This is a genomic window from Niallia sp. Marseille-Q9988 (assembly GCF_976954375.1).
In genome coordinates, this window is the sequence record NZ_CDRJSZ010000007.1 from 1 (window position 1) to 57,671 (window position 57,671).

Below are 57,671 nucleotides of genomic sequence, written 5' to 3' on the forward strand. Positions count from 1 at the left end.
TTTTATTTATTTGAAAGCGAATAATAAGTTGGTTTGGAGAGGCGTCCGCTCGACTCCTACGGGAGATGCGAGAAAGTCCGAGACCCTGCAGGAGCGTGAGCTGTGAAGCGGCTCGGCGCTCGCCCCGGTGAGTCGTGCGGTAAGCCTCGGAAAACAAAAACCTACACTAAGTTAGAAAGGTTTGGTAACTACCGATTCACCAGGTAATTCACTTTTTCAGTGGCCTCAAATTGTATGAGGCTATTTTATGTTTCATAGCTAATACTTTGTGAGTCTTTTCGTTTATTCTAAGGGAATATCTATTTTTTTATTATACTCTTTCATATAATGCAATCCACCAATATGAAGTTCCAAAGGTTTAGCGTTTGTTTCAAATAGTAATGTTCGCTCATTAATAATTGTTCCATCTTTGTTTTTGGCTAATTGTTGATTCGTTGTCGTTTTTAAAGGGATGTTTTCTTGAGCCTCATTGATAATACTTACTTTATCTAATAGAATAGAATCACTCGTTGAAATACGTATCATTAACTCATCCTTTAATTGAATGTCATTTATCGTCAATTCCCCATTCTCTAATGGTATCACTTTCTTTTTTTCTTCCCCAATAAGAGAAATGGATTTATTTATTTCTTTATATCCAATAAAGTTTTTTAAATGGATTTCGAGTGAAGTCACATCTTCTGGTAAACCACCATATTCAATGGAAAATGTATTGTTTTTTCCAAAAGTTGAAGAACTACCATATCCTTCTAGTGGGAAAGGTTTGCCATTGGCAATTAGTTCTACTCCCTCAAAGCCATGACTAAGTCGGTCATAATTCTCGACATTAAATGTTCCTTCTATTACTGTTTGAGTGGGGGTAGCTGTAATGGTTTTAAAATTAACCGTTCCTTTATCGACTTTTAATTTTTTATTAATAGATTGCTTCATTTTTGTTTGCAATGCTTCTTTGTGATTATAGGGAAAAGTAACCGTCCCCTCGATTATTTCGGTATCATTTTTCCAGTAATAGTATTGTAGCTGAAGTTTTTTTGAAAAAGCATTAATAGAATCATATTGTAAAATTCCCGTCATTTTTGTTTTATCATCACTTATTTCATAGTAAGAGCTATTAATATTGGCGTTCGTAAAAAAGCCAGTAATGCTCTGAGGGGTAAAAATACGATCTAAATCATCTGGTAAACCGTCTTCATTTGCTAATGTAATATAGACAACCAATCTATTTTCATCAGACATAAGTCCATTGATCGTTAATGTAGTACCATTTTCTAATAAAAAAGATTGCTCTATATTTTGCCCAAATCCTTTTTCGTTTAAATTTTTTAATGATTGGGTCATAAGCGTATCAAACCCTAATAGCTTTTTACCGTAATAAGCAATCGCATTTGATTGGTAAGTAATAAAAATGACTAAGACAATAGCGGCTACTGATAATGGGACCCATCGCTTAAAAGGAAAAAATTTAACTTGCTTAGCATAAAGCGCTTGCGCTAGTCTTTGTTCTAATTCTGGAGGTGCAGTTATGTCTGTTAACTTCTTTTGTTCCTCTAATAATTTCTGTTCAATTGAGTTCATACATCATGCCTCCCATAGACCCTTTTTAATAGGTTTAATCCATTGTGAATTCTTGATTTTACCGTTCCAACAGAGACATTCGTGATTTTTGCAATGGTTGCATTATCTAAATCGTGTAGGTATTTTAATTTAATTGTTTCCGCCTGATATGGATTTAAGGATGATAGCAGTTGTTCTATATCCATCGTCTCTGCTTTATATTTATAGGGGTCTATTGTTTGAGTTGTACTAGAGTGGAGCTCAATATCATCGACAAGTAACTCTTTATGCTGTTTTTTTAATTTTGTTTTACAAAGGTTTACTAAAATGGTCTTGCTCCAGCTATAGAAGGATTCGATTTTTTCTAGTTGCCCAATTTTCTCATACAAGATGATAATCATTTCTTCCATTACATCCATTGCATCATGAGGATTCTTCATATATGAATAGGCTAAACGATAATAATCATCCTTTTGTTGCATTACTAACTGAAGTAAAGCTTTTTTATTTTGCTTTTTTGCCTTTTGTACGAGTTTTTTCTCATTCATGTGTTCACCTCTCATATATAGGAGTATTTTTCCGTATAAAAAGTTCATTTTTTTATAAAAAAATAAAAAAGAAACCCAATGGCGAAAAGGAAGCCATTGGGAGTATGTTTATTGTTTTGTTAAAATAACCGGTCCATTAGCTGTAATAGCTATAGTATGTTCATATTGTGCTGATAGACTTCCATCAACTGTTCGTGCTGTCCATCCGTCTAAATCAACCTTGGCATGATACATGCCGATATTTAACATTGGTTCAATTGTAATAACCATTCCCTCTTTAAGAGGTGTCCCTACTTTTGGAGGACCATAGTGGGGAATTTGAGGTAGTTCATGCATTTCTTTTCCAATTGCATGCCCGACAAAATCTCGAACTACGCCATACCCTTTAGCTTCTGCGAACGTTTGAATGGTATGAGAGATATCTCCCACTCGGTTTCCAATCACCGCTTGTTCTATTCCTATGTATAAGGCTTCTTCTGTTGTTTTTAATAAGTTTTTTGCATCTGCTGAGACATTTCCTACGGGATAAGACCAGGCAGAATCAGCAAGCCATCCATCTAAGTTTACTACCATATCTATCGTAACAATATCTCCGTCTTTTAAGATTGTTTTGGAAGGGAAACCGTGACAGATCACATCATTTATGGATGCACATGTTGCAAAAGGATAACCATGATACCCTTTTTGTTCAGGAGTGGCGCCTCTTTGTAAAATAAAGTTTTCGGCAAACACATCAATTTCTTCGGTAGTAATGCCTGGTTTGATTAATTTTTTTATTTCTTTATGACAATCTGCAAGAATTTCTCCTGCTCTTTTCATTTTTGCAATTTGCTCTGGTGTTTTTAAATGAATCAATTGTTTTCCTCCTTTAATCTCCATTAATTATAACCTAGATCAACAAACTAGCCTAACTTTTCCTATAATATGCACTACTCTTTCTATCTTCATTTAGGGCTATTCTAATTATTTTATGAATATTCCTGATTGGCTGTATAAACTTGTCTTTTTTGGAAAAAATGGAGGCTATATAGAATGGAGGGTCAATAGATGAAACGCATCATATCAATGTTAATCATTACCTGCTTTATGACATCAATTTTGGCACCAAGCACATTAGCAGCTGAGAAAAAGCAAGAGCTAGTTGATAATGTAAAATCAGCCATTTTAATTGATCGTGATACAGGAACAATCATGTATGAAAAAAACAGCGAGGAAAAGCTTCCCCCAGCAAGTATGACGAAAATAATGACAATGCTTCTTATTATGGAAGCGATTGATCAAGGTAAATTAAAGCTAGACGAGAAAATTCGTACAAGTGAGCATGCGGCATCTATGGGAGGCTCGCAAATTTTCTTAGAACCAGGAGAAGAAATGACAACAGAGGAAATGCTAAAAGGAATTGCTATTGGTTCAGGAAATGATGCAGCAGTAGCTGTTGCAGAAAGACTAGCAGGCTCTGAAGAGGAATTTGTTCATTTAATGAATAAAAAAGCAAAAGAATTAGGCTTAGAAAGTACTCAGTTTCAAAATGTGACAGGGTTGCCGGTAGCAGATCATTACAGTTCTGCAAAAGATATGGCGCTTATGGCTAAAGAGCTATTGAAATATGAAGATATTACAAAATTCACCGGTACCTATGAAGATTATTTAAGGGAAGATACAGATAAAAAGTTTTGGCTCGTTAATACGAATCGTCTTGTGAAGTTTTACCCAGGAGTAGACGGATTGAAAACTGGATTTACAGCTGAAGCTAAATACTGTTTAACAGCAACTGCTATGAAAAATGGAATGCGAGTAATTGCAGTTGTTTTCGGTGCGCCAACATCTAAAGAAAGAAATGCTCAAGTAACCAAAATGCTTGATTACGCATTTAGTCAATATGAAACACATCCATTGCATAAACGAGAAGAGGCAATTGGTAAAGTAAAGGTAAGCAAAGGTTCAGAAAAAGAAGTAACGGCGGTAACTAGTGAACCTATTTCCATCCTAACGAAAAAAGGGGAGCAAATAGATAAGTTAGAAAAAGTAATTACCATGAATAAAAACTTAAAAGCTCCCATTCAAAAAGGACAAGAAATTGGAGAAATTACGTATAAGCAAGATGGTAAAACATTAGTTACAAGTCCATTGGTTGCTCAAAAAGAAGTAAAACAAGCAAAATGGTGGACGTTATTTAAACGATCAGCAGGTATGTTTACAAAAACAGAATAATCTTTTTTCCATCTTGTCGAAATAATTTGTATTCCTTCTTTTTTTAGCGAATGAACACTAGTTTTGTCTGTGGAGAAGGAAAAGCTATATAAATCTAGAATAGTTTCTTTAAACCAAATAAGGAGGCTATTCTTGTGAGTCTTAATATTGAGTTGGAAGTAAAGAACAATGTACTTTGTATACGTCTATCTGGGGAATTGGATCATCACTATGCGGAAGAATTGCGTACAAAAGCAACTTCTGCCATAGAGAGCTATAATATTCGTCACATTGTGTTAAATCTTGAAAACTTAACATTCATGGACAGTTCTGGCTTAGGTGTTATCTTGGGCAGATACAAGCAAATAAAGCAGCTTGGAGGAGAAATGGTAATTTGTGCTATTTCCCCTAGTGTACAGCGCTTATTTGATATGTCAGGTATGTTTAAAATTATGAAGCTAGAAACAAATGAAGAATTTGCCCTACAACGATTGGGGGTAGCTTAAAATGAGAAATGAAATGCATATTCAATTTAGTGCTCTGAGCCAGAATGAATCGTTTGCACGTGTGACGGTAGCAGCTTTTATAGCCCAGCTTGATCCTACAATGGATGAATTAACAGAAATTAAAACAGTTGTATCAGAAGCAGTGACAAACTGCATTATTCACGGATATGAAAATGATCCAAGTGGAATTGTTTATATTTCGGTTATATTAGAAGATTCATACATTGATTTAACGATCAGGGATGAAGGGAAAGGAATTTTCGATGTAGAGGAAGCAAGACAGCCATTATTTACGACAAAGCCAGAGCTTGAACGATCTGGTATGGGATTCACCATCATGGAAAACTTTATGGATGATATCGAAATTCAATCAAGTCCAGATAGCGGAACAGAGATTCGTCTGCGTAAGCATTTAATGAATAGCAAAATGCTAAGCAATTAAGGAGAATCGTCTATGGATGTGGAGGTAAAGAAAGATAAGAAGGAAACGTATCTAAAAGACCATGAAGTCAAAGACTTAATAAAACGAAGCCAAGATGGAGATCAGTCAGCAAGAGATACAATCGTTCAGAAAAATATGCGTCTTGTTTGGTCAGTCGTGCAAAGGTTTTTAAATAGAGGCTATGATCCAGATGATTTATTTCAAATTGGATGTATCGGTCTATTAAAATCAGTGGATAAATTTGATTTAAGCTATGATGTTAAATTTTCAACCTATGCTGTTCCAATGATTATTGGAGAAATTCAACGATTTATCCGTGATGACGGAACAGTAAAGGTAAGCAGATCGTTAAAAGAATTAAGCAATAAAATTCGTAAGGCGAAGGACGAATTATCGAAGCAATACGGCAGAACACCAACAGTTGGGGAACTTTCTGAGTTTTTAGATATACCTCCAGAAGATATCGTTCTCGCGCAAGAAGCAGCAAGAACGCCATCCTCCATTCATGAAACAGTTTATGAAAATGATGGGGATCCTATTACTTTATTGGATCAAATCGATGATGGCAATGAAGGCAAATGGTTTGATAAGATTGCTTTGCAGGAAGCAATCCGTGAATTAGATGAAAGAGAACGTCTGATTGTTTATCTAAGATATTATAAAGATCAAACACAGTCAGAAGTAGCAACAAGGCTAGGTATTTCTCAAGTGCAGGTTTCTAGGCTAGAAAAAAAGATTTTACTGCAAATGAAAGATCAGATGGATTTATAAATGGGAAAGTCGGCAAATCTCCATATAGGAGGATTGTCGACTTTTTTATTTGGCTTTACGTAAGAAATGAACAGCAATATATTGAGAGGAATGGATCGAGAGTAGGAGTATTATATGGTTGAAGAAAAAATTACCACTTAGAAGTCCATCATATTTTATAAAAGATTATCGAATACTACATTTAATAGGAAAACAATGTGTGTTAGGACGTGGAACTTATGGCAGAGACGATATATATTCGGATGAGGCATCGTATTCAAAAAAAGTCAGATGAACGGATATTCCTACAGGATCTTGCGCAAATCATTGCCACAGATGAACTGCTGTCGTCACTAAAAAATGTATGTCTTTACCATATAACAGAACAGGATAAGAATATTATTATCATAGACAGTACACGACTTATCCGTGAGATAAAAAAGCGATATAAAGACCTGGAAATTCAATTGATTGGCCCTGCGCAAACAATTATAGAGGTAGTTTTTGAAAAGAAAAAAGTAGCCCTTCCGTTTTTTATACTAGTGTGGTTGTTGCTGTTTATTGGGTCTGGATTGACGATTATGAATTTCCATGAAGATGTAAGTATGCAGACGGTTCATCAGCGCATTTATATGATGATTACCGGTAAGGAAATAGAAAAACCATTAATTTTTCAAATACCTTATTCAATCGGATTAGGACTTGGAATGGTAATATTTTTTAATCATGTTTTTAAAAAGCGCCTAAATGAAGAGCCGAGCCCGTTAGAAGTAGAAGTGTTTAACTATCAGCAGTCCCTAGATCAATATATGATTATGCATGAAAATAAAGAAAGTATTAAAAAAGTAGATGATCATTAGTATTCTTTTTGTGATTTTTGTAGGGCTAGCCTGGGGAATTACGGTTGGTGCTGGATATGTTGCTTTTTTAACTGTATTTGGCATTATTCCTAGGCTGACACAATTGACTAAAACCTTCAGTAAAATCTATGCATATGAATGGGCTGCTGTTTTAGGAGCTGTTTTAGGTACAATCGCATTTTTACAAGAACCTACTTTTTCTTTACCGGCTTTTCTCCTTATTCTAATAGGATTGGCAGATGGAATATATGTGGGAATGATTGCGGCCGCATTAACAGAGGTTTTAGATGTTTTTCCCCTTTTAGCTAAAAGAATTGGAATTGACGATCGATTATTAATTTTAATGATGGCTCTTGTTTTTGGTAAGATCTTTGGCTCCTTGTTTCATTGGATCTATTTTATTCCATAATATTAGAAACGGAAAGGAAGTATAAAGAATGAATAATAGGAGAAAAGTAATCCTTATTACAGATGGAGATGAGTATGCCAAAAGAGCCGTTGAGATTGTAGCAAAGGAAGTAGGCGGGAGATGTATATCTACTTCATTTGGTAATCCTAGCCAGCATAGCGGCAAGGAAATTTTAAGTCTTATTAAGCAAGCCAAACAGGATCCGGTGTTAGTTATGTTTGATGATAGTGGGTTTGTTGGAGAAGGTACTGGTGAAAAAGCATTGAAATACATAGCTACACATCCTGATATAGAAGTGTTGGGAGTTATTGCAGTGGCAAGCAGGACGAGAAGAGAAGAATGGACGAAAATTGATGTTGCGATTGACCAAGATGGAGAACTGACTCCCTATGGTGTCGATAAATATGGAATTCCTGAAATCGAATTGGGAAGAGTGAATGGAGATACTGTATATGTCTTAGATGAGTTAAACTTACCACTTGTAGTTGGGATTGGCGACATTGGGAAAATGGGGAAAAAAGATTCTTATGAAAAAGGAGCACCGATTACGAGAAAAGCAGTTGAATATATATTAGAAAGAAGTGGTTTTTATGAGCAGTAAGACTGAAAAAAAGGTGCAGATATACGAAGATTTAGATAATGTGGAAAAATATATGAAAGACCGGGTCGGACTTGGTACGAGTTTTGATTTAGGAGTCCGCAAAATAAAGGTAATGCAAAAACAAGTCCATTTATATTATGTGAATGGATTATGTGACAGTGTCTTAATTGCTGAATTATTAGAACAGCTATTATTCTTAAATGATACAGATAGAAAATCACAAGCTAGAAATATATTTGATATTGTGGAAAATCAACTTGTTCATCAAAGTGTACAGCCGATTGAAAAAATGGATGAATTAGTAGATCAAGTACTTTCAGGATTAATTGCCATTGTGGTAGAAGGCTATAATCATGGGTTAGTGGTAGATGTCAGAAGCTATCCAGGAAGAATGCCACAAGAACCAGACACAGAAAAGGTAGTTCGTGGTTCACGAGATGGTTTTGTTGAAAATATTATCGTAAATACAGCCATTACAAGAAGAAGAATTAGAGATGAGCGATTACGCTTTGAAATTATGAGAGTAGGAGAGCGCTCTAAAACAGATATTGCTGTTGGTTATATTGATGGAGTAGCAGATCCTGATTTAATTAACATTGTCATAAAAGAGCTGAAAAATATTAAAGCAGATGGATTAACGATGGCGGATAAAACAATTGAGGAATTTTTATTAAAGCAAAGCTATAATCCATATCCTCTAGTTAGATATACCGAAAGAGCGGATGTAGCGGCGACTCATTTATTAGAAGGACATGTGGTTATCTATGTAGATACATCCCCAAGTGTCATTATTACACCAGCAACCTTTTTTCATCATTTACAGCATGCAGAAGAGTATAGGCAAGCACCATTAATTGGTAGCTTTATAAGATGGGTTAGATTTTTAGGTGTTTTTGCTTCGATTTTTTTCCTTCCTCTTTGGTTTTTAGTTGTATTAGAGCCATCCTTATTACCAGAGCGACTATCTTTTATTGGACCAAATGAAACAACAAATATTCCAATTGTCGTCCAAATCTTTATTGCAGATCTAGGATTAGAATTTTTGCGGATTGCAGCCATTCATACGCCAACACCACTGTCAACCGCAATGGGACTAATTGCCGCAGTTCTAATTGGACAAATCGCAATAGATGTAGGTTTATTTGTTCCAGAGGTTATTCTTTATGTGTCAGTTGCGGCAATTGGTAACTTTGCTACACCTAGTTATGAGTTAGGAATAGCGAACAAACTTGTACGATTAATTTTATTAATAGTTGTAGCAATATTCCATACACCAGGTTTTTTTATTGGAATAACTGTCTATCTTTTATTTCTAATCCGGACAAGAACATTAAATGTCCCTTATTTATGGCCGTTTATCCCTTTTTATCCAAAAGCCTTTGCACAAATTCTTTTACGCCGTACGGTTCCAGGTAACAGAATTAGACCTAGTCATTTACATCCACAAGATCGTTTTAAGCAGCCGTAAGCAAAAAAAGAGGCAATTTGATTCTTGAATAGTAGTGAGCGAGAACGGGCAGATTATTTAAAGCTCCTTAGAGAGTGAATAACTGTCCGTTCTCTTTGGTAAAATTAGATGATCAGCTATTGAGAATTGCCTGAAATTATGGTACATTTGGATAATTAAAGTGAGCTAATAATAAAGTGAAACTTCAATCAATTGGCATTTTACCTAACTTGAAATGTTAGTTGAATGAATCGTTTTTTACGAGCTGTATTCCTCTTCAATCTTTTTAAATCGTGATTTGATGGTGAGTGTTATGGCCTTCCTGGCGGGATAGAAATAAGTTTCACAAACAGACAAGTGCTTTCTTTAGACTGTCTGTTTGTGATTAGGAGCATTTATAATATTTTATGGAAGAATAGAGGGGAATCAATGCACTATTACGGAACTTCAAAAGTAAATGATGCTGGTCATCTTGAAATAGGTGGCGTAGATACGCTTTTATTAGTCAAAAAATTTGGAACACCAGTTTACATTTATGATGTTGAATTAATTAGAGAAAGAGCTAGAGGGTTTAAGCAAACGTTTGACCAATTAGGTGTGAAAGCGCAAGTTGCTTATGCAAGTAAGGCCTTTTCTACGATTGCAATGGTTCAGCTAGCAAATGAGGAAGGCTTATCATTGGATGTTGTTTCTGGTGGTGAATTATATACAGCTATTGCTGCTGATTTCCCTGTAGAAAGAATACATTTTCATGGGAATAATAAAAGTAAAGAGGAGCTATTGATGGCAATCGATTATAAGATTGGCTGTATTGTCGTTGATAACTTTTATGAACTTGAAATGCTTCATCAATTATGTGAAGAAAAAAAGACAAAAGTGTCTATTCTTTTAAGGGTAACTCCTGGCATTGAAGCACATACGCATGACTATATATTAACAGGGCAGGAAGATTCAAAGTTTGGATTTGACTTGCAGAATGGACAAGCAGAGGCCGCTTTGTTGAAGGCGAAAGAGTCACCATTTTTAGAAGTTTTAGGACTTCATTGCCATATTGGCTCCCAAATTTTTGATACAACAGGTTTTGTACTTGCTGCAAAAAAAATAATGGCGCATTTAACAGATTGGAAAGCGAAGCATGAATTTGAGTCACAGGTCTTAAATTTAGGTGGTGGCTTTGGTATTCGCTATACAGAGGAAGACCAACCAATCAAGCCCGCTGAATATGTAGAAGTAATCATTAAGGAAGTTAAAGAACAAGTAAGCTATCTGAATATGAAAATGCCAGAAATATGGATTGAGCCAGGAAGATCTCTTGTAGGAGATGCTGGGACTACACTATATCAAATTGGTTCACGAAAAGAAGTCCCAAATGTCAGAAATTATTTAGCGATTGATGGAGGAATGAGTGATAACATTCGTCCTGCTTTATATCAAGCAAAATATGAAGCGGTTCTTGCAAATAAGCCTCTACAAACACCAGATGAAACAGTTTCAATTGCAGGGAAATGCTGTGAATCAGGTGATATGCTTATTTGGGACTTGCCTTTACCAAAGGCGGATGACAAAGATGTCCTTGCTGTATTCTGTACTGGTGCGTATGGGTATTCCATGGCAAATAATTATAATCGGATTCCAAGACCTCCAGTAGTTTTTGTGGAAAACGGGGAAGCAAGATTAGTAGTGAAAAGAGAAACATTTGAAGATTTATTACGATTAGATTTACCGTATAAAGAAGCTGCTTCTTTAAAAAAATAGAGGTTGGAAAAAATTAATTAGCCAATCTATAAAGACGAAAAATCTCAAATATAGTGCTTAATTAAAACTACTTTCTCATACTGGTTGAATCAATTTCATAAATTTAACGCTTAGAGCCTTAAGGTCTCAGAGACACAAAAAAAGGAGTACCTCCCCAAAATGTCGAATTTAGTAAGCACCACACAAACTAATAAGACTGGAGGAAGACTCCCTATGACTATTATACGACAAGGAAGCCTATTTGACCTACAAGAATTATATCATTTAGAACCTACCCAACGGTTTGAAGCTGTTTTTTCTACCATTGACATTGAACCGATCTTCGCTGTGGTAACGAAGAAATCGCGTTTTGGAAGGCCTGTTGAGCTAAACTATGCAGCGATGATTTATTCGCTCATCGCTAGAATTACGGAACGAATTCCATTTATTAAGGATTTAGTGAAACGATTAAAACATGACATGATCTTCCGCCTCGACTGTGGGTTTTTAGTTTCCGACTCTATCCCTTCAGAAGCAGCTTATTCTAGAATGATTACTATTCTTTGTGAATCCGATGTTCTTGAAAATGTGCAAGGAACACTGCTCCATCAAGCCATTTCAGAAGGCTTTGTCGAGGATGACACGGTTGCCATTGATGCCACTCATGTTCTAGCCAAAGATGCAGCACCTCCAAAGGAAGAACAGCTGAAACAAGAACCGAAAAAACGTGGACGTAAATCAAAAGAAGAGCGTGAACAATGGCTTATGGAAAAAGCGGAACAAGAAGCTAATCTTCCACTTTATGACAAGAAAATAGAAGAACAACTAGATATTCCTCTGGATGAACTTCGAGCTAAAATTCCTCAAGATCCTCAGTGGGGAATCAAGAAAAACAGCCAAGGAAAAAATGTTTTTTGGTATGGCTACAAAGCTCATTTAGCTGTAGGGACAAAGAGCCAGTATATCTTTCAATCTCTTCTATCCTCCGCTAATTTAAATGATGGAAAAGCTGCGATTCCTTTATTAAAAGGACTTCACGAACACGTTTTGTTTCCTTCATTACGTTATCAAACAATGGATGCAGGCTATGATTTTGAGGCGATTTATACCCAAATTTATCGAATGGGCCATCAATCTGTGATTGCTTATAATAAGCGGAATGAACCCGAACCTATTGGATTTGATAAGCACTTCGCCCCTACATGTGTTCGAGAGCATTCTTACCGTTACGATAGCTTTGATCATAAGTATGAAACATTAAAATATATACGTCCAAAAGAGTGTAAAGACTGTCCGTTAGCGAATGATGGTCTTTGCCAGAAAGTATACAAAGTAAAAATCACAACCGATCTTAGAAGATATACCGCACCAGCCCGTGGATCAAAAACTTGGAAAACCATCTTTAAACAACGTACAGCGGTTGAGCGAATAAATGCCTATCTTAAAGGTTATTTCCAGCTCAACAATGTTCGTTATCGTACTGGGAAAAGAGCGAAAGTCCATTTTGATCTCGTAACGCTTGTTTACAATGCTTCCAAGTTAGGAGCAGATAGAATTAACCGTAAGTTAAGTAAGCAACAAGCAGCTTAAAAATTTTATAGGAGATAAAATTCTGTAAGTCTGTGTTTCTTTAAAAGATTGAATTATGAAATTAACTCGGTTATCTAAGTTTTTTAAAATAGTCAGGCAGAAAAATGAAGTCGCTCCATTGGCTACCGGTGTGTAATGGAACAATACCGAAGCAGCCTTTTATCAAGCAAATAAAAGATCCGGACAACTATACAGAAATTTCGTATGGTTGTCCGGATTTTTTGTGGCTCATTAAGAAAAGAAAGACTTAATTGCATCCACTATGCTTGCAAAGACTTCTTTAATCTTTGATAAGAAGCTTTTTCCTTCTTCGCTTTCTAAATATCCAGTGAGTTTATCTTTCGCTTCACTTAGTTGATTTCCTACTTGATTCCAGTCTATGTTAAGCTCTTTTAGTTTATTAAAGAAAGAAATAAGGCTCTGTAACTGCTCATCTGTTAAAGTGATATTTAATTCTTTCGCAGAATCTTGTATGATTGTTTGTACCTCTTCAACCGTTTGTGGTTTTTCCTCCGCTATCTGTTCTTTAATTTTTGCCATTAGAGCAGTAGCTTCTTCTTGTCCAATATCTTCTCCTAAATTAGCTGTTTCTACCATTTCTTCATTTGCTGCCTGTTTTACGTCTTCGGGGATTACGGTATCGGTTGACACTTCATATGCTTTAATAATACCTGTTAAGGCAGCAGTACCTGAAACCTCAATAGGAGCGGTAATATAAATTTTTGCATCTTTTACACCTGCAGTTATTAATGCATTAATATACATCTCATCAGTAACCCAGTTTATATTTTTCGTTGTTACTTGAATACCAGTATCTTTGTCCCCAATTGTAATCGCAGAAGAGGAAATCGCTCTAGTACCAATTAACGATTTTGAGATATAATTTCCTAAATATTGATGTTCTTCTTGATTGGAAACTGTTATGATTTCGGCATCTTCAGGAGCATTCATTTCGGTTAATAAAAGCTGCTTCTGCTCTGTTGTTAAATTCTCACCTAGTGTAACAATCATATCGCCTACTGCAACATCTGCGTAAGCTGGTATTGGTAACACTAGTAAGAATGCAAGTATCAATAGTAGTATTTTATTTTTTTTCATTTAATTCCCTCCTGTATTTCCTTCTGATGTACTAGTTTTAAGTAGACTATATGCCCATCTCTTAGAAATAGCATATAGTTACTTAATATCAAGTGACTATATCTAATAGACGTATATAAATAGTAATAAGTTTCCTATTTATAGTCATATTGTTTTTTCTTTCCCTTTATTATTCTCCATAATGCTTGAAAAAATAAAGTTTTTTGTAGCTTTTTTGTAGATGCGTGCATATTTTATATAGTATTAACTAGAGTTTTAACATCGAGTTTTTACGTTTACATTACTTGTTAAAAAGGAAGCTTATTGGTGTAAGAATTAGAAAGAATGTTAAAAGAAATTAGGTAATTGGGCATATGTGGTAATGAATCCTAATGCTTATAAGATTTTCATTGAAGAATATCACTAATTTATGTATGATAGAACCAATAACATATATAATTTTTTTTGGCCGGTCCTAGATAATTCTTGCAAAAGAGGGAAGAAGATGATAATAAATTCGTGGCAACTTCGGTGCAGATGAATATTTTTTTGATTTTAGATCAGGAAAGATTGATTGAATCTTATTCTTGATGGGAAAACTGTTAATGACTATGTTTTAAAAATAATGAGGGATATTAATGATTATTCGATATAAAAAGGCATTTGAAAAGATTGCAATGGGATTATTATCTTTTATGCCTACAGAAAAAGATTTAAAAGTATTACAACAAACAATTAAACAATATGAGACGGATGAAAACTGGCAATTATTTCTGTGGAAAGATGAAGAAGATATTATTGGTTTAATCGGTGTTATTTTTGAAGACGAAGCTTCTATTACGATTCATCATATATCTGTAAATCCATCTCATAGACACCAAGGTGTTGGGAAATCCATGGTACAGGCTGTTAAAGGGCTTTATCCTAATCGTACAATGAAATCAAATGAATTAATTGTGAATTTTTTATCTAAGTGTAGCGATGGTGTTCAAGTAGATAAATAGTAGAAGAGACTGTTTCAGTTGTGGAAAAAACATCTAACGTTTTTCCTGTCTGAAATAGTCTCTTTTTAATTGGCTAAAAATAGTGCCTATTCTCTTTGACGCTTCTGAATAGCCTCTTCGCGCTCCTGGATAACGAGGCTTCTATCACGTTTTAAATGGCGATGTATAATTTCTATGGGGATATCTTTTTGGTTATTCCAGCTGATTTCCATGGAGTGTGCCAACTTTCTACATTGTTTTTCTAGGTGGGAATCAGAAATAGGTAACGGATAAGGACGAAATAAAAGGGTTTGCGCGATATTTTTTTCTTGTTGCCTTAATAAATAGAGTAAGCCTTCCCCATCAAGTCCTAACGCATGTAAGCCTTCTTTGTGTTTTTCTAAAAGCTTCCTGCTTTTCATGATTGTTTTATGTGCCCCTTTGAAATTTTCCCTTCGATGATGATAGGCAGAGACGGCCATGAGGATGAATCCTACCCAAATGGATTCCTTATTCCGACAATCGACCTTTTTCCAGTATTCTTCTAATATTTCATGACACTCAAAAAAATCTTGATCCCCATGAAAATGAACAAGAAATTGCAGATATTCTTTTGGATACATAATCGTCTCCTTTATTATTAGCTGGGCTTAAAGATAAAAGCCAACTTTGTACATAACTTTCATTATATTAATAACTAAGCTTAGAAAATGCTATCTTTCTGGTTGTTATTATATCGATAAATGAAAAAAAATGTAATGATAAGCTATAAAATAGTGAATTGGATGATTTTTCTGTTGGATAACTATTGTGTTTCCTCTATACTAATACTATCATTATTAAGTTAAGGGTATTCTATTAGGATTTTGGTGAGAATGATGCAGTATAATGTGAAAATTGATAGTTTTGAAGGACCGCTAGATTTGCTTCTTCATTTAATCAATAAATTGGAAATTGATATTTATGATATTAACGTAGCAGAAATTACCGAACAATATTTAGATTATGTTCATGCTATGCAGGTTTTACAATTAGATGTAGCAAGTGAATTCTTGGTGATGGCAGCAACGCTTCTAGCAATTAAAAGCAAAATGCTCTTGCCAAAGCACGAGGAAGATTTACTTGATGACGATATGATCTATGAACCGGAAGAGGATTCACGAGAAGACTTAATTGAAAGGTTAGTAGAATATCGGAAATTTAAAGAGGCAGCCGACGATTTAAAAGAGATGGAATTAGAAAGAGGGCTTATATTTACAAAACCTCCGAGTGATTTATCAGATTTCAGCTTAAAGACCGAGGAAATGGCAAAGCAAGAATTAGATGTTTCTTTATATGATATGCTAGCTGCCTTTCAAAAATTGCTTAAACGAAAAAAGTTGCAGGCGCCACTTGCAACAAAAATCACGAGGCAAGAAATACCGATTGAAAGTCGAATGGATGAAATTGTTGGTTTCTTACGTAATAGAAAAGGGAGAACATCTTTTGATGAACTTTTTCCAGTTGCGACAAAATCACATATTGTAGTGACTTTTTTGGCTATACTAGAACTTTTAAAGCGAAGACAAATATTTGTGGAACAAGAAGGAAACTTCGCAGATATTTTTGTAATGGGAAAGGAAGTTGAATAAAAGGTTGAAAGTGAATGACTGGAAAGCGATTGTTGAGAGTCTTTTATTTGCTGCCGGAGATGAAGGATTAACGATCAAGCAATTAATGCATGTCCTAGATTTGGAGCAATTAGAGGTCGAACAATTAGTAGATGAGTTAATTAAAAATTATCGTAAAGATAAATCCAGAGGAATTTCCATTATTGAAATAGCTGGTACTTATCAATTCGCCACAAAGAAGGAGCATTCGGATTATTTAAAGAAGTTAGTGGAATCTCCCCATGCTTCCACTTTATCGCAGGCTGCATTAGAAACGTTAGCAATCGTAGCCTATAAACAGCCAATTACAAGGGCGGAAATTGAGGATATACGAGGGGTTAAAACAGAAAGACCACTTCATACACTGGCTGCTAAAGCGCTAATTAAAGAAGTTGGTAGGGCAGATGGGGCAGGAAGAGCAATCCTTTATGGAACAACAAAGGAATTTTTAGATCATTTTGGCTTGAAGAATTTAGGAGAACTTCCTCCATTAACAGAAAAAGAAGAAGAGTTTAATCAAGAAGAAGCAGATTTGTTTTTTGAATCTTTTCAGCAAATAGAAGATTAAAAAACGCTGGTACTTAAGTATTCCGACCAAATATAAACCCAAACAATTATACGAGATGTTAACAAAAATTTCGTATAATTGTTTGGGTTTTTTATTTTTTCGAATAGACGCTTTTGGTTATCACCCGCAGAAAGCGTGTATTATGTTTTTTAATAGAATTACTGTCCTAGAAGATATGCGCTGACTGCATTTTAAAGACATGATGCCACCTTTATTGTCATACCTTTTATAAGAACGATTTTCGAAGGAATGGAGTTGACATATAGATGAGTAGTTATAATGAATATGTAAGAAATGTGTTGATTTGGAACCAGCAATTAAAAAGCTTATTAGAGGCAGAAGAAGTACAAAAGGAAGAAAGTATATGGAAAAGGCTTGATAAGTTTTCGTATTTAATGGAAGGGGTTCAAAGAAGACCCATTGAAACAGAAGAATTAATTAAAATACAACACGAGGCAGAGGAGCTCCATGATCAGATGGAAAGCTATTTTGCACAAAGACAACAGCTTGGAACAATATTTATGAAGGAGCCAAACATAGCCGTTGGGAAACATCAATTGCCAAGACTACCTTATGCTTATGATGCACTAGAGCCTTATATTTCAAAAGAAATAATGGAGTTGCATCATCAGAAACATCATCAATCCTATGTGGATGGGCTAAACAAGGCAGAGGAAAAGTTGAAAGAAGCAAGAAAGGATAATGATTTTACACTTGTGAAACATTGGTCTAGAGAGCTTGCTTTTCATGGTTCAGGACATTATCTCCATACGATTTTTTGGAGTAATATGAGTCCCAATGGCGGTGGGGAGCCAAAAGGGGCGTTATTGGAAGAGATAAAGGATTATTTCGGTAGTTACAAAGCATTTAAGCTGCACTTTACAGAAGCAGCGAAAGCGGTAGAGGGTGTTGGCTGGGCGCTTTTAGTATGGTCTCCAAGAGCAAGGCATTTAGAAGTTCTTCAATCTGAGCGTCATATGCTTTTAACACAATGGGATACCATTCCATTATTAGTAATAGATGTTTGGGAACACGCTTACTATTTACAGTATAAAAATAATAGAGGAAAGTATGTAGAAAATTGGTGGAATATCGTTAATTGGAAAGATGTTGAAAACAGATTTTTAAAAGCAAGTGAATTAAAGTGGAGACCTTATTAACTGGAAAGCCTAGTAAATTTGCAAAAAGATGTAAAAAAATATAAAGCTATCTTTGGTATGTAGCGCAGTATACTGGGCTGCATATTTTTTATTTCCTAGTAAAGCATGAATTATAGTCATATGCCTGTCTTTCTTTTCATAAACTTGTACAAATCATAAAAGGAGACGAGGTTGTGTTAAATGAAATCACGTAAAATTATTATTTTTACTATCATTACCTCCATTCTGTTCCTTGCTATTCCACAAAAAAGCAGTGCACAAATGTACGTGAGCGCTCAAAGTGCTATTTTAATGGAACAAGATTCTGGACGAGTTATTTTTGAAAAGGATGCATATACGCAAAGAAGAATTGCCAGTATAACAAAAATAATGACAGCCATTCTTGCAATTGAGTCTGGAAAATTGGATAAGACTGTGACTGTCAGTAGTACGGCCATAAAAACAGAAGGATCGTCTATCTATCTACAAGAAGGGGAAAAAATTAAATTAGAGGATTTAGTATATGGCTTAATGCTTCGTTCAGGAAATGATGCTGCAGTTGCAATTGCGGAAACTGTTGGTGGAAGTTTAGATGGATTTGTCTATTTAATGAACCAAAAGGCAGAAGAAATCGGAATGAAAAACACGCATTTTGCTAACCCTCATGGACTTGATGATCATGAAGACCACTATTCTTCAGCATATGATATGGCATTACTTACCCGCTATGCAATGAACAATGATACATATAAAAAAATTGCTGGAACAGAAAGCTATCGTTCTGAAAGCTCCAATGATAAATGGGATCGTGTCTGGAAAAATAAAAATAAACTATTAACAAGTCTTTATGAATATTCAACTGGAGGAAAAACTGGTTATACAAAGAGAGCAAAAAGAACGTTAGTTAGTACGGCTGAAAAGGATGGAGTGTCATATATTGCTGTCACTTTAAATGATCCTGATGACTGGGACGATCATATCAATCTGTTTGAAACGGCTTTTAAGCAATATAAAATGGTACAGGTATTAGAGGAAGGGGAAATAAAAGCAGTTAAAGATAAGTTCTATAAAAATAAAATTTATTTAAAATCAGCTGTTGAATTCCCTGTGACAAAGAAAGAGGAAGATTTATTTAAGGTAGAGTATAAACTAACAAAACTAAAGGAAGACTGGCAAAGAAATCAGGAGGATGTACCTGAAATAGTTGGTGAAGCAAAAATATATTTAGATGATAAGCTTGTTGATAGTGTCCCTATTCATTTTAAACATGATAAGAACAAAGAAACCAAAAGCTTTTTAGATTATTTCAAGAATATGTTTATGGCAATGACTGGGGTTGGCAAGGATGGTTAATTATATTTGGGCTGCCCTTGCTATAATTGGCATTGTTTTTGCAGCTATTAATGGGACAATGGATGAGGTTAATAAAGCAATTTTTTCTGGGGCAAAAGAAGCAGTGACAATATGTATTGGCCTGATTAGTGTACTTGTTTTCTGGCTTGGAATGATGAAAATAGCGGAGCAGGCAGGCTTGCTCCGAAAACTTACAAACCTATTTAGGCCAATTGTAGCAAAGCTATTTCCAGAGGTTCCAAAGAATCACCCTGCAATGGGGTATATATTATCGAATATGATTGCAAATATATTTGGATTAGGGAATGCGGCAACACCATTAGGAATTAAAGCAATGGAAGAGTTGAAAAGATTAAATGGTGGCAAGAATACAGCCAGTAACAGTATGATTACCTTTCTTGCCCTAAACACATCATGTATAACTTTAATTCCGACAACGGTTATTGCAATTAGAATGAACTATCATTCTGCGTCTCCAACAGATATAGTAGGACCAACCATTATCGCAACCATTTTCTCTTGTATTGGTGGGATTTTGATTGACCGCTATTTTTACCATAAGAGAATGCGGAAAGGGTGATGAGTGATGGAAATAATTTCTTTAATCTCATTGTGGATGATTCCTTCCCTCATTGGGTTTATTTTACTGTATGGGACATTTAAAAAAGTTCCAACTTATGAAAGCTTTGTAGAAGGTGGAAAAGAAGGAATTCAGATTGCTTTCTCCATTATTCCATATTTAGTAGGAATGCTCGTTTCAATCTCTATTTTTCGTGCATCTGGGGCATTAGAGTATTTTATGAGCTTTCTCAAGCCGGTATTAGACTTTATCGGGGTTCCATCTGAAGTAGCACCACTTGCCATTATTAGACCGATTTCAGGAAATGCGGCATTAGGAATGACAAGCGATTTAATTTCTACCTATGGACCTGATTCATTTATTGGAAGGCTTGCTTCTGTCATACAAGGAAGCACAGATACAACCCTCTATGTATTAACCGTTTATTTCGGTGCTGTAGGGATAAAGAAGATGGGGGACGCCCTAAAAGTCGGATTACTAGCAGATCTTGTTGGATTTATCGCTGCTATTGTTGTGGTAACTTTAATGTTTGGAAAATAACAACAAAATGTCTTAGGTGAAGTTTTTGTTTAGGAACTTTGTCTTAAGGCATTTTTTTTGTTTTTTAGTTTACCAGATTCTCTCTAAGTGAGTTCTAAAAATGGTTTTTAATTTTGGTAGTATTTAATGAGTAGCACCCCCTAATTTCAAAGATTTCTTTGAAATTTCATCAATTTATGTCATAATTCATAGGAATGGCAAAAAAAGAACGATCAAGCGTTTTGAATTAGTCTATTTTCTAATAAATTGACACTATAAAAATAGGATAAACATTTAGAAATACTTTATAAAAACGATCAATCATTTTTTACTGTTGAGAAATTGGATGAGGTGATAGAGTTGGAAAGACTACAAAAAGTAATTGCACATGCAGGAATTGCATCAAGAAGAAAAGCAGAGGAATTAATCCTTGAAGGAAAAGTAAGGGTTAATGGAAAAACAGTTAAAGAGTTAGGCGTAAAAGTCGGTTCTAACGATAAAATTGAAGTAAGTGGCATCCCTGTAGAAAGAGAAGAACCTGTTTATTTCATACTATATAAACCAAGAGGAGTAATCTCTAGTGTTAATGATGATAAAGGGAGAAAAGTCGTCACAGATTATTTCACTGAAATAGAAGCAAGAATTTATCCAATTGGACGCCTAGACTATGATACATCTGGCATTATTTTGTTAACGAACGATGGAGAATTTGCTAATTTAATGATGCATCCAAAGGGTGAAATTGAAAAAGTCTATGTTGCTAAAGTGAAGGGAATACCAGCGCGGGAAAAAGTAAAGCAATTGGAAAGAGGCATTATGCTAGAGGATGGAAAAACTGCTCCAGCAAGAGCAAAAATCCTGTCTGTCGATAAGAAAAAAGGAACAAGTATCGTTGAGTTGAAAATCCATGAGGGAAGAAATCGTCAAGTAAGAAGAATGTTTGAGGCGATTGGAACACCTGTTATGAAATTAAAAAGAGAAAGATATTCTTTCTTAAATTTAAATGGTTTACAACCTGGAGATGCTCGGGAACTTACTGCACATGAAGTGAAGTTATTGAGAGCAGAAGCACAGAAAAAGAAGGGGTAATTATACTATATATATGATTTCAGCTGGAGAGAGTTTATTTAATACAATGACTTTCCTCTGCTGCTTCTATTTATTCACTGAATATCAGAAAAAGCTTTCTCATTTGTTCTGTTATAAATAGGTAAATCAACAAAAGTTCATAAAAGTGTCACATATGACAATGGGATGATAACAATATCTGCATGATAATAATGCTATAATAAATGTGACAAATAAGAGAAATCATCTAAATAATTTACTATTTAATTGGAAAACTGCAGTATAAATAATAGTCCATAACATACATTGCATTTATTTATACATGTAACATACGAAACATAATAGGACAATATATCGTTTCGTGTATTTTGTTAGGAGGTATGAACGATGGAGAAGGAAATTAAAATCCTAGTGGTAGATGACGAAGAAAGAATTAGACGTCTTTTAAAAATGTACTTAGAAAGAGAAGAGTTTACTGTAGAGGAAGCGGAAGATGGAGTGAGCGCTCTTTCTAAGGCATTAAACACTGATTATGATGTTATCTTACTCGATCTGATGATGCCTGGAAAAGATGGTATGGAGGTATGCAAGGAGTTAAGAGAGAAAAAAACTACTCCTGTTATCATGCTTACTGCTAAAGGGGAAGAAGTAAATAGAGTTCAAGGATTTGAAGTTGGTACAGATGATTATATTGTAAAGCCATTTAGTCCTAGAGAGGTAGTTTTAAGAGTAAAAGCACTCTTGAGACGTTCAACCACCACTACATTTGAACAAAGTGACAGCTCATCAAAGGACGTCATCATATTTCCAGCATTAACCATTGATCATGATGCACATCGTGTATTAGCTAGCGGTAAAGAAGTAAGCTTAACTCCAAAGGAATATGAACTATTATATTTCCTAGCTAAGTCTCCAGATAAGGTATTTGATCGAGAATTACTATTAAAAGAAGTATGGCATTACGAATTTTTTGGTGATTTAAGAACAGTGGATACACATGTTAAAAGATTAAGAGAAAAGCTTAATCGCGTTTCGGAAGAGGCAGCTAGCATGATTGTTACTGTTTGGGGAGTAGGCTATAAGTTTGAGGTTAACAATGGATGAAGTTTTGGCGAAGCGTAGTATTTAAGCTTTGGATAACCTTTTTATTGCTGGTTTCCGTTGTTTTAACGATTCTTACAATCATGCTACTGGAGTATTTTGAGCAATATTATACAGAGCAAACGGAAACTGAATTAACCAATACAGCAACTAAAATATCAGAAATAATGAAAGAACATAATAATCAGACTGGATTAGAAATTGTAGGGGAACTTTTAGATCATTCGACTGGAGCATTCATCATTTCTTCTCCTGACCAAATTTATTATTATCCAGAGAGTCGTCTACAGGAACTCTCCGTTTCTTACATTGAAGAAAATGAAGCATTAAAAAACGTGGCATCAAGTAATGAGCCAACCGTTGTGATGACAAGATGGAAGAATAAGGATGATACACCTGAGCAGGTAGCAATCGTAGGTTCTCCCCTACATGTTAATGGGAATGATGGGGCTGTTTTTATTTATCAGTCTTTACAATCGATGAATGAATCTAAGCAGTCAACAGCTAAATTTATCGTATTAGCTGCTGTTATTGCCGTTATTTTAACGACGATATTTGCGTTTTTCTTATTAACAAGAATTACTGCGCCTTTAAGAAAGATGAGAGAAGCTGCCTTTGAAGTATCTCAAGGGAATTTTTCGACAAAGGTACCTATAATGGCGCAAGATGAAATCGGTGAACTTTCGATTGCGTTCAATGAAATGGCAAGAAGATTACATTTTAATATGAACGCCTTAAGCCAAGAAAAAGAACAGTTGGATAATATTTTAAGTGGAATGGCAGATGGGGTACTAACACTTAATCGAAATGGGAGCTTGCTCCTTACCAATCCACCAGCAGAAAAATTCTTGCAACACTGGTATTATGAAAAAGGCGAATTAAGTGATATGCATGCGCAAATTCCTAATGAACTGAAGAAATTATTTCAGCTTGCCGTCCATACTGGTAACGAACAAATAGATGAAATCACTTTACAAGGCAGAAACTGGGTTATGATTGTTAGTCCCCTTTATAATAAAAAGGATATTAGGGGAGCAATTGTGGTTATTCGCGATATGACAGAGGAACGGAAATTAGATAAGTTGCGGATTGATTTTATTGCGAATATTTCTCATGAACTTAGAACTCCGATAAGTATGTTACAAGGATATAGTGAAGCAATTGTAGATAATATTGCTGAATCAGAGGAAGAAAAGAGAGAAATGGCACGGATAATCTACGATGAGTCATTAAGAATGGGGCGCTTAGTAAATGAATTTCTAGATTTAGCCCGAATGGAAACTGGCTACTTAGAACTAAGAAAAGAACAAGTTGATTTAAATAGCTTTATAAACCGCGTTGCAAGAAAGTTTAAAACAATTGCGAAAGAGAAGGAAATAGTTTTTACTGTTTTTATTTCAGAAGATATCGGTGAATATGAGCTGGATCCAGATCGTATCGAGCAAGTTTTAACCAATATAATGGATAATAGTTTACGACATACGCCGAGTGAGGGTACTGTTTCTTTACGTGCTCGTTCTGATGATTACGGAGTATATATAGAAGTGGAGGATACAGGGGCAGGTATTCCTGAGGAAGATTTGCCATATGTTTTTGAACGTTTTTATAAAGCAGATAAAGCAAGAACAAGAGGGAATGCAGGGACTGGCCTAGGATTAGCTATTGTAAAAAATATCATTGACGCCCATGGTGGCGATATTTCTGTTTACAGTAAATATGGTCGAGGGACGACATTTTTTATCTTTTTACCTCGAAATAAAGAAGAAAATTAGAGAAAGTGCCGATTCTTCTTGATTCATGAGAAACAATTTAACATAATAGAACATATGGGGGTGTCATGGAAGGATTTTGACCCTACAAGCTATTTTTCCATTTTGTATGTAGGAATGTTACTACATGCAAGTATAACTTGTAAGGGTAAACTTTTCTTGACCCCCTTTTATTATATTTATTCCACTATTAAACTTCTGTAAGACGGAACGCTTGCTAAGTAATTTCATGAAAAATAGGCGGGAGATCAACTGTATGTGAGTGCTCAAAATGTTTCAACTATCAGTATGGGATGAAGAAAAAGTACTGATGATAGTTGCACATTATAAGGAATAAGTAAAAGAAACTAGAATTAATTATAAAATACTGAAACTAATGACACTAAATTACGACTAATATATTGAACGGGGGAGGGGAAAAGATGAACTCCGTTTTTGATGAAATCTATACTAAGTATCATCATGACGTTTTTCAATTTTTATTTTATATGGTAAATCACAAGGAGACGGCAGAAGATTTAGTACAAGAAGTTTATATTCGTGTTCTAAATTCCTATCATCGCTTTGAGGGTAAGAGTACGGAGAAAACCTGGTTATTTAGTATTGCTAGAAATGTTGCCATCGACCATTTTCGTAAACAAAAGAATTGGAAAGAGCGTATTATTGATAAGTTTGACTGGTCCAAACAGCAAATAAAAGCAGATGGATTTCTTCCAGAAGAAATTACCATGCAATCGGAAGAAATGAAGAGTGTTTACAATGCGTTACAATATTGTACAGTAGACCAGAAAATGGTTATTGTGTTTCGATATATTCAAGAACTTTCCATATCAGAGACAGCGAAAACACTTGGATGGACAGAAAGTAAAGTGAAAACAACACAGCACAGAGCATTAAAGGCACTACGGACCTTTTTAGAGGAAAACGGGGGGAAGGAGGATTCTTATGCCGAAACAAAAGTGGAATGATGAAAAAATCAAGCAAACCCTTAAGCAATTGCCATCTATTAAAGATGAACGGAGCCCGGAATTTATTTATCATACTATCCAAATGAGAAAGAAATCTGTTCACAAAACAAGAGTATTCATGCCAATATTGGCGACAGTATGCACAATGATGATTCTATTTATTATTAGTCAAAGTTTTTTGGACAGCAATGAATCATTGGAGAGCGAAAGTAAAGTTGCTGATAATTCTGCTTTAATGAAAAATAGTGTGTCCGAAAAGGTAGAAGAAAATGAAATACAAAATTCTGAAATTACGGATCGGCAAACGAAAATGGCCTCACCGGCTCTTACAAAAGTTGCTATATATCATGAAGACGTAGGTGATTCTGAGGTAATAACCTATCCAATTCCTGATCAAAATATCCAAGTGATTGTTCCTGTTAGCATTTTAGTTGAAAATCCGAATCATTTATCTAGGTTTGATTTATATGTTCAAAATATAGATAAAATGATTGGTGTTAATAAACAGTTAAGTGACTATTTTCCAATTAGTCCAGAGCTGTTTACTTATCATTTAAGTAATAATACCATCGAAGTAGACACGAAACAAAAATTGACGAACATTGGTTCACATTCTGAGGACTTTTTTAATACACTAATTCAGCAGCAATTGCAGACAATTGGTGCAAAGAAAATGATGTTTTATACAGACGGAAAACTAGGAGTTGAGCTCGGTAATCGAAAAGAAACGACTATTGAATATAGTCCGCTGGAAAAACGTGCTTACTTCCTTTTGCAAGATGAATCAACAGAGAAACCATTATATGTACCTTGGGAAAAACCTTATGATACAATTGAAAATGCTTTTGATGCAATGGAAGATGATATGGAAACACATGGATTAACAGCATCAATCCCTGATACAATTGATATTGATAAGGTTTCAAAGGACGAAGGGAAAAGGCAGTTAATTGTCCATTTGTCAAATGAAAGTAAAATGGAAGAGGATCAGAAGACGTTATATGCAATCGAATCTATCCTTTTAACTGCAAAGGACTTTAAATACTCAACAGTTAAGTTTGAGAATACGAAAGTTGAAGCAGTTGGTGAATTTCAATTAACGAAAGAATTAGCTGTTCCAGTTGCTGCAAATAGAGTGGATATAAAAGAATAAAGGGAAAAGAAGCGTAGTTATTGGACGCTTCTTTTTTATGTTTTTGGTCAAATTAATTTTATGAAAATGGTGCTACCCCATGAAATTAATGAGGTCTCTGAAAAACTACAATTTAATGATAATTGTTGGTGGACGACTTTTAAATTTAGGTATTTCATTTGTTTTCCGAGGCGACAGCTCGCTTTCCATGGGGCGAGCGCCGAGCCGCTTCGTCACTGCGTTCCTGCAGGGTCTCGGACTTTCTCGCAGTTCCCATAGGAGTCGAGCTATCGCCTCTCCAAACCAACTTAATATTCGCTTTCAAATCAATAAACCCTTATTTAACTTGGAGAAACTATACTTTTTCAGTGCCCATGAAATTAATAAAGGAAGCTATTTTGAGAAAATATATTCATCCTTTTATCAAAGCTTGGAACAAAATAGGATAAAAAAAGAATAAATGAATAAAATAATTTTTGTTGCCTTTTTAAACAACTATAAGTGACAGAAGGGAAAGATTTTACAGCTGCCTATTCTATAGTTCTAACAATTAACATGTACTCATAAGTTGAAAGAGTAGAAACAGTAGGGACTGTTAGTTAAAAGAAAGAATTGCTAATACATTTTAATAGGAGCAAACAGATACAATGCATGTTTAGTAAAAAAATTGATTTTATTGTATATCTGTATATGAAGAGTAGGAATCTATGTAAATGTCAATTGCAATAGGTGAATTTTAAATGGACCTCTTCATGCAAATTTTCCATACAAGACTGTCTTTTGATACGAAAGGAAAAGGAGGATACTAATGGGAGACTATATTAGGCGAATACTTATAGCCGCTATTATGCTATTATTTATAAGTTTACTGTTTTTAGGGGGCAAGCATTCACAAGCAAAAGCATTTTCCCTCGCTGACCGCACAAAAGCATGGACTTGGCCAAGTGAAGGAATAATAACAGATACCTTTAATACAAGAAATGGGACACATAAAGGAATAGATATTGCAGGAGATCTTGGAGACAAAGTGTATGTGGTAGATGAAGGGGTCGTAACAAAATCCTATTATTCTCAATCCTATGGCAATGTTATTTTTGTTAAACATGAAAATGACTTAGAAACGGTCTATGCTCATCTAAATAAACTGCATGTAAAGGAAAAACAATTGGTAAAAAAAGGGGAATTGATTGGTGAAATGGGGAATACAGGATATTCCTCTGGTGTACATTTACATTTTGAAATACATAATAAAGAGTGGACCATTACAAAAGAAAATGCAATAAATCCAATTTTAGTATTAGGAAATGTACAAGTAGGTCAGACTGTAAAAATAGCTGTGCAAGAAGAGGTAGAGGATGTAGTAACAGAACCCATTCACTCTCCTAAAAAAAATTTGCTTCTAGAGGAAGAAAAAAAGTTGGAAGAAGAGTATATAAAGAGAAGCATGCAGAAAATGGAGCTGGAATTGGAGAAAGAAGATGACTCAGAATATACAACGATACCATATAAGAAGGCAAGTATATATCTAAAAAGCAGTGAGTATCTTATAGAAGATAAAAATGAGGAATTTACTTAGAATGTATAGGAATAGGTAAAGTGAGTTAGTTTCTTTCATGAGAGGAATCAACCGAATCCTTTTATTAAAAAAGGCTAACGGCAAAAAGCGTTCACAAGATACTATCCCGAAGTTAAAGAATAATAGTATTTTGTGAACTCTTTTTGAGTGAAAATAAGTCTTTTATATGTGAAATTGTGAACAATAAATGAAGTTCTAAGCAAACTTCTTCACAAATATTGTTTGTTTCATGTATAATAACAATTGTAAAACAACAAATTAATATTGGTCTATCTTCGGGGCAGGGTGAAATTCCCGACCGACGGTGATGAGTCTTGCACTCAAAGTCCGTGACCCTACTTCGGTAGGTTGATTTGGTGAAATTCCAAAACCGACAGTAAAGTCTGGATGGGAGAAGATGGAGGTTCTGCAATCGTTCAAAATAGCTTTTTAGAACGTTTATTAAGAATGCAACCTTTAAACTACTCCCTCAAGTATATCTTTAGCTTGAGGGTTTTTATTTGCAGTATTCTTAATAAATTGCTGAATCTTTCTTCTTAGGTAGATGGATCCTAAAAAGAAGGAGAGAAGAAAATGAAGAAAAAAATGAATGTAAGAAAGTATGTTTTGATTGGGATGATGAGTAGTTTAGCTTATGTGTTAATGATGCTTAAATTTCCAATTCCACCATTTCCAAGCTACTTAAAAGTTGACTTTAGTGATATTCCAGCTTTAGTTGCAGCACTTATTTTAGGACCTGTAGCAGGAATATTAGTTGAATTGATAAAAAATATATTGGATTATTTAATAACAGGAAGTGAAACAGGAATTCCAGTTGGTCATTTTGCTAATTTTATCGCTGGAATCTCATTTATACTGCCAACCTATTTTATTTATAATAAAATTAAGTCAAAAAAAGGGATGGCTATCGGTTTAACATTAAGTATTTTAATCATGACTGCTTTATTAAGTCTATTTAATTACTTTATCATGCTACCTTTCTATAATGCGTTAATGAAAATTCCGAATGATACTACTATATTAAGACAAACAATTATTTCCGCAATTATTCCATTCAATTTATTAAAAGGGATAATTATTTCAATAATATTTACGTTAGTATTTTCAAAAATGGGTGTATGGATTAATAAACAAATTCCATCACGAAATGTTTAATCTTAAGGGACAGGGAAAAAAGCATGTCAGCTAGCGATAAACACGAATGGTTATGCGGTAATATACGTATAACCATTCGTGTTTTAAGTTTTATCAAGAAGGTTTCAAAACAGTCTGTTGCTATTACTCGCAGTTTGAATACACTGCGCTTTCCGTGAGGCTGCACGAAAAGTATAGTTTCTCCCAATTAAATATGGGGTGATTTATTTGAAAAAGAATGAAATACCCAAATTTAAAAGTCGGCCACCAACAATTATGGTTAAATTGCAGTTTTTCAGTGCCCTCTTTTCGCCTAGTAGGTCACCTTTTTTTCGCTAATCCTATAGGGAGTATCATCTATTACACTTTATACGGCTTAATAAATAAAAAGCAGAAAGGATACATAATTCCTTTCTGCTTTGTTTATGATAAAGAAAACTATTCGAATTTTAGTGGATCTCCATCAAAAGATTCATCCGCAACTTTGATAGAATCAGTCGGACAACCTTCAAAAGCATCTAACATATCATCAAGTAATACCTCAGGGACTTCAACTGTTCCTTCATTATCATCTAACATAACGAATGCAATACCTTCGTCATCGTAATCATAAATATCAGGCGCCGCAGCTCCGCAAGCTCCACATGCAATACATGTGTCTTTATCAACAATTGTATATTTTGCCATGAGTAAAAAAACCTCCAGTGTTATTCATACGGAGTATATACATGACTAGCATACTCCTTACTATTATCTTATTGTAAGACTGAATCTTTAACTTTTCAATAAAAAAGAGACAGAAAAAGTAGAAAGTCAGAATAACTTTTCTTAAAATAGTCAAAAATTCAAGCAGTTTTTAGAAAGATTAATGCTCGCTTCACTAAAAATATTATATGTTGGGAGATCAAAGTTCACTTAATAATTGAATTCATGTTAAAATAAAAGAAATATTACAAACAAATTTCAACAAAATTTGTCGAATATAGAGGAAGATGAATGTATGTCCTTTTTGAAAATAATTATTCTTAACTGTTTATATAAAATGAATGGAGAAAGGACCATATACTCCATCCTTCATATATTAAATGGCAAAAAATCATCCCAAACAATCCAAGATATTCATATCTTTCAGTTAACCTCCTTATATCAGTCCTTTCCTATGTTAGCAAGAGAGCAATTAGAGGAAGTTATTCAAACATTATATAAGGAAAAATGGCTTGTACAGTCTTTAGATAATCATTATTTTATTAATGATACTAGAAAGGGAGAGTTGGAGAATTTGTTAAAGGATAATCCACTTCCAAATTATTTAAATGGTTGGAAATTTCATGCCATTACAGAGCCTTTTTGGCAGAGATTGTCTTTATTTATACAAGTTGCTTCCCATTTGTCTGGAAACAGTATTCGATATATACCAGTACAAAGAAATCCTGTGACCCAATTATGGCTGAAAGAGACTCTCCATTCAATAGCTATAGATAGAAGTAACATTAATAAGTACCTTTATAAAGATTTAGTAAAATGTCTTGAGGAGATTGAAATAAATCCAGCAATCCTGATTAACAGATTAACAGGTTTAAAAAAAATAGGTCTTACGTCAGATCAAGCTGCATTAGAAATGAAAATGGATCCCTCCTTATATCAGTTATCTTTTCTTGCTATTCTTCATTTTATGATAGAAAGAATCCTTTCTAATAAGGAGGACTATTCCTTATTATGTTATATGATTGAAGATAATAAAAAAAATTATACGTTAACGGCTTCAACAGCAAAAACATATGATCTTATTCAAAAAGGCCATAATATAGAGGAAATTGTTCATTTAAGAAATTTAAAACAAAGTACAATTGAAGACCATATTATTGAAGTATTATTAAATGTTCCTGCATTTCCAGTTCATAGTCTGGTGAGCGAGGAAAAAATGACGAGAATTAAAGATAGCATCGAGCAATCATCGTCTAAATCATTAAAGGTAATAAAGCAACAATTACCAGATGTCTCTTATTTTGAGATACGTGTGGTGATGGCAAGGTATGGTGATTCATGATGAAATTAGAAGACAAACTAAAAGAGTACTTTCAATTAACCCAATTTCGTGGAGGACAGAAAGAAACGATTGCGTCGGTTCTTAATCATAGAGATACGCTGGCGATGCTGCCAACTGGAACAGGAAAGTCGTTATGTTATCAGTTTGCCGGAATGCTTCTCGAAGGTACCGTCATCATAATATCTCCACTTTTATCTTTAATGCAGGATCAAGTAGAACAAATGAAGATGAAAGGGGAAAAAAGAGTAGTTGCTTTAAATTCCTTTCTAACACCAGGAGAAAAGCAACGGGTACTTAAACGAATTAACCAATACAAGTATATTTTTATTTCCCCAGAAATGATTTCTATGACTCATATCCTTGAAATTTTTCAACGAATGAAGATTTGCTTATTTGTAATTGATGAAGCACATTGTATTTCACAATGGGGATATGATTTTCGACCAGATTATCAAAAATTAGGAAAAATTCGACAAAAATTGAATAATCCTTTGACATTAGCTTTGACAGCGACAGCTACAGAAGAAATTCGCAAGGATATTAAGAGGTCGTTAAATCTAGAAAATGTTGAGGAGATTATTTATTCTGTTGATCGACCTAATATTGCTATTAATATTGAAGAATTAGCACATACCCAAGAAAAAATGGAGAAGCTTCTTGCAAATATTCAAGCGCTTGATGGGCAGGGAATCGTCTATTTCTCTAGTAAAAAGTTGGCTGAACAGACTGTTGCTTTCTTAAAAGAAAGAGCTTCGAAACGAATAATGGCCTATCATGGAGGAATGTCACAGGAAGACCGAATCCTCGTGCAACAACAATTTCAAGCTGGTCAGCTAGACGTTATTTGTGCTACAAGTGCATTTGGAATGGGGATTAATAAGGAAGACATCCGCTTTATTATCCACTTTCATATGCCTACACAATTAGAATCTTATCTTCAGGAAATTGGAAGAGCAGGAAGGGATGGGAACCAGAGTGTGTCGATGGTTCTTTATACACCAGGCGATGAATGGATTGCTTATCAGTTAATTGAATCGGAGTTGCCAGATGAGCTTCAGATTAATAAATGGAAAGCACTTTTAAGGAAATACCGAACATTTGATGATTGGATGAAAAATGAAAGTTATCAGTTACAAATGCTTTTTTCTGAAATACAGTGGCGAGTTTTGGAATCATATATTGAGCCAAAAAATAAATCAATGGAAGAATTGTGGCATTCTCTAGAATTATATTGTAAGTTCCGTGAAGAAAGAGTGAAAGTAAAAAAACAGAAAATACAAGAACTGATAGCTTGGTTACATTCTGAAACATGTAGAAGAAAGTATATTATGGAATATTTCGGAGAAAAGTACAAAAGCAAAAGAAAAGAAAAATGCTGTGACAGATGTGGATTGGAGTTATCTGATTTCTTTCAAAGTAAGAACAATAGACAGGATATGCCACAAGTTGATTGGAAAGAGCAGTTAGCTTTTATTTTAAATATAAAAAAGTAGGGTATGAAAATGAATAAAGCAAAATATATGGAGTTAATTAACCAATTGACAGATCGTGATCTATTGAAAAATGTATATATGACCCAAGTTATCCTATTAATTATAGCTTTCTTTCTACATATGATTATATTTAGATGGAATCCTCCAATTACCGAGTTATTTAAGTATGAATGGACAGATTTTATAATTGGAATCATTGCGGCACTTGTGGTTGTAATATTGGATATTTGGTTGATGAATCGGTTTACTACTCATTATCATGATGATAGTGGTGTGAACAAACGAATTTTTCAAGATAGACATCCTTTTCATATTGCGTTCATAGCATTAGTAGTAGCATTTAGTGAAGAATTACTTTTTCGTGGTGTCATCCAGTCTAATTTAGGGCTAGTTCTAAGTTGTCTTCTTTTTGCTATTATGCATTATCGGTATTTATTCAATCCTTTTTTATTTGCTAATGTTGTATTAGTAAGTATTGTTATTGGAGTCTTATATGAAGTGACAGAAAATCTTTGGGTTACAGTGATTATGCATTTTCTTATTGATTTCCTGCTCGGCTGTATTATTCGGTTTAATTTGTTTCAAAAGGAAATTTGCGTATCAAAGTGAATGTTCGGTGGAGGAAAAGCTCACTTATTGGGGAACTGTTAGGATGGGATGTAAATGAAAAAAGAAGATCCATATAGGGTTCAAGCTGAATTACAGAAACAACGTTTAGTAAAGGTGACAAAGGAAGAGGAAAAATCCGAGGAACGAGCGGAAGAATCGTCATTGCCTTCAAGAAGCGCTGTTCATAAAAATAAAAAGAAAAAATTTAAAGTTCCAATAATTAGTTTATTAGCATTTATATTTGTGCTCTTGCCAGTTGTCTTATTATTAATAAATAGTTTATTAAATGGAAAAGATTTTTCTAATCTTTTATCAACAGAAAATACTTCTAGTTTATTTGAAAATGTAAATATACAAAAAGAAAATCCATCCAATAATAAATCAAATCAGGACAAAACGGAAGAAGGAGAACAAGAAGAATTAGTGATAGATAGTAATACAACCGAAACAGAAGAAGAGGAAGATGTACCTACAGATAATTCAAAAGAAAAAACGGTAGAAGAAGAGGATAAAGCAACAAAGGAAACGACTGAATCGGAACAAACAAGTGAGAATCCGCCAAAAAATGAAGAAACGGAAGAGGTCATGGAGCAAGCAAATGCAAATGAGAAGATAGTATATCATACTGTCGAAAAAGGAGAAAATTTATATCGAATCGCTTTAAAATATTTCCCTAATGGGGATGGAATCGAAAAAATAAAATCCGCTAATAATATGACAAATGACCAAGTTCAGTTAGGACAAACGTTAAAAATTGTACTTGAACAATAATTAATTAATTCTAACTTGTCCACTAACTACATATATATTTATAAAGCGATTGATAAGTTATGTTGCTTACACATGAGGTCTATGTGAAGAACAGATACTTTAAAATTGTGCTATTTAAAGGAGGGAGCGACTTTGGAAAGTCCAATCTTCCCTGAAGACTATGTGTTAGATGGAACAACTAAAAAAGTTATCCTAAAAATAATCGAGAAAAAGAAAAAATTTGATCTGTTAAAAAGACGTCACATACTCATTATGTGGTGTACTATCTTTACGACCTTTTGTTATTTTCTTTGGCTTTATAAGCAAATTGCTATACCCTATTCCCATTCATTTGCTGTTATGTTTTCCGTGTATGTGGAAGAAAGCATTAATCTTTATATTCTTCTGTTTATAATCGGAGTATTTGGATATATGAATGTATTGAGACAAAAGAGGGATAAAGCAGAAAAAGAGTTCCATGACTTGCGTTGCGAGTTTATTGATAAAAGTAAAGATTTATTTGGGAATAGTGAAACGTGGAACAGACGACATGAAATGTATAATAAATTAAAAGATTTCTACGACATAAATTTATTTCATCAAGCAAAGTAAAAAGGTGTAAGATATGAAGAGGGCTATAAAGAACAAAAGATACCTACGAGGGAGGTATCTTTTTGAATATAAACAGAAAATAACCTTAAAAAATCTTTTTCTGCTGCCGATCATCTTTAATAATTTCTACTGCCTCTCTAAAACGCTGGGAATGTACGATTTCTCTTTGTCTAAGAAAACGGAGGCTATCATTTAAATCTGGGTCATCACTCATATTGATGATCCATTGGTATGTGGCCCTAGCCTTTTCCTCTGCAGCTATATCTTCATATAGATCAGCAATTGGATCTCCCTTTGCCTGTATATAGGTTGCTGTCCAAGGATTGCCTGCAGCATCATGGTAAAATAAGGCGTGGTCATGATTAACATAGTGATCACCAAGACCTGCAGCCTTCAGTTGATCTGGAGTAGCATCTTTCGTTAATTTATATATCATCGTAGCAATCATTTCTAAATGAGCAAATTCTTCTGTTCCTATGTCTGTTAATAATCCAATAACACGATCAGGGATGGAATATCTCTGATTTAAGTATCTTAATGCAGCTGCAAGTTCACCATCTGCACCTCCATATTGTTCAATTAAAAATTTTGCAAGCATTGGATTGCAGGTACTCACTTTAACGGGGTATTGTAACTTTTTCTCATATAACCACATAATATTCTTTTCTCCTTTATCGCAAAATTAAATATTTGAAGTATGTTTACACTTGCCAAGGCCAAGGGGGTGAATCCCAATCCCATGGTGAACCAGATGGGCTATTTCCAAATTGCAATAAAGGTCCATATTTGCTTTCATATAACTTTTTGAATTTTTCTCGTTCTTTTACATAATGGTTAAATTGATTAATAGCATCTTGATCGTGATGATGGGTATCTAAGTATAGGGTTAGTTCGACTAGTACAAAGTCGACGGCTTGGAGCTGTTCTAATAATTGATAATATTCAGGTGGAAGCTGCTTCATAATTTTTTCACTCCCTTATTTTTTTCTCATATGGACTGTAGTAAGGGTCGTAAAGAGCTTTCCATAGAGTGCCTGCTTTTAAAGCTTCCATTGGACTAAACTGAGGAAGGTGTGGTGGCTGAAAACCAAGAAATAAATTGGGCGGCGTTGAGTACACTTTTGTTTTTATCGGTGGACAGGGATCAAACTGACTGATAAAAGGATGATATTCTCTGTAAAATGAAGGCATAATAATTTCCCTCCTTTATAATTGGTATACTTTACATCTTATGTCTAGAAATTAATTTACATGCTTTCTTTTATAGAAGCTCAACTTTTCCTTCTTGCTTTTTTTACAAGTGAAATCTAAAAAATAGGAATATTTTGTTTCCATTTAGCTAATCGAAATAAAAGGAAATGGTATTCTTAAAATTAGTAAAACAAGCTGAAATTGTATTAAAATAAAGGAATCAGCATAAAGGGTAATACGGGGAGGTTTTTATGGTATTTTTATTGGGCGGCTTTATTTTGCTTGTAATTTTTTGTATTGCATTCCTTATCTATATGAAAAATATCGCGAATGAGAATAATGTGAAATATGAGCTATTCTACTTTCCTAACTTTCCTTCATCGATCCATGAAATAACGCTATTTTTTATTTCGGATATACACCGAAGAACCATTGACGATACTATAATCAATGAGGTGATTGATGTAGCAGAGCTGGTAATAATAGGTGGAGACCTTTTAGAAAAGGGGGTAAACTTGGAGCAAACAAGGGAAAATTTACGCAAGCTGAAACAAATTGGACCCGTTTATTTTGTCTGGGGAAATAATGATTATGAAATAGATCGGGATGCATTAGAGAGTTTGTTGAATGAAGAAGACATCGTTTTGTTGGATAATAAAGCAGTATCTTTTATGTCATCAAATGGAGAAGGCTGGTCTTTAATTGGAATAGAAGATTATTCGTTAGAGTATGATGATTTAGAAACGGCACTTCAACAGGTAGAGAACAATAGCTTTAAAATATTAATTAGTCATAATCCAAAAATAATCGAAGAATTAGATGAAGAAAATCAAATTTCTTTAGTATTAAGTGGTCACACTCATGGTGGCCAAATTCGGATATTTGGTTTTGGACCATATGAATTAGGTGGAACAAAGCTAATCGGAAAGACTACTTTGTTTGTTAGTAATGGATACGGCACAACAAGTATTCCTTTAAGATTAGGGGCAAAGCCAGAAACACATATTATTAGAATTCAACACAAACAGAATGAGGAAGAAATATAATTTTTTAAGCCAACAGTTTGAATAGTTGGCTTTTTCATTTTAAATAATCTCACTTAATAATATTACTCACCGATTACTCCTTCTTTTCATAAACTGCATTAAGAGTTTTTTCAAGGAGCAGGAGGCGTAGTCATGCGTTTGGAGAGATTAAATAGTAATAGAATTAAAATCCATCTGACCACCGATGATCTGTATGAACGTGGATTGACCAAGGAAGATATATGGAAAGACTCGATAAAGTGGCAGTATTTTTTTCATGAAATGCTTGAAGAAGCAAATGATTTATTTGATATGGAGATACATGGATCAGTAGCTGTTGAAATATTTTCAATGAAAGCTCAAGGTATGGTAATGATTTTAACCATAACAGAAAATGAATTGGATACAGAAGAAATCTTATCAGAAGGTTTTTTAGAGATGCAAGTAACTGTAGAAGAAACAGTGGATATATTATATGAATTCATAGATATAGAGGATGTTATTGACGCAGGGAAACAATTAGTGCAAAATAATTTTACTGGCGGTTCATTATATAATCTAAATGAAATATATTATTTATGCTTTACAGATATTTCTTCGTACAAAGAAGAACAAATGATTGCTATTCTAAGTGAGTATGGGGAAAGTAGTTTAAAGAGTATATACATTATTGAAGAATATGGAAATACGATAATAAGCGATAATGCTATTGAGACGCTAGTACAGTATTTCTAATTTGTTAGAAATACTAAAGCAGCCTGTATACGTAGAATCATACGAGGATGGGCGGTTAGACAGGTGACACTCGTTTGAAGATATGTGTATTCAGGCTGTGGCTAATAGCAACCAACATATACGAAAATTCCTTTACATATAAATGAGATAGAATGATTTTCCTTTTTATTCTTATGTTTTTTAGAATAAAGTTGCTTTAAAAGCAAATAAAATCATCTATCTTTTTTTGTGATTTTAGAAAATATTCTACATAAAAATTTACAAGTTGATGATTGGTAAAACCTGTTGAAAGTGTTAAAATGAAATGGGGATATCCTTCCCATCATTTTTGTTTGGCCTCAAGTAATTTTATCGAGTAAAGAAATTAGTTTATAGACAAATGAATTAATGATAATTAAATGAGGGTGGGGTAGGACAAAGAATCGTTTAATTGAATATACTGATAGTAGTAGAATATGAAATAAAAAACAGTTATCCACAGTAAAAAATGGATTTATTGATGGAGAATATGCCTGAAGCTGGCAAAATCAGATAGCTTATGTGTTAGTTGATTCTGTATCAAGTTTTCTGACGAATTTTCTTGCATCTTGCAGGTAAAAGAGTATACTATGCTTTGAATTAGCAAATAAACAAGAAATAATAAAATCATTTATGTTTTCGATTCTATAAAAGAAGCTAAATAATTATTCTTATAAAGAAGAACTACAGTTTATAAACTGGTAGTTTTTTAGGAGGATTTATTAATGGTAGCCAACAAATCTAACGAGAAGAATCATGTAGAAGAGCAACACGATGTTTTGAAATCAACACAAACAATAATTCATAAAGCTTTAAACAAGCTTGGTTACTCAGATGAAGTGTATGAATTATTAAAAGAGCCGATTCGAATGATGACAGTTAAAATTCCTGTGAGAATGGATGATGGAACTGTAAAAATCTTCACAGGCTACCGCGCTCAGCATAATGACGCAGTTGGACCTACAAAGGGTGGTATTCGTTTTCATCCGAATGTTACAGAAACAGAAGTGAAAGCACTCTCCATTTGGATGAGTTTAAAATGTGGAATTGTGGACCTTCCTTACGGTGGTGGGAAAGGTGGAATTGTCTGTGATCCTCGTGATATGTCATTTAGGGAATTGGAACGATTAAGCAGAGGTTATGTACGTGCAATTAGTCAAATTGTTGGTCCGACGAAAGATATTCCTGCTCCAGATGTTTTTACTAATTCACAGATTATGGCATGGATGATGGACGAGTATAGCCGAATTGATGAATTTAATTCACCTGGATTTATTACAGGGAAACCACTTGTATTAGGTGGATCACAAGGACGAGAGACTGCTACTGCTAAAGGTGTTACCATTTGTATTCGGGAGGCCGCAAAAAGAAGAGGCATATCTATTGAAGGTGCACGAGTTGTTGTACAAGGATTTGGAAATGCGGGCAGCTTTTTGGCTAAGTTTATGCATGATGCTGGTGCAAAAGTAATTGGTATTTCAGATGCATATGGAGCATTGCATGATCCAGAAGGTTTGGATATTGACTATTTATTAGATAGAAGAGATAGTTTTGGGACTGTTACTAATTTATTTAATAATACAATTTCAAATAAAGATTTACTGGAATTAGATTGTGATATTTTAGTTCCTGCAGCGATTGAAAACCAGATTACAGAACAAAATGCTCATAATATAAAAGCTAGTATTGTGGTGGAAGCGGCAAATGGACCTACAACATTGGAAGCTACCCGTATTTTAACGGAAAGAGGAATATTATTGGTTCCTGATGTATTAGCTTCAGCTGGAGGAGTTACTGTCTCTTATTTTGAATGGGTTCAAAATAATCAAGGGTACTACTGGACAGAAGAAGAAGTAGAAGAAAGATTAGAAAAAGTAATGAGCAAATCCTTTAAAAACATCTATGATACTGCCGAAATGCGTCGTGTAGATATGAGATTGGCAGCATATATGGTGGGGGTTAGAAAAATGGCGGAAGCATCTAGATTCCGCGGTTGGATATAAAATTGGCTAAATCTATTGCTCAATTTACAAAAATCTCCTATCCTTATAGGTAGGAGATTTTTTATTTTGGCACTTTTTAGGGTAAATTTCTTCCACATAGCGATTCCATATTCATTAATAGAAAAGGATTTCTTAAGGAAGTTTACCCTTATGGTAAAATGTTAGGAGTGAACGATTTGAAAAGAGAAGAGGCTATTATCATTGGTGCTGGTCCATGCGGTCTGGCAGCAGCAATCGCTTTAAAGAAAATAAATATAAATCCACTAATTATTGAAAAAGGAAATATTGTAAATGCCATCCATGGTTATCCTACTCATCAGACATTTTTCAGTACAAGTGAGAAGCTGGAAATAGGTGAAGTAGCTTTTATAACAGAACAATATAAGCCTAATAGAAATCAGGCGTTAGTATATTATCGAGAAGTAGCAAAAAGAAAAGAGCTTCGCATTAATGCATTCGAAGAAGTTCTGGAAGTTAATAAAACAGAAGAGCAATCATTTATTGTAAAAACGGAAAAAGCAACATATATTGCTCCCTATATTATCGTTGCAACTGGATATTATGATCATCCAAATTATATGAATGTTCCAGGAGAAGAGTTAGAAAAGGTAATGCATTATTTTAAAGAGGCACACCCTTATTTCAATCATGATGTAACGGTCATAGGCGGGAAAAACTCAAGCGTAGATGCAGCAATTGAATTGGTGAAAGCTGGCGCAAGAGTAACAGTTTTATACAGAGGCAGTGAATATTCTTCCAGTATCAAGCCATGGATTTTGCCCGAATTTGAATCGTTAGTGAGAAAAGGGATTATCAAAATGGAATTTGAAGCAAATGTCGTAGAAATTAAAGAAACGACACTTCTTTATGAAGTGAATGACCAAATTCATGAAATAAAAAATGATTTTGTGTTTGCGATGACTGGATATCATCCTGATCATGAATTTTTAAAAAAAATGGGTGTAGAAATCGAGAAAGAAACAGGGAGACCTATATTTGACCCAGAAACGATGGAAACGAATAGGAATGGAATATTTATTGCTGGGGTAATTGCGGCAGGAAATGATGCAAATGAAATCTTTATCGAAAATGGAAGATTTCACGGTGAGCAAATTGCCAAAGCGATCCTAGAAAAAAATAGATAGGTCCGAATACTCCTTAAACAGAGGAAAAGGGGAATTGACATGTTGGCGATTTTTTCAGCCGGAATAGCGCCTGGATTAGCATTATTAAGCTATTTTTATTTAAAAGATCAATATGGTTCAGAACCAATATCACTCGTCTTGCGGTCTTTTATTTCAGGCGCACTACTTGTTTTTCCAATCATGTTTATACAATATGTGTTACAAACAGAGAATGTTATTCCAGAAGGTATTTGGAGTGCACTGTTTACCACCAGCCTATTAGAAGAATTTTTTAAATGGTTTATTCTTTTTTATACAGCAGTTAAGCATGCTGATTTTGATGAACCTTATGATGGAATCGTGTATGGAGTTGCCGTTTCATTAGGATTTGCGACCATGGAAAATATTCTTTATCTAGTGGCAAACGGACTAGAATATGCTATTGGAAGAGCATTGCTCCCTGTTTCCAGTCATGCACTATTTGGAGTCATTATGGGCTATTATTTTGGTAAAGGAAAATTCATTGTGCCAAGAGGGAAATGGTTGGTATATTCTTTACTTGTTCCTTTCATCCTTCATGGTGTTTATGATTATATATTATCCTGGGAGAAAATTTGGCTGATTTTTATTACCCCATTTATGCTCTATTTATGGTGGCTAGGACTTCGAAAGGTAAAGAGTGCTCGAGAGTTAAGTAATGAACCTATACAAAAAATGACAGGAACATGAATGTATAAAGGAATAGAGGGGAAAATTTACCATTATGCGAAAAATGGTTTCATAAACCTCTATGGAATAGGGATGAGTGGCAATATAAAAAGGCAACAAAGTAGAGTGAATAACTTCACTCTACTTTTTTTGTATAAAAAACCATTTGCTACAAAAAATACTGTTAATGTTAATAGTATTTAGTTATGGGGGTAATAAGCATGAATAAAAAGTTTTTACTCACAAAAATATCGGTCATCCTTTTTGTTTTGTTAGAACTACTAGCATTCCCTTTTCATGATCAAAAAGTGCATGCATTTTCTGAACAAGTTATACAGCATGGTGCTGTAGGGGATGATGTTATTGAATTACAGGCTAGACTGCAATACGTAGGCTATTATAATGGAAAGATTGATGGTGTTTTTGGTTGGCAAACATATTGGGCATTAAGAAACTTTCAGTATGAATTCGGATTGCCAATTGATGGTTTAGCTGGCACTAAGACGAAAGATAAGCTACTTCGTGCAACCAAATATAATGAACAGTTTGTAAAAGAACAAATTAACCGTGGAAAAAAGTTCTCCCATTATGGTGGAGTTGATTTAGAAAAGCAAAAGACTCCGTCTGCTAAGAAAGAGACAACGCAAAAGCAAACAAAAAAACCTAATACTAAAACGGAGAAAAAGCCAAGTAATAATACAGCTAAGAAGCAAAGTGATACACAGAAGAAAGCAAGTAATGGTGGCCAAGCAACCCCGAAAAATAATACTTCTGGAAACCAGAATGGTACGGGGACAAGTGCTGGTGAGGGAGGTACTGCAACAGAGAATAATAACACTCCAGCACCACAAAATACAGCTAATACAAATGGTGGCGAAAATACTACAGGGAAAGAACCAACTGCAGCAAACGTACCAAGTGGATTTTCACAAAATGATATTCAATTAATGGCTAATGCAGTATATGGTGAAGCAAGAGGTGAGCCATATGTCGGCCAAGTAGCTGTTGCAGCAGTAATTCTAAACAGAGTTAATAGTGCTACATTTCCTAATACCGTTTCTGGTGTCATTTTTGAACCACGTGCGTTTACAGCGGTTGCTGACGGACAAATATGGCTAACTCCTAATGAAAGAGCAAAAGAAGCAGTATTAGATGCGATAAATGGATGGGATCCAACGGGTCATGCTTTGTATTATTTTAATCCGGATACAGCAACTAGTGCATGGATTTGGGGTCGACCACAAATTAAACAAATAGGTAAGCACATATTTTGTAAATAGTGGGGTGAGATGAATGTTAAGAGGAATATTAATAGGAGTATTAACACTTGGGATAGCAGGAGTAGCCTACTGGGGCTATCAAGAACACAAAGAGAAAAATGCAGTATTATTAAATGCAGAGAATAACTATCAAAGGGCTTTCCATGATTTAACGTATCAAGTAGATTTACTTCATGACCAAATTGGTACAACATTAGCAATGAATTCACAAGAATCTCTTTCTCCTGCATTGGCAGAAGTATGGAGAATTACATCTGAAGCACATTCAGATGTGGGACAGTTGCCATTAACATTGCTACCATTTAATAAAACAGAAGAATTCCTAGCAAACATTGGTGACTTTAGTTACCGTACTGCTGTAAGAGATTTAAATTCAGAACCATTATCTGATGATGAATATAAGAAATTAGATGAATTGTATAAAGAAGCAGCAGATATCCAAGATGAATTACGAAATGTTCAGCATCTAGTTCTGGAAAATAATCTCCGCTGGATGGATGTTGAAATGGCATTAGCCACAGATAAGCAGTTAGATAATACCATTATTGATGGTTTGAAAACCGTAGAAAATAAAGTGGAAGGTTATCAGGAAACAAGTTTTGGAGTAACAAATGTTAATATGGAAAAAAAGGACGAAAACTTCAAACATTTAAAAGGAAAGAAGATTTCTGAAAAAGAAGCAGAAAATATTGCAAAAGAATTTGCTGAATTTAAAAATCCTGTAGATGTGAAAGTCACTGAAAGTGGAGAAGGTTCAAATTATGGATTCTATAGTGTAACATTAAAGGAAAAAGGTACAGATATAGAAGCCAATATGGATATAACAAAACAAGGTGGATATCCAATATGGTCGATTGTTTCTCGAGATGTAAAAAAAGATAAAATTAGCCTTAATGAAGCGAATAATAATGCTGTGAAATTTTTAAAGGATCATAACTTTAAAAACTTAGCTTTATTTGAAAGTATGCAGTATGAAAACATTGGTGTGTTTAATTTTGTAACAGAAGTCGATGGAGTAAAAATATATCCAGATAGCATAAAAATGAAAGTTGCATTAGATAATGGAAATATCATTGGCTTTGCAGCAGAGGATTATTTAATGGCAAATACAGAAAGAGAAATAAAAGATCCGGTGATATCTAAACAAGATGCATTAAAGAAAATCAACAAACAGGTTAATATTATGGATGATGGATTAGCAATAATCCTTAATGATCTTAATGAAGAAGTGTTATGTTATGAATTTATTGGAACATTAGGAGAAGATACTTATCGGATTTATATTAACGCCGATAATGGAACAGAAGAAAAAGTTGAAAAATTAAAGAATGCTGAACCAGTTTATGAAGAAGTAGTATAATAAAAATAAAAAAGCTGTCAACAGGCTCTAAAAAGGAGAAGGTTGACAGTTTTTTTCTCTTATTCTTAAACTCCAGTAAGACGCTCCATAAGGTGGTATTGCCAAATATAATTTAATCATGCAATAATGATACATGAAAGTAGGTATATAGTTCGGTGTATAGAGTATATTTATGAGTCCTAAGAACTATTTACGGATAGAAGTGCTACAATTAAATAAAAATAAAGTACATAATAAAGGTAGATATAATCCAAAAAAAGGAAAGTGTGAGATAAGTGATTTCAATTGGAGATACATTAATTATTGAACCGATTCATGGAGAAAAAAAAGTTGATCAATATAAAAGCCGTGTTTTAGGAATGGAGGAAAAATCCCTTTATATTGAATATCCCATTCATCTTGAAACAAATAAGCTGATTTTTCTAATGAATGGTGCTCAATTAAGAGTGAATTTTGTTACAAATGAAGGAATCGCTTATTTATTTCATTCAGAAGTAATCGGAAGAAAAAAAGATAATAATGTACCGGTGTTAATTCTTTCATTACCTAGCATAGATCAAATGATTAAAATTCAGCGAAGACAATTCGTACGGATTGAAACAAGTATTGATATGGCTATTCATCCAATGGAAGTAGAGAACTCCTTTCAGCCATTCACAACGGTATCTTTAGATTTTAGTGCAGGGGGAGCTGCGGTTATTGTTCCTAAAAAAATATACTTAGAGGAAAATAGTAAGATAAAAGTTTCATTAGTCTTACCCTTACAGAACGGAGAGTATAATTATTTGCATCTAGATGCGGAGATTAAAAAAATCATTGATTACAATGAAAATAGCAATAAAATGTCTATTGAATTTTTAGATATTGAGCCAGTGGATCGTCAGTCGATGTTAAGATTTAGTTTTGACCGCCAATTATCCTTAAAAAAGAAAGGGCTTGAAATCTGAATAAAGGAATACTAAAACTCCGATACTAACTTTATAGGATGAATTCGTATTGATGATCGCTAGGAAGTTTTACTTTCTTCTCTACGATTGTAGTAGTGGCTAGTAAAAGGAGTGCTTCGAATGAAAACGGTAGAAAGAATTATAATAAAGATAATCCTGCTTCAAATCGTCTTTTTTTTAGTTGGTCAAATATTTCATATGTGGGATATTATCCCGGAAATAAGAACCATTACCCAATATGAAGGAGTTATGGATTCCAATTTTATATCCTTTCTTGAGACTTTTGGAAGAAAATAAAACATGAATGAAGAAATTTGTCTTTTTTTCTTATAATTGTTATATACAAAAATGCTACATAAATAAGCCGATATTAGTGATAAAAAATGAAAAGAAATATGTTAAAATAAAAGATAGTTAAGCCAAATTAAGGCTAGCTCTCCTAATGATGAGATGCTGCTTTTAAGAAGGATTGTATATTCTTTAGAAGCCAACAACGGTTATGGAGAATTTTAATAAGATAATTGGTATATTTGAGCCAGTAGTTCAGGAGGATTTATGGAAAAGAAAATTAGCATTGCAATTGATGGCCCCGCAGCTGCAGGGAAAAGTACGGTTGCAAAGATTGTCGCAGAACAATTAGGATATATTTATATCGATACAGGTGCGATGTATAGAGCATTAACCTATAAGGCAATAAATCATAAATTGAATTTAGAAGAAGAAGAGAATTTAATAAATATGTTAAATGAGACTGTGATTGAATTATTCCCAGGTGAGCAAGGACAATTAATTTTCTTAGATAGCAAAGACGTAACAAAGGAAATTCGTTCAAGTGAAGTAACGAACTCTGTTTCTATCGTTTCGAAGCATAAGCTTGTAAGGGAAGAAATGGTAAGAAGGCAGCAAATGTTTGCAGTAAATGGTGGAGTGGTAATGGATGGTAGAGATATCGGCACCCATGTGATTCCTACTGCTGAGGTGAAAGTATTCCTTTTAGCGTCTGTTGATGAAAGAGCTTTTAGAAGACATAAAGAGAACATAGAAAAAGGATATGAATCTGACTTAGAACAATTAAAACAGGAAATTGCTGCAAGGGATAAATTAGATTCAGAACGTGAAGTTGCCCCCCTTAAGAAGGCGGATGATGCGATTGAAATCGACACAACTTCTTTATCTATTTATAATGTAGTAGATAAAATCATGGAATTAACAAGAGAAAAAATAAGCAATTAATTTTAACAGATAGAAGATCCACTTAATCTTAAAAACTAGTCTAGTGTTTCTTGCTTGACAAAAAAACAAGTTTGTAAGAAGTTTAAAGAGAAGAATTCTTAAAATTCGTATGCATGATAAATTTATTTAAGCTGCAGGATGTTTTTAAACAAATATTTATGCAGGTAGAGTCGAAGGAGGAGTACATATGTCTGAGGAATTAAATGATGTAGTTGTAAATAATTATTCTGTTGGAGACGTAGTAAATGGTCAGATTACGAAGGTAGAAGAAAAACAGGTAATTGTTGCAATCAGTGATAGTAAACTTGATGGGATACTTCCAATAAGTGAATTATCAAGCTTGCACATTGAAAAAGCAAGTGATGTTGTGTCAGAAGGAGACAAGCTTGAATTAGAAGTTATTAAAGTGGAAGAGGATGCCCTTGTTTTATCAAAAAGAAAAGTCGATGCCAAAAAGGCGTGGGATCAACTTGAAGAGAAGTTTAATTCAGGTGAAGTTTTCGAAGCAGAAGTAAAAGACGTTGTTAAAGGCGGACTTGTTGTTGATCTTGGTGTAAGAGGCTTTGTACCTGCATCCTTAGTAGAAGCTCATTATGTAGAAGACTTTTCTGATTACAAAGGTAAGACAATTTCTTTTAAAATTGTCGAACTAGAAAAAGATAAAAGCCGCCTTATTCTATCCCATCGCGCTGTAGTAGAGGAAGAGAAAAGTAAGCAAAAGCAAAATCTTCTTGACTCGATTGAAGCTGGCCAAACACTAACAGGTACTGTACAAAGAATTACTGATTTTGGTGCGTTTGTTGACTTGGGAGGCATTGATGGATTAGTTCATATTTCTCAATTGTCCCATGAACATATTTCTAGCCCAACAGATGTAGTTCAAGAAGGTCAGGAAGTAAATGTGAAGGTACTAAGTGTAGATCGTAATAATGACCGTATCTCTTTATCTATTAAAGAAACACAGCCAGGACCATGGGCGAACATTGCAGATCGTGCTGAAAAAGGTAGTGTACTAGATGGAACAGTTAAGCGTATTGTTTCATATGGCGCGTTTGTTGAAGTGTTCCCAGGGGTAGAAGGACTTGTGCATATTTCACAAATCGCCCATAAACATATTGGAACACCACATGAAGTGCTAAAAGAAGGTCAAGAAGTTCAAGTGAAAGTTTTAGATGTTAACGAAGAAGACCAACGCCTTTCACTAAGTATTAAAGAACTTACAGAGAAAGAAGTGGATGAGGAAGAAGTGTATGAGCTTCCTGAAGAATCAAAAGGTTTCCAATTAGGTGATATGATTGGAGAACAATTGAAAAAGTTGAAAAACTAATTTCTTTGTTTCGTTAAATAGAAAGAAGATATAATAGGGTGGCCATTTTTTTAGGTCACCCTTTTTGCAATGCCTACTTATTATCGTTTAATAATCTGCCTTCTTCAGGACTTTGTAATCGAGTTGAACCATTATAATGAAGTGCTTGGTCACGGTCAGACTCTACTCGGTTACTTTGTTTTAATTTTTTTTCCTGTCTATCCTTAGCCATAGAATTTACCTCCCAAAATAATTAATTGATTCCATTCATGACATGGTCCGTTCACTTCCTTAATGGAAGTTTCTTTTTAGTATTCTACAGAATAGTCGAAACTACATGATGAAAAAAATTCCTTTTGCATAGCAACATATTTCCTTTGTTTACTTGTATCTTTTTCGTTTAAATTACATCCTGCCGAGACATAATGGGAATTAGGAGAGTGAGTATAATGGAGGGATCAATCTTTTTATTTTGTGCATGGTTTATCTGGATTGTTACGACGTTTTTTTTACAAAAAGATAATCCGAAGCGAACTAAATATTCCATTTATGTATTAATAGCAATTGTTTTAAGCCCCTTTAAATGGGAGTGGCATGAAATAAGTAGTTCTGTTTTACTTTTGAGTATATTAATTATCTCGTTTTATTCTACTGGTCGTTTACGATGGAAAACGACTATTTATATTATCATAGCGTCCTTTTTTACGATGTTAGCTTATGCCACATATGAACTGATGGCAATCATTGATCCTATCTGGGTATTTATTCCAGGACCTTGGCTTAAAGTAAGTATATTGTTTGTCCTAGTTATCCTTTTACATAAAAATATAGTCTGTCAAATACTTATTTTGCTAATTGGAAGTAGCACTGGAGAAATATTATTGAGTAGCATTTTAAGAAATTATCAGATGGAATATTATATTGGTTCTTTGAGCTTTTTTGACTATTTAATGCCTGGTGTAGTTGGATTCTTATCCCTATTTTATATAAGAATGACACTAGTAAAATGGGAACAGCATGTATTTATGCTTGAAAAGGAGAGACAAAAAAATATATGAGTAACTTTACTTATCCAATTTTACTTGGAGTAATTGTTGGGACAATATTAAGAATGTATATGCTAAGAACAGATTATCGCCAATATCCTACTTATTTGCATGGGAAAATTATTCATATCGCGCTAGGCTTCATAGCAGCAGGGCTGGGTTCCGTGGCCATTCCTGCAATCTTAAACAAAGATTATACAGCAGTAACTTTCTTAACTGTTGCAGCTTCTCAATTTCGAGAGGTTAGAAATATGGAACGAAATACGCTTACGGAGTTGGATAGTTTCGAAATGGTTCCAAGAGGAAAAACGTATATTGAAGGAATTGCTATTGCTTTTGAAAGCAGGAACTATTTGGTAATGTTTGCAGGTCTTTTAAGCACCTTTGGCTATATTATTTATAATATATGGACAGGTATTCTTGCAGCAATCATCTCTGTAATCATAGCGAAAAAATTGATGTCTGGTGGTCAATTAAAGGATATTGTAGATATTTCATATGCAAAGCCAATGTTTGATGATTCGGGTCTATATGTAGATACCATTTATATTATGAATATTGGTTTGCCAGAGCGGCAGAAGGAAGTCTTAAAGTATGGAATGGGCTTTATCTTGACTCCTAAAAATTTTAATGCCAGAACTACCATTGCAAATTTAGGACAGAGGCAGGCAATTCTATATGATGTGACTACTGCTCTTGGTGTCTATCGAGACTCTGGAACACCCGCATTAGTACCATTAGCTAAACGGGATTTAGAGGATGGAAGGGTGGCTGTATTCGTGCTACCTCAAATACAAAATGAAAAAAAGGCGATTAGTATTATTGGAGCCGTGCCAACGTTAGAAAATGCCATTCGGATGCCCAGTAAACGCTTAGAAAGAGAGGGAGAGATAGAATGAATTTAGAAAAATACATTTTAGCCTCCATTACAACTAATCCAAGCAAAGTCGCACCAGGAAACGGTGTGTATTATTGTGAAAATACGACTGAGATGGAGAATGTTGCCACTAATCTAGAAGCTATATTAGATGGGATTGCTCATAAAATTGGGGAGGAAGTTTATATTATAGTAAAGCATTAAATGCAAATTAGATAAAGTTTTCCAATGAAGAAGGAAGTTTTCAATAGGATTTAGTTTATAAAAGATTAGGGTGTAAGGGAGCGTATATATTTTATAAAAACCAATATATACGAATTAGCGCATACATTGTGAAAAAGTTATAAAAATGATGATTATTGTAAAGAAATGTAGTTTTCTGTTGCTTGGATAACATCTCTTTGATAAACTGTTTTAGTTAGGGGTCTACTTCTCTATTTTAGGGTTAGCCCCTATTTTTACTATTTTTTGTTAAAGGGTATTACTTGAGCAATCGATTATTGGTTTCATTATGTTTAGAATCTTAGGAATAAGTTTTTCATTTTGTTTTTAATCTTGCTTATAAGAGTGTGATTTCAGCCTAAAAAACAACAAATTCGAATGATAAAGAATTCTAATATCCACGAAACTAAAAAGCGGAAGTACTATATTTTCATGTACTTATGTTATAAAGGTAATAAATAATTTAAGAATGTTCTTTAACACTGTGATTACTTAGTTACTATTTTTTTAAGGAATCATGTGGCATGGATAGAATGATTATGTGTGAAGGGAATGATAGCGATGGCTAAACCAGTTATTGCGATAGTTGGAAGACCGAATGTAGGAAAATCGACTATCTTTAATCGGATAGTGGGAGAACGTATTTCAATTGTGGAAGATATACCAGGAGTAACGAGAGATCGTATTTATAGCTCTGCAGAATGGTTAAACCATGATTTTAATCTTATTGATACAGGTGGAATCGATATTGGGGATGAACCATTTTTAGATCAAATACGTATGCAAGCGGAGATAGCAATAGAAGAGGCAGATGTTATTATCTTTATAACAAATGGTCGTGAAGGGGTTACTTCTGCCGATGAAGAAGTTGCAAAAATATTGTATAAAGCTAAAAAGCCAGTTGTTCTTGCCGTTAATAAAGTAGATAATCCGGATATGAGAGAACAAATCTATGATTTTTATGCATTAGGATTTGGCGAACCATTTCCAATTTCAGGATCTCATGGTTTAGGTCTCGGTGATTTATTGGATGAAGCTGCAAAGCATTTTCCTAAGCATGATACAAAGGATTACGGTGATGATATTATTAAATTTTCTCTTATTGGGAGACCAAATGTAGGGAAATCATCCTTAGTTAATGCAATGTTAGGAGAAGATCGAGTAATCGTTAGTAATGTAGCTGGTACTACTCGAGATGCAATTGATTCTGAGGTAACGGTTAACGGAGAAAAGTTTGTTATTATCGATACAGCAGGAATGAGAAAAAAAGGAAAAGTATACGAATCTACAGAGAAATATAGTGTATTACGAGCATTGCGAGCAATTGAAAGATCGGATGTTGTTTTAGTTGTTATTGATGGAGAAGAAGGAATTATTGAACAGGATAAAAAAATTGCTGGATATGCACATGAAGCTGGAAGAGCAGTGATTATTGTCGTGAATAAATGGGATGCAGTAGAAAAAGATGAGAAAACAATGAAAACATTTGAACAAAATATTAGGGAACATTTCTTATTCCTTGATTATGCTCCAATTGTTTTCCTTTCAGCAAAAACGAAGAAACGGATTCATACATTAATACCGATGATTAAAGTTGCTAGCGAAAATCATACTCGTAGAGTGGAAACAAGTGTGTTGAACGATGTTATAATGGATGCTGTAGCGATGAATCCTACTCCAACCGATAAAGGTAAACGATTGAAAATATACTACACTACCCAGGTTGCGGTTGGACCACCAACTTTTGTCGTTTTTGTCAATGATCCAGAATTACTTCACTTTTCTTATGAGCGATTTTTAGAAAATCGTATTAGAGATGCATTTGGTTTTGAGGGAACACCGATTAAAATCTTTGCAAGAGAAAGAAAATAATAGAGGTGTAAAGAAGATGAAAATTCAAAAAACTGTAGCGATGATTGGTGCTGGCAGTTGGGGAACAGCACTTTCATTAGTACTTGGCGATAATGGTCATACTGTTCGTATTTGGGGTAAAGATGAGAAAAATATTGCAGAGATCAATAATTTGCATCAAAATAATAAATATTTACCAGGTATAACCTTACCTAAAGAAGTAGTCGGAACTACATCTTTAGAAGAAAGTGTTCGCAATGTTGATTTTATTATTTTAGCTATACCAACAAAAGCGATGCGAGAGGTTATTCCGCAATTGCTTCCATATATAAACGAACCAAAAACAATCATTCATGTTAGTAAAGGAATTGAGCCTGAAACGTTAATGCGTATTTCTGAAATTATCGAGGAAGAGATACCAGAAAGTAAACGAAAAAGCATTGTTGTATTATCAGGTCCTAGTCATGCAGAGGAAGTGAGTCTTCGACATCCGACGACCGTTACAGTATCATCCAAGAATATGACCGAAGCAGAACTTGTTCAAGATTTATTTATTAATCATAATTTCAGGGTTTATACAAATCCAGATCTTATAGGTGTTGAAATTGGCGGAGCATTAAAAAATATCATTGCAGTTTGTGCAGGTATTGCAGATGGTTTAGGATTTGGTGATAATGCCAAGGCAGCTTTAATAACAAGAGGACTTGCTGAAATGGCTAGGCTGGGAACAAGAATGGGAGCAAATCCCCTTACGTTTGCAGGTTTGACTGGGATTGGAGATTTAATTGTTACATGTACAAGTGTCCATTCTAGAAACTGGAGAGCTGGTAACATGCTTGGAAAAGGCCAAGTGTTAGATGAAGTTCTTGCTCAAATGGGTATGGTTGTGGAAGGAATTCGGACTACAAAAGCTGCACATCAGCTGTCAGAAAAATATGGTGTTACGATGCCTATTACGAATGCTTTATTCCAGATTTTATTTAATGATCAAGATGCAAAAGCTGCCGTAGAGAGCTTAATGGCAAGAGGAAAAACGAATGAAATGGAAGATTTAATAAACATCCTTGCCTCTCAGTACATAGAATAAGAAAAAGATGTGTATTTTTCATCCTTTCTTATAAAAGGATGAAAAAGGAATCTTTTTAAGCAAATATAGGCGTTTTAATGGTTCGAAAATGGATGTAATAACATAAAATGTTTTGAAGCAACCTAGTGGAATGAACAGGGTATGGGTCAAATAGTTGATGGATAATCAAAGTGAAAAGTTTCCCCTACTTTTTACTTTGATTTTTTTATTTTTCCCATTTTTAAACTTCAGGAAGAAGCAACAGAAAGCTTAGGATAATTTGAGGAAGAAAGTGGAAGATAAAACTATCCGTGAAGGTTAAATTGCCTCAACTACCCATTAGGTGTCAGGAAAGAAAGCATCCACAAATGGAAGTTCGCTTAAATCATAGTGATGATTTAGTTTAAATGCTTTATTATAGAGATGTGTGAAAACCTTGAAACATGTTGGTTAACTAGAAAGACTGGCTGATTAATATTATTTTCCCTTCCTTGTCTCTTTTCTATCTTTTTTCCAAACAAAAATGTCATATCCCTTCTCTTCATGTATATATTGAAGAGAAGGTTTTTTATTTTATCTATGAGTGTTTTTTATGAATTAGGTAAATTTCAGAATCAAATAAAAAACGTATGGATGGGTACCATTTTTACGTTCATAAACAACTAACTTGCTAAGTAAATATAAAAACTAGCAAAAAAAAGGAGGGGAAAATAAAAAATAAGTCATAAAGAGATAGGACAACATCATAAATATATATTGTCTAATAGTATTAAAAGGATAATTCTATCCCATGTACTAGGAAAAGTTCAGGAGGGGATCACTTGGAAAAGGTAAATATTTTTAAAGATATTGCCGAAAGAACGGGCGGTGATATTTACTTAGGTGTAGTAGGTGCAGTACGTACTGGAAAATCAACTTTTATAAAAAAATTCATGGAATTGGTCGTAATTCCGAATATGGAAAATGAAGGGGAAAGAACAAGAACAAAAGATGAGCTTCCTCAAAGTGCAGCAGGAAAAACGATTATGACAACAGAACCGAAGTTCGTTCCAAATCAAGCGGCCTCTATTAAAGTAGATGAAGGGTTAGAAGTAAATATTAGGCTTGTTGATTGTGTTGGCTATACAGTGCCTGGAGCACAAGGATATGAGGATGAAAATGGGCCTAGAATGATAAATACACCATGGTATGAAGAACCAATTCCATTCCATGAAGCTGCTGAAATAGGAACTAGAAAGGTAATTCAAGAGCACAGTACAATTGGAGTAGTTATTACAACAGATGGTACTATTGGCGATATTCCAAGAAGTAACTATCTAGAAGCTGAAAATAGAGTAATTGAGGAATTAAAAGAGGTTGGGAAGCCGTTTATTATGATTATAAACAGTGCACAGCCATATCATCCCAATACGGAAGCATTAAAGGATGAGCTTTCTGAAAAATACGATATCCCAGTAATTGCGATGAGTGTAGAAAGTATGCGTGAAGCAGATGTTTTAAATGTAATGCGTGAAGCATTATTCGAGTTCCCGGTATTGGAAGTAAATGTGAATTTACCGAGCTGGGTAATGGTATTAAGAGAAAATCATTGGTTAAGAGATAATTACCAAGAAGCAGTAAAAGAAACAGTAAAAGACATTAAGAGATTAAGAGATGTAGATAGAGTTGTCTCTCAATTTAGTGAATATGAATTTATTGAAAATGCTGGTCTAGCTGGCATTGAAATGGGCCAAGGGATTGCCGAAATTGATCTATTTGCACCAGATGAGTTATATGATGACATTTTAAAAGAAATTGTCGGGGTAGAAATTAGAGGAAAAGACCACTTACTAGAATTAATGCAAGATTTTGCCCATGCAAAAACGGAATATGATCAAATTTCAGACGCATTAAAAATGGTGAAGCAAACAGGTTATGGGATTGCTGCTCCATCCTTAGTTGATATGAGCTTAGATGAACCTGAAATCATCCGTCAGGGATCTAGATTCGGCGTTAGACTAAAAGCTGTAGCGCCTTCTATCCATATGATTAAAGTAGATGTTGAAAGTGAATTTGCTCCAATTATTGGATCGGAAAAACAAAGTGAAGAATTAGTCAGATATTTAATGCAGGATTTTGAGGATGATCCATTATCAATTTGGAATTCAGATATTTTTGGAAGAAGCTTAAGTTCAATCGTCCGAGAAGGCATTCAAGCTAAACTCTCCCTTATGCCAGAAAATGCTCGCTATAAATTAAAAGAAACATTAGAAAGAATTATCAATGAAGGTTCTGGTGGACTAATAGCAATTATTTTGTAAGAACTCTATTTTAGGGTTCTTTTTTTTTATTTTATTTCGAGAAGAAAGCGAAATTTGGTATAAAAAAAGCCTAATAGAGGCATTTTATTTATTCTTATACCCACCATTTACTTAAGTGAAACAATGGAGTTATAGTTCTTTTTACGTTTTAATTTTGGTTGTAAATGGAAATTTTATGGTTTTAATGTTACGCTTTTATTTCAAAATAAGAAAATATCGCTATCAATACATAAAATTTCTTGATATGCATAAACGATTATGATAATCTTTTAAAGGAATTAGCGTTATATAAGGTTTCTTATTCTTTATGTAAGGGTTAAGTTACTTTATACTTGAATACTTCTTTGAGTGAACAAATGTATGTCATTTAAGAAAAAATTCGGTAGGACGTATATAATTCCGTTAATTTGTTTACAAATAAAGATATGAAACTAATTTTAGGCTTTTATTTGAAACACTCGGGAGGAGGTGAAAGGCATGAACAAGACAGAATTAATCAATGCAGTTGCTGAAGCAAGTGAACTATCAAAAAAGGACGCTACTAAAGCAGTTGACGCTGTTTTCGATACAATCTTGAATGCTTTAAAAGATGGTGATAAGGTTCAACTTATCGGTTTTGGTAACTTCGAGGTACGTGAACGTGCGGCTCGTAAAGGTCGTAACCCACAAACTGGTGAAGAAATTGAAATCGCAGCAAGCAAAGTTCCTGCTTTTAAACCAGGTAAAGCACTTAAAGACGCAGTGAAATAATTACATATAATAGTATTTCACTAAAACCGCGAAATTATCGCGGTTTTTTTTTATGAGTTTTTTTATAAAATAATGATGATTGAAATGAAAGGAGAAAAAGGAATAAGAGAGAATCTTTCCAAAGTAGCTATTGTACCCCTTTACTTTCTCTTGTGATATAATAAATAAAATATGTGATTGAAATGGAAAAGTTCTGTTTAGTGCTGTTTTCTAAAAGATTGGTGTGTTTCCAATAGAAAAAACCAATAAATTCAATAACTAATAAATCTGAATACACGTAGACTCCTATGGTAGCGGCTCGGCACTCGACCAATGGAAAGCGAAGTGTATTTAGGCTGCGGGTCATAGCAACAACTTTACATATAATAAAGAATAATATTTCGACAGTTTTTAGAGATTGGCATGAATAGATAATAGCGAAAGAGGAATAAATGGGGAACAAGGGTGATATTATGGCTATACAAGAATTAATAGAGAGTGTAAAAATCAAAGTAGTTGAAAAAACCTCCAATCATTATTTACAAAAACATATACCAAATCCAATTTTGGATGAACATAAGCTTTTACTAACAATAACAGTCTTATTACAGGCAAATGTAAAAAAACAGGATATTATTACCTATGCAACAACAATTACACTTATTCAGATTGCCCTTGATACCCATGAGCTCGTTACAAATGATAAGATGCATAAGGGAAATGAACGAAGTAGACAATTAACGGTATTAGCAGGGGATTTATACAGTGGGCAATACTATAAAATATTAGCTGAAATAGAAGACTTTAAAATGCTTAAGTTTTTAGCAGAAGGCATTAAAGTGATTAATGAGAATAAAATATTCTTCTACCATCATAGCGCAAAGGGAATAGAGCAATTAATAAAAAGTCTAAAAGATATTGAAGGAGCATTAATCCAAAAGCTAGTCGACTACTATCAAATGGATGGATGGAAAGCTTTTGTGGAAGAATTTTTGTTTCTTCATCGAATTTGCAAAGAAAAAGAGTTGTTTGATCAAACGAATAGTTCAATGGTAGTAGATGCTTTTTTTAAGTATGAGAATAAAAATAAATTAAATTCAATAACTAAAAATAATAAAGATGCAATGATGGATAAATATATAAAAGAGGCAAGTTTACGTGTAGAAGAGTTGTTAAATAGTCTTCCAGCATTGCAAGAAGAATTTAGAGAAACCGCCTATCGATTTTTGAATAAACTAAGCAAACAACAATTGTACGTAGAGGAAGGGTAAATAATAATGCAAGAGCAGCAGTCTAAAGAAGAAAAGGTACATAATGTATTTGAAAAGATTTATGGGAATTATGATAGAATGAATTCGTTAATTAGCTTTCAGCAGCATAAATTATGGCGAAAAGACACGATGAAGCGAATGAATGTGCCTAAAGGTTCAGCATGTTTGGATGTATGCTGCGGAACAGCTGATTGGACAATTAGCCTAGCAGAGCAAGTTGGCCCTAACGGGGAAGTGATTGGTCTTGATTTCAGTGAAAATATGCTAAGCATAGGAAAGCAAAAAACAGCTGAGTATAAAAATATACAGCTAATTCACGGCAACGCCATGGAGTTACCCTTTGCAGACAATCATTTTGATTTTGTAACAATCGGCTTTGGTTTGCGTAATGTTCCAGACTACTTAACTGTTTTAAAAGAAATGAGAAGAGTAGTAAAGCCTGGAGGGATGGTTGTTTGTTTAGAAACATCGCAACCAACAATGCCAATTTTTAGACAAGGCTACTATATGTATTTTAGATATATTATGCCGATTTTTGGTAAACTTTTTGCTAAAAGCTATAAGGAATATTCATGGCTACAGGAATCAGCGCGAGATTTCCCAGGTATGAAAGAACTAGCT

The 57,671-nt window shown here is 34.2% G+C and carries 59 protein-coding genes and 1 riboswitch (1 of these 60 running past the window's edge); of the genes, 49 read left to right on the forward strand and 10 right to left on the reverse strand.

The features are described from left to right. Positions 1-282: 282 nt before the first annotated feature. The 3 genes from ACWNMZ_RS13575 to map all read right to left on the reverse strand — a co-directional run bounded on the left by ACWNMZ_RS13575 (position 283) and on the right by map (position 2,957). Positions 283-1,575, reverse strand: coding sequence for a DUF4179 domain-containing protein (locus ACWNMZ_RS13575; RefSeq protein WP_251628025.1), 1,293 nt, complete (start codon positions 1,573-1,575; stop codon positions 283-285). After that, a complete protein-coding gene (locus ACWNMZ_RS13580; RefSeq protein ID WP_251628024.1) occupies positions 1,572-2,102 on the reverse strand; it encodes an RNA polymerase sigma factor in 531 nt (176 codons plus the stop codon). Before ACWNMZ_RS13580 ends, ACWNMZ_RS13575 begins: the two co-directional genes overlap by 4 nt. A 108-nt stretch (positions 2,103-2,210) precedes the next feature. Next, a complete protein-coding gene (map, locus tag ACWNMZ_RS13585; protein ID WP_031537331.1) occupies positions 2,211-2,957 on the reverse strand; it encodes a type I methionyl aminopeptidase in 747 nt (248 codons plus the stop codon). Positions 2,958-3,149: 192 nt separating this feature from the next. On the opposite strand from map, the gene ACWNMZ_RS13590 reads away from it, so the two are divergent. The 10 genes from ACWNMZ_RS13590 (at position 3,150) to ACWNMZ_RS13635 (ending at position 12,631) form a co-directional block, all read left to right on the forward strand. Continuing rightward, on the forward strand, positions 3,150-4,313 hold the full coding sequence (locus ACWNMZ_RS13590; RefSeq protein WP_031537332.1) for a D-alanyl-D-alanine carboxypeptidase family protein: 1,164 nt from the start codon (positions 3,150-3,152) through the stop codon (positions 4,311-4,313). Positions 4,314-4,447: 134 nt separating this feature from the next. After that, a complete protein-coding gene (spoIIAA, locus tag ACWNMZ_RS13595; protein ID WP_031537333.1) occupies positions 4,448-4,798 on the forward strand; it encodes an anti-sigma F factor antagonist in 351 nt (116 codons plus the stop codon). Position 4,799: 1 nt separating this feature from the next. Next, positions 4,800-5,240: an anti-sigma F factor gene (gene spoIIAB / locus ACWNMZ_RS13600; protein WP_031537335.1), complete on the forward strand. Its 441-nt coding sequence runs from the start codon at positions 4,800-4,802 to the stop codon at positions 5,238-5,240. A 12-nt stretch (positions 5,241-5,252) separates the two neighbouring features. After that, a complete protein-coding gene (gene sigF, locus ACWNMZ_RS13605) occupies positions 5,253-6,011 on the forward strand; it encodes an RNA polymerase sporulation sigma factor SigF (protein WP_031537337.1) in 759 nt (252 codons plus the stop codon). Between the two features lie 218 nt (positions 6,012-6,229). Next, positions 6,230-6,850: a stage V sporulation protein AA gene (locus ACWNMZ_RS13610; protein WP_031537340.1), complete on the forward strand. Its 621-nt coding sequence runs from the start codon at positions 6,230-6,232 to the stop codon at positions 6,848-6,850. Continuing rightward, complete coding sequence (locus ACWNMZ_RS13615) at positions 6,840-7,259, forward strand: stage V sporulation protein AB (RefSeq protein ID WP_031537342.1); 420 nt, start codon at positions 6,840-6,842, stop codon at positions 7,257-7,259. The genes ACWNMZ_RS13610 and ACWNMZ_RS13615 overlap by 11 nt, the downstream gene beginning before the upstream one ends. Positions 7,260-7,287: 28 nt before the next feature. Next, on the forward strand, positions 7,288-7,860 hold the full coding sequence (locus ACWNMZ_RS13620; RefSeq protein WP_031537343.1) for a stage V sporulation protein AE: 573 nt from the start codon (positions 7,288-7,290) through the stop codon (positions 7,858-7,860). Further along, positions 7,850-9,328 carry a spore germination protein gene (locus ACWNMZ_RS13625; RefSeq protein WP_251628021.1) on the forward strand — a complete coding sequence of 493 codons (1,479 nt, stop codon included), beginning with the start codon at positions 7,850-7,852 and terminating at the stop codon, positions 9,326-9,328. Before ACWNMZ_RS13620 ends, ACWNMZ_RS13625 begins: the two co-directional genes overlap by 11 nt. A 408-nt stretch (positions 9,329-9,736) precedes the next feature. After that, positions 9,737-11,062 carry a diaminopimelate decarboxylase gene (gene lysA / locus ACWNMZ_RS13630; RefSeq protein WP_251628020.1) on the forward strand — a complete coding sequence of 442 codons (1,326 nt, stop codon included), beginning with the start codon at positions 9,737-9,739 and terminating at the stop codon, positions 11,060-11,062. A gap of 213 nt (positions 11,063-11,275) precedes the next feature. Beyond that, entirely contained in the window at positions 11,276-12,631 is a 1,356-nt protein-coding gene (locus tag ACWNMZ_RS13635; protein ID WP_251628018.1) for a transposase, read from the forward strand. Positions 12,632-12,862: 231 nt separating this feature from the next. On the opposite strand, the gene ACWNMZ_RS13640 is transcribed toward ACWNMZ_RS13635, so the two are convergent. Beyond that, the gene (locus ACWNMZ_RS13640; RefSeq protein WP_235249782.1) at positions 12,863-13,729 is read right to left on the reverse strand and encodes a DUF1002 domain-containing protein; all 867 of its coding nucleotides are present in this window, start codon (positions 13,727-13,729) and stop codon (positions 12,863-12,865) included. Positions 13,730-14,346: 617 nt separating this feature from the next. Between ACWNMZ_RS13640 and ACWNMZ_RS13645 the strand changes: the two genes are divergently transcribed. Further along, positions 14,347-14,712: a GNAT family N-acetyltransferase gene (locus ACWNMZ_RS13645; protein WP_031537349.1), complete on the forward strand. Its 366-nt coding sequence runs from the start codon at positions 14,347-14,349 to the stop codon at positions 14,710-14,712. A gap of 86 nt (positions 14,713-14,798) precedes the next feature. Here ACWNMZ_RS13645 and ACWNMZ_RS13650 read toward each other — a convergent pair whose 3' ends face one another. Next, entirely contained in the window at positions 14,799-15,314 is a 516-nt protein-coding gene (locus ACWNMZ_RS13650; RefSeq protein WP_235249793.1) for a DUF309 domain-containing protein, read from the reverse strand. 255 nt (positions 15,315-15,569) lie between these two features. Between ACWNMZ_RS13650 and ACWNMZ_RS13655 the strand changes: the two genes are divergently transcribed. The 13 genes from ACWNMZ_RS13655 (at position 15,570) to ACWNMZ_RS13715 (ending at position 29,268) form a co-directional block, all read left to right on the forward strand. After that, entirely contained in the window at positions 15,570-16,322 is a 753-nt protein-coding gene (locus ACWNMZ_RS13655; RefSeq protein WP_031537351.1) for a segregation/condensation protein A, read from the forward strand. A 4-nt stretch (positions 16,323-16,326) separates the two neighbouring features. Beyond that, positions 16,327-16,908 carry an SMC-Scp complex subunit ScpB gene (gene scpB, locus ACWNMZ_RS13660; RefSeq protein ID WP_251628030.1) on the forward strand — a complete coding sequence of 194 codons (582 nt, stop codon included), beginning with the start codon at positions 16,327-16,329 and terminating at the stop codon, positions 16,906-16,908. Between the two features lie 266 nt (positions 16,909-17,174). Further along, a complete protein-coding gene (locus ACWNMZ_RS13665) occupies positions 17,175-18,068 on the forward strand; it encodes a superoxide dismutase (RefSeq protein ID WP_031537354.1) in 894 nt (297 codons plus the stop codon). 180 nt (positions 18,069-18,248) lie between these two features. Beyond that, positions 18,249-19,400, forward strand: a complete 1,152-nt coding sequence (locus tag ACWNMZ_RS13670; RefSeq protein ID WP_251628016.1) for a D-alanyl-D-alanine carboxypeptidase family protein — start codon at positions 18,249-18,251, stop codon at positions 19,398-19,400. Further along, positions 19,393-19,980 (forward strand): nucleoside recognition domain-containing protein, encoded by a 588-nt coding sequence (locus tag ACWNMZ_RS13675; RefSeq protein WP_031537356.1) that lies wholly within the window; start codon positions 19,393-19,395, stop codon positions 19,978-19,980. The genes ACWNMZ_RS13670 and ACWNMZ_RS13675 overlap by 8 nt, the downstream gene beginning before the upstream one ends. A 6-nt stretch (positions 19,981-19,986) precedes the next feature. Then, positions 19,987-20,520: a spore maturation protein gene (locus ACWNMZ_RS13680; protein ID WP_031537357.1), complete on the forward strand. Its 534-nt coding sequence runs from the start codon at positions 19,987-19,989 to the stop codon at positions 20,518-20,520. A gap of 339 nt (positions 20,521-20,859) precedes the next feature. Next, positions 20,860-21,588 (forward strand): 23S rRNA pseudouridine(2605) synthase RluB, encoded by a 729-nt coding sequence (gene rluB / locus ACWNMZ_RS13685; RefSeq protein WP_235249822.1) that lies wholly within the window; start codon positions 20,860-20,862, stop codon positions 21,586-21,588. 366 nt (positions 21,589-21,954) lie between these two features. Then, positions 21,955-22,671 (forward strand): response regulator transcription factor, encoded by a 717-nt coding sequence (locus ACWNMZ_RS13690; protein ID WP_235249831.1) that lies wholly within the window; start codon positions 21,955-21,957, stop codon positions 22,669-22,671. Continuing rightward, entirely contained in the window at positions 22,668-24,440 is a 1,773-nt protein-coding gene (locus ACWNMZ_RS13695) for an ATP-binding protein (RefSeq protein ID WP_251628014.1), read from the forward strand. The genes ACWNMZ_RS13690 and ACWNMZ_RS13695 overlap by 4 nt, the downstream gene beginning before the upstream one ends. A gap of 398 nt (positions 24,441-24,838) precedes the next feature. Further along, positions 24,839-25,405, forward strand: a complete 567-nt coding sequence (sigX, locus tag ACWNMZ_RS13700) for an RNA polymerase sigma factor SigX (protein WP_268817824.1) — start codon at positions 24,839-24,841, stop codon at positions 25,403-25,405. Next, positions 25,383-26,558: a GerMN domain-containing protein gene (locus ACWNMZ_RS13705; RefSeq protein WP_031537365.1), complete on the forward strand. Its 1,176-nt coding sequence runs from the start codon at positions 25,383-25,385 to the stop codon at positions 26,556-26,558. The genes sigX and ACWNMZ_RS13705 overlap by 23 nt, the downstream gene beginning before the upstream one ends. Positions 26,559-27,345: 787 nt before the next feature. Beyond that, positions 27,346-28,113 (forward strand): M23 family metallopeptidase, encoded by a 768-nt coding sequence (locus tag ACWNMZ_RS13710; RefSeq protein ID WP_251628013.1) that lies wholly within the window; start codon positions 27,346-27,348, stop codon positions 28,111-28,113. A gap of 267 nt (positions 28,114-28,380) precedes the next feature. Beyond that, a riboswitch (FMN riboswitch) is annotated at positions 28,381-28,516 on the forward strand. A gap of 170 nt (positions 28,517-28,686) precedes the next feature. After that, positions 28,687-29,268 (forward strand): ECF transporter S component, encoded by a 582-nt coding sequence (locus tag ACWNMZ_RS13715; RefSeq protein WP_031537367.1) that lies wholly within the window; start codon positions 28,687-28,689, stop codon positions 29,266-29,268. A gap of 417 nt (positions 29,269-29,685) precedes the next feature. Here the strand turns inward: ACWNMZ_RS13715 and ACWNMZ_RS13720 are convergent, their stop codons facing one another. After that, positions 29,686-29,934 (reverse strand): ferredoxin, encoded by a 249-nt coding sequence (locus ACWNMZ_RS13720; protein WP_031537368.1) that lies wholly within the window; start codon positions 29,932-29,934, stop codon positions 29,686-29,688. 355 nt (positions 29,935-30,289) lie between these two features. Between ACWNMZ_RS13720 and ACWNMZ_RS13725 the strand changes: the two genes are divergently transcribed. The 5 genes from ACWNMZ_RS13725 (at position 30,290) to ACWNMZ_RS13745 (ending at position 34,758) form a co-directional block, all read left to right on the forward strand. Further along, the gene (locus ACWNMZ_RS13725) at positions 30,290-31,294 is read left to right on the forward strand and encodes a helix-turn-helix domain-containing protein (protein ID WP_251628011.1); all 1,005 of its coding nucleotides are present in this window, start codon (positions 30,290-30,292) and stop codon (positions 31,292-31,294) included. Next, complete coding sequence (locus ACWNMZ_RS13730; RefSeq protein WP_231512550.1) at positions 31,291-32,787, forward strand: RecQ family ATP-dependent DNA helicase; 1,497 nt, start codon at positions 31,291-31,293, stop codon at positions 32,785-32,787. Before ACWNMZ_RS13725 ends, ACWNMZ_RS13730 begins: the two co-directional genes overlap by 4 nt. A gap of 9 nt (positions 32,788-32,796) precedes the next feature. Continuing rightward, positions 32,797-33,396, forward strand: a complete 600-nt coding sequence (locus ACWNMZ_RS13735; protein WP_251628009.1) for a CPBP family intramembrane glutamic endopeptidase — start codon at positions 32,797-32,799, stop codon at positions 33,394-33,396. Between the two features lie 54 nt (positions 33,397-33,450). Further along, entirely contained in the window at positions 33,451-34,167 is a 717-nt protein-coding gene (locus ACWNMZ_RS13740; RefSeq protein WP_251628007.1) for a LysM peptidoglycan-binding domain-containing protein, read from the forward strand. A gap of 132 nt (positions 34,168-34,299) precedes the next feature. Continuing rightward, on the forward strand, positions 34,300-34,758 hold the full coding sequence (locus ACWNMZ_RS13745) for a DUF2663 family protein (RefSeq protein ID WP_031537375.1): 459 nt from the start codon (positions 34,300-34,302) through the stop codon (positions 34,756-34,758). Between the two features lie 85 nt (positions 34,759-34,843). Here ACWNMZ_RS13745 and ACWNMZ_RS13750 read toward each other — a convergent pair whose 3' ends face one another. Genes ACWNMZ_RS13750 through ACWNMZ_RS13760 form a run of 3 tightly spaced genes read right to left on the reverse strand, consistent with a single transcriptional unit; the run spans position 34,844 to position 35,949 of the window. Continuing rightward, positions 34,844-35,413 (reverse strand): manganese catalase family protein, encoded by a 570-nt coding sequence (locus ACWNMZ_RS13750; protein WP_031537377.1) that lies wholly within the window; start codon positions 35,411-35,413, stop codon positions 34,844-34,846. A gap of 46 nt (positions 35,414-35,459) precedes the next feature. Continuing rightward, a complete protein-coding gene (locus ACWNMZ_RS13755) occupies positions 35,460-35,720 on the reverse strand; it encodes a spore coat protein CotJB (RefSeq protein ID WP_235249931.1) in 261 nt (86 codons plus the stop codon). A 7-nt stretch (positions 35,721-35,727) separates the two neighbouring features. Then, positions 35,728-35,949, reverse strand: a complete 222-nt coding sequence (locus tag ACWNMZ_RS13760; RefSeq protein WP_031537380.1) for a spore coat associated protein CotJA — start codon at positions 35,947-35,949, stop codon at positions 35,728-35,730. 251 nt (positions 35,950-36,200) lie between these two features. Between ACWNMZ_RS13760 and ACWNMZ_RS13765 the strand changes: the two genes are divergently transcribed. The 11 genes from ACWNMZ_RS13765 (at position 36,201) to rpsA (ending at position 47,709) form a co-directional block, all read left to right on the forward strand. Next, positions 36,201-36,995 (forward strand): metallophosphoesterase, encoded by a 795-nt coding sequence (locus ACWNMZ_RS13765; RefSeq protein WP_235249944.1) that lies wholly within the window; start codon positions 36,201-36,203, stop codon positions 36,993-36,995. Positions 36,996-37,127: 132 nt separating this feature from the next. Beyond that, positions 37,128-37,709: an adaptor protein MecA gene (locus tag ACWNMZ_RS13770; protein ID WP_031538283.1), complete on the forward strand. Its 582-nt coding sequence runs from the start codon at positions 37,128-37,130 to the stop codon at positions 37,707-37,709. A 743-nt stretch (positions 37,710-38,452) separates the two neighbouring features. Then, the gene (locus tag ACWNMZ_RS13775) at positions 38,453-39,730 is read left to right on the forward strand and encodes a Glu/Leu/Phe/Val family dehydrogenase (protein WP_235249946.1); all 1,278 of its coding nucleotides are present in this window, start codon (positions 38,453-38,455) and stop codon (positions 39,728-39,730) included. Between the two features lie 176 nt (positions 39,731-39,906). Continuing rightward, positions 39,907-40,875: a YpdA family putative bacillithiol disulfide reductase gene (locus ACWNMZ_RS13780; protein WP_031538285.1), complete on the forward strand. Its 969-nt coding sequence runs from the start codon at positions 39,907-39,909 to the stop codon at positions 40,873-40,875. Between the two features lie 39 nt (positions 40,876-40,914). Then, positions 40,915-41,583: a glutamic-type intramembrane protease PrsW gene (gene prsW, locus ACWNMZ_RS13785; RefSeq protein ID WP_235249986.1), complete on the forward strand. Its 669-nt coding sequence runs from the start codon at positions 40,915-40,917 to the stop codon at positions 41,581-41,583. Positions 41,584-41,783: 200 nt separating this feature from the next. Beyond that, on the forward strand, positions 41,784-42,842 hold the full coding sequence (sleB, locus tag ACWNMZ_RS13790; RefSeq protein ID WP_251628005.1) for a spore cortex-lytic enzyme: 1,059 nt from the start codon (positions 41,784-41,786) through the stop codon (positions 42,840-42,842). A gap of 13 nt (positions 42,843-42,855) precedes the next feature. Further along, on the forward strand, positions 42,856-44,202 hold the full coding sequence (gene ypeB / locus ACWNMZ_RS13795; RefSeq protein ID WP_031538289.1) for a germination protein YpeB: 1,347 nt from the start codon (positions 42,856-42,858) through the stop codon (positions 44,200-44,202). 275 nt (positions 44,203-44,477) lie between these two features. After that, positions 44,478-45,149: a flagellar brake protein gene (locus ACWNMZ_RS13800; RefSeq protein ID WP_031538290.1), complete on the forward strand. Its 672-nt coding sequence runs from the start codon at positions 44,478-44,480 to the stop codon at positions 45,147-45,149. A gap of 120 nt (positions 45,150-45,269) precedes the next feature. Next, positions 45,270-45,446 carry a DUF5359 family protein gene (locus tag ACWNMZ_RS13805; protein WP_031538291.1) on the forward strand — a complete coding sequence of 59 codons (177 nt, stop codon included), beginning with the start codon at positions 45,270-45,272 and terminating at the stop codon, positions 45,444-45,446. Between the two features lie 258 nt (positions 45,447-45,704). Further along, positions 45,705-46,382, forward strand: coding sequence for a (d)CMP kinase (cmk, locus tag ACWNMZ_RS13810; protein ID WP_031538292.1), 678 nt, complete (start codon positions 45,705-45,707; stop codon positions 46,380-46,382). 187 nt (positions 46,383-46,569) lie between these two features. Continuing rightward, positions 46,570-47,709, forward strand: a complete 1,140-nt coding sequence (rpsA, locus tag ACWNMZ_RS13815) for a 30S ribosomal protein S1 (RefSeq protein ID WP_031538293.1) — start codon at positions 46,570-46,572, stop codon at positions 47,707-47,709. Between the two features lie 73 nt (positions 47,710-47,782). Here rpsA and ACWNMZ_RS13820 read toward each other — a convergent pair whose 3' ends face one another. After that, on the reverse strand, positions 47,783-47,920 hold the full coding sequence (locus tag ACWNMZ_RS13820) for a YpzI family protein (RefSeq protein WP_065429089.1): 138 nt from the start codon (positions 47,918-47,920) through the stop codon (positions 47,783-47,785). A 217-nt stretch (positions 47,921-48,137) separates the two neighbouring features. Here ACWNMZ_RS13820 and ACWNMZ_RS13825 point away from each other — a divergent pair, with 217 nt between their 5' ends. The 9 genes from ACWNMZ_RS13825 to ACWNMZ_RS13865 form a co-directional block, all read left to right on the forward strand. Next, on the forward strand, positions 48,138-48,746 hold the full coding sequence (locus tag ACWNMZ_RS13825; RefSeq protein ID WP_031538294.1) for a YphA family membrane protein: 609 nt from the start codon (positions 48,138-48,140) through the stop codon (positions 48,744-48,746). After that, positions 48,743-49,633 carry a YIEGIA family protein gene (locus ACWNMZ_RS13830; RefSeq protein WP_031538295.1) on the forward strand — a complete coding sequence of 297 codons (891 nt, stop codon included), beginning with the start codon at positions 48,743-48,745 and terminating at the stop codon, positions 49,631-49,633. Before ACWNMZ_RS13825 ends, ACWNMZ_RS13830 begins: the two co-directional genes overlap by 4 nt. Continuing rightward, positions 49,630-49,815: a capping complex subunit for YIEGIA gene (locus ACWNMZ_RS13835; protein ID WP_031538296.1), complete on the forward strand. Its 186-nt coding sequence runs from the start codon at positions 49,630-49,632 to the stop codon at positions 49,813-49,815. The genes ACWNMZ_RS13830 and ACWNMZ_RS13835 overlap by 4 nt, the downstream gene beginning before the upstream one ends. A 579-nt stretch (positions 49,816-50,394) precedes the next feature. Then, on the forward strand, positions 50,395-51,705 hold the full coding sequence (der, locus tag ACWNMZ_RS13840) for a ribosome biogenesis GTPase Der (RefSeq protein WP_031538297.1): 1,311 nt from the start codon (positions 50,395-50,397) through the stop codon (positions 51,703-51,705). Positions 51,706-51,721: 16 nt separating this feature from the next. After that, positions 51,722-52,771 (forward strand): NAD(P)H-dependent glycerol-3-phosphate dehydrogenase, encoded by a 1,050-nt coding sequence (locus tag ACWNMZ_RS13845; RefSeq protein WP_031538298.1) that lies wholly within the window; start codon positions 51,722-51,724, stop codon positions 52,769-52,771. A gap of 800 nt (positions 52,772-53,571) precedes the next feature. After that, positions 53,572-55,050 (forward strand): stage IV sporulation protein A, encoded by a 1,479-nt coding sequence (spoIVA, locus tag ACWNMZ_RS13850; RefSeq protein ID WP_031538299.1) that lies wholly within the window; start codon positions 53,572-53,574, stop codon positions 55,048-55,050. A 477-nt stretch (positions 55,051-55,527) separates the two neighbouring features. Next, a complete protein-coding gene (locus tag ACWNMZ_RS13855; RefSeq protein ID WP_016203034.1) occupies positions 55,528-55,800 on the forward strand; it encodes an HU family DNA-binding protein in 273 nt (90 codons plus the stop codon). Between the two features lie 431 nt (positions 55,801-56,231). Further along, entirely contained in the window at positions 56,232-57,050 is an 819-nt protein-coding gene (locus ACWNMZ_RS13860; protein ID WP_048717802.1) for a heptaprenyl diphosphate synthase component 1, read from the forward strand. A gap of 6 nt (positions 57,051-57,056) precedes the next feature. Then, a protein-coding gene (locus ACWNMZ_RS13865; protein WP_031538301.1) for a demethylmenaquinone methyltransferase crosses the window boundary here: on the forward strand, positions 57,057-57,671 show its 5' portion. 87 nt of this gene lie beyond the right edge of the window; 615 of the gene's 702 nt are visible here — the first part of the coding sequence; the start codon lies at positions 57,057-57,059; its stop codon lies off the right edge, out of view.

What these genes read in the sequence shown, in the direction of transcription:
- ACWNMZ_RS13610 (WP_031537340.1), top strand. Translation starts at nt 6,230, where the DNA reads ATGGCAGAGACGATATATATTCGGATGAGGCATCGTATTCAAAAAAAG.
- ACWNMZ_RS13825 (WP_031538294.1), top strand. Translation starts at nt 48,138, where the DNA reads ATGGAGGGATCAATCTTTTTATTTTGTGCATGGTTTATCTGGATTGTT.
- ACWNMZ_RS13860 (WP_048717802.1), top strand. Translation starts at nt 56,232, where the DNA reads ATGGGGAACAAGGGTGATATTATGGCTATACAAGAATTAATAGAGAGT.
- ACWNMZ_RS13770 (WP_031538283.1), top strand. Translation starts at nt 37,128, where the DNA reads ATGCGTTTGGAGAGATTAAATAGTAATAGAATTAAAATCCATCTGACC.
- ACWNMZ_RS13690 (WP_235249831.1), top strand. Translation starts at nt 21,955, where the DNA reads ATGGAGAAGGAAATTAAAATCCTAGTGGTAGATGACGAAGAAAGAATT.
- ACWNMZ_RS13645 (WP_031537349.1), top strand. Translation starts at nt 14,347, where the DNA reads ATGATTATTCGATATAAAAAGGCATTTGAAAAGATTGCAATGGGATTA.
- ACWNMZ_RS13775 (WP_235249946.1), top strand. Translation starts at nt 38,453, where the DNA reads ATGGTAGCCAACAAATCTAACGAGAAGAATCATGTAGAAGAGCAACAC.
- ACWNMZ_RS13670 (WP_251628016.1), top strand. Translation starts at nt 18,249, where the DNA reads ATGAAATCACGTAAAATTATTATTTTTACTATCATTACCTCCATTCTG.
- prsW (WP_235249986.1), top strand. Translation starts at nt 40,915, where the DNA reads ATGTTGGCGATTTTTTCAGCCGGAATAGCGCCTGGATTAGCATTATTA.
- ACWNMZ_RS13760 (WP_031537380.1), bottom strand. Translation starts at nt 35,949, where the DNA reads ATGCCTTCATTTTACAGAGAATATCATCCTTTTATCAGTCAGTTTGAT.
- ACWNMZ_RS13620 (WP_031537343.1), top strand. Translation starts at nt 7,288, where the DNA reads ATGAATAATAGGAGAAAAGTAATCCTTATTACAGATGGAGATGAGTAT.
- spoIIAB (WP_031537335.1), top strand. Translation starts at nt 4,800, where the DNA reads ATGAGAAATGAAATGCATATTCAATTTAGTGCTCTGAGCCAGAATGAA.
- ACWNMZ_RS13720 (WP_031537368.1), bottom strand. Translation starts at nt 29,934, where the DNA reads ATGGCAAAATATACAATTGTTGATAAAGACACATGTATTGCATGTGGA.
- ACWNMZ_RS13650 (WP_235249793.1), bottom strand. Translation starts at nt 15,314, where the DNA reads ATGTATCCAAAAGAATATCTGCAATTTCTTGTTCATTTTCATGGGGAT.
- ACWNMZ_RS13835 (WP_031538296.1), top strand. Translation starts at nt 49,630, where the DNA reads ATGAATTTAGAAAAATACATTTTAGCCTCCATTACAACTAATCCAAGC.
- cmk (WP_031538292.1), top strand. Translation starts at nt 45,705, where the DNA reads ATGGAAAAGAAAATTAGCATTGCAATTGATGGCCCCGCAGCTGCAGGG.
- ACWNMZ_RS13665 (WP_031537354.1), top strand. Translation starts at nt 17,175, where the DNA reads ATGAGTAGTTATAATGAATATGTAAGAAATGTGTTGATTTGGAACCAG.
- ACWNMZ_RS13735 (WP_251628009.1), top strand. Translation starts at nt 32,797, where the DNA reads ATGAATAAAGCAAAATATATGGAGTTAATTAACCAATTGACAGATCGT.
- ACWNMZ_RS13590 (WP_031537332.1), top strand. Translation starts at nt 3,150, where the DNA reads ATGAAACGCATCATATCAATGTTAATCATTACCTGCTTTATGACATCA.
- ACWNMZ_RS13730 (WP_231512550.1), top strand. Translation starts at nt 31,291, where the DNA reads ATGATGAAATTAGAAGACAAACTAAAAGAGTACTTTCAATTAACCCAA.
- ACWNMZ_RS13855 (WP_016203034.1), top strand. Translation starts at nt 55,528, where the DNA reads ATGAACAAGACAGAATTAATCAATGCAGTTGCTGAAGCAAGTGAACTA.
- ACWNMZ_RS13830 (WP_031538295.1), top strand. Translation starts at nt 48,743, where the DNA reads ATGAGTAACTTTACTTATCCAATTTTACTTGGAGTAATTGTTGGGACA.
- ACWNMZ_RS13765 (WP_235249944.1), top strand. Translation starts at nt 36,201, where the DNA reads ATGGTATTTTTATTGGGCGGCTTTATTTTGCTTGTAATTTTTTGTATT.
- der (WP_031538297.1), top strand. Translation starts at nt 50,395, where the DNA reads ATGGCTAAACCAGTTATTGCGATAGTTGGAAGACCGAATGTAGGAAAA.
- ACWNMZ_RS13680 (WP_031537357.1), top strand. Translation starts at nt 19,987, where the DNA reads ATGGAAATAATTTCTTTAATCTCATTGTGGATGATTCCTTCCCTCATT.
- ACWNMZ_RS13725 (WP_251628011.1), top strand. Translation starts at nt 30,290, where the DNA reads ATGAATGGAGAAAGGACCATATACTCCATCCTTCATATATTAAATGGC.
- ACWNMZ_RS13805 (WP_031538291.1), top strand. Translation starts at nt 45,270, where the DNA reads ATGAAAACGGTAGAAAGAATTATAATAAAGATAATCCTGCTTCAAATC.
- ACWNMZ_RS13695 (WP_251628014.1), top strand. Translation starts at nt 22,668, where the DNA reads ATGAAGTTTTGGCGAAGCGTAGTATTTAAGCTTTGGATAACCTTTTTA.
- sigF (WP_031537337.1), top strand. Translation starts at nt 5,253, where the DNA reads ATGGATGTGGAGGTAAAGAAAGATAAGAAGGAAACGTATCTAAAAGAC.
- ACWNMZ_RS13575 (WP_251628025.1), bottom strand. Translation starts at nt 1,575, where the DNA reads ATGAACTCAATTGAACAGAAATTATTAGAGGAACAAAAGAAGTTAACA.
- ACWNMZ_RS13580 (WP_251628024.1), bottom strand. Translation starts at nt 2,102, where the DNA reads ATGAATGAGAAAAAACTCGTACAAAAGGCAAAAAAGCAAAATAAAAAA.
- ACWNMZ_RS13635 (WP_251628018.1), top strand. Translation starts at nt 11,276, where the DNA reads ATGACTATTATACGACAAGGAAGCCTATTTGACCTACAAGAATTATAT.
- sleB (WP_251628005.1), top strand. Translation starts at nt 41,784, where the DNA reads ATGAATAAAAAGTTTTTACTCACAAAAATATCGGTCATCCTTTTTGTT.
- ACWNMZ_RS13710 (WP_251628013.1), top strand. Translation starts at nt 27,346, where the DNA reads ATGGGAGACTATATTAGGCGAATACTTATAGCCGCTATTATGCTATTA.
- ACWNMZ_RS13740 (WP_251628007.1), top strand. Translation starts at nt 33,451, where the DNA reads ATGAAAAAAGAAGATCCATATAGGGTTCAAGCTGAATTACAGAAACAA.
- ACWNMZ_RS13625 (WP_251628021.1), top strand. Translation starts at nt 7,850, where the DNA reads ATGAGCAGTAAGACTGAAAAAAAGGTGCAGATATACGAAGATTTAGAT.
- ACWNMZ_RS13615 (WP_031537342.1), top strand. Translation starts at nt 6,840, where the DNA reads ATGATCATTAGTATTCTTTTTGTGATTTTTGTAGGGCTAGCCTGGGGA.
- ACWNMZ_RS13675 (WP_031537356.1), top strand. Translation starts at nt 19,393, where the DNA reads ATGGTTAATTATATTTGGGCTGCCCTTGCTATAATTGGCATTGTTTTT.
- ACWNMZ_RS13750 (WP_031537377.1), bottom strand. Translation starts at nt 35,413, where the DNA reads ATGTGGTTATATGAGAAAAAGTTACAATACCCCGTTAAAGTGAGTACC.
- ACWNMZ_RS13705 (WP_031537365.1), top strand. Translation starts at nt 25,383, where the DNA reads ATGCCGAAACAAAAGTGGAATGATGAAAAAATCAAGCAAACCCTTAAG.
- ACWNMZ_RS13655 (WP_031537351.1), top strand. Translation starts at nt 15,570, where the DNA reads ATGCAGTATAATGTGAAAATTGATAGTTTTGAAGGACCGCTAGATTTG.
- ACWNMZ_RS13845 (WP_031538298.1), top strand. Translation starts at nt 51,722, where the DNA reads ATGAAAATTCAAAAAACTGTAGCGATGATTGGTGCTGGCAGTTGGGGA.
- ACWNMZ_RS13640 (WP_235249782.1), bottom strand. Translation starts at nt 13,729, where the DNA reads ATGAAAAAAAATAAAATACTACTATTGATACTTGCATTCTTACTAGTG.
- lysA (WP_251628020.1), top strand. Translation starts at nt 9,737, where the DNA reads ATGCACTATTACGGAACTTCAAAAGTAAATGATGCTGGTCATCTTGAA.
- ypeB (WP_031538289.1), top strand. Translation starts at nt 42,856, where the DNA reads ATGTTAAGAGGAATATTAATAGGAGTATTAACACTTGGGATAGCAGGA.
- rpsA (WP_031538293.1), top strand. Translation starts at nt 46,570, where the DNA reads ATGTCTGAGGAATTAAATGATGTAGTTGTAAATAATTATTCTGTTGGA.
- ACWNMZ_RS13715 (WP_031537367.1), top strand. Translation starts at nt 28,687, where the DNA reads ATGAAGAAAAAAATGAATGTAAGAAAGTATGTTTTGATTGGGATGATG.
- ACWNMZ_RS13820 (WP_065429089.1), bottom strand. Translation starts at nt 47,920, where the DNA reads ATGGCTAAGGATAGACAGGAAAAAAAATTAAAACAAAGTAACCGAGTA.
- ACWNMZ_RS13755 (WP_235249931.1), bottom strand. Translation starts at nt 35,720, where the DNA reads ATGAAGCAGCTTCCACCTGAATATTATCAATTATTAGAACAGCTCCAA.